This window comes from Streptomyces anulatus (assembly GCF_000721175.1).
In the GTDB taxonomy this organism is placed as follows: Bacteria; Actinomycetota; Actinomycetes; order Streptomycetales; family Streptomycetaceae; genus Streptomyces; species Streptomyces anulatus_C.
In genome coordinates this window covers 1-57,671 of sequence record NZ_JOEZ01000007.1, presented here as the reverse complement: position 1 = coordinate 57,671, position 57,671 = coordinate 1, and the positions used below count along the sequence as shown (strand labels likewise).

50 protein-coding genes and 2 pseudogenes (1 of these 52 running past the window's edge) are annotated in these 57,671 nt (G+C 71.7%); 32 read left to right on the top strand and 20 right to left on the bottom strand.

Translation table 11 applies throughout. From position 1 onward, the window contains the following. Positions 1-2,374 carry the 3' portion of an FtsX-like permease family protein gene (locus IG90_RS0108745; protein ID WP_030580071.1) on the top strand. Its footprint begins 20 nt before the window's first position, so only the last 2,374 of its 2,394 coding nucleotides appear in the window; its start codon lies beyond the left edge, outside the window; it ends in the stop codon at positions 2,372-2,374. Between the two features lie 132 nt (positions 2,375-2,506). Beyond that, positions 2,507-3,118 carry a ribonuclease FAU-1 family protein gene (locus IG90_RS0108740; RefSeq protein WP_030580068.1) on the top strand — a complete coding sequence of 204 codons (612 nt, stop codon included), beginning with the start codon at positions 2,507-2,509 and terminating at the stop codon, positions 3,116-3,118. Positions 3,119-3,145: 27 nt separating this feature from the next. Here IG90_RS0108740 and IG90_RS0108735 read toward each other — a convergent pair whose 3' ends face one another. From IG90_RS0108735 to IG90_RS0108715, 5 genes are read right to left on the bottom strand one after another with little or no spacing between them, the layout of a single operon-like run. Further along, positions 3,146-4,267 (bottom strand): iron-containing alcohol dehydrogenase, encoded by a 1,122-nt coding sequence (locus tag IG90_RS0108735; protein WP_030580065.1) that lies wholly within the window; start codon positions 4,265-4,267, stop codon positions 3,146-3,148. Beyond that, positions 4,264-5,514, bottom strand: coding sequence for a phosphoglycerate kinase (pgk, locus tag IG90_RS0108730; protein ID WP_030580063.1), 1,251 nt, complete (start codon positions 5,512-5,514; stop codon positions 4,264-4,266). The genes IG90_RS0108735 and pgk overlap by 4 nt, the downstream gene beginning before the upstream one ends. Then, on the bottom strand, positions 5,504-6,601 hold the full coding sequence (gene argC, locus IG90_RS0108725) for an N-acetyl-gamma-glutamyl-phosphate reductase (RefSeq protein ID WP_030580060.1): 1,098 nt from the start codon (positions 6,599-6,601) through the stop codon (positions 5,504-5,506). The genes pgk and argC overlap by 11 nt, the downstream gene beginning before the upstream one ends. Continuing rightward, positions 6,598-7,701, bottom strand: a complete 1,104-nt coding sequence (locus IG90_RS0108720) for a zinc-dependent alcohol dehydrogenase (protein WP_051860091.1) — start codon at positions 7,699-7,701, stop codon at positions 6,598-6,600. Before IG90_RS0108720 ends, argC begins: the two co-directional genes overlap by 4 nt. A 2-nt stretch (positions 7,702-7,703) precedes the next feature. Beyond that, complete coding sequence (locus tag IG90_RS0108715; RefSeq protein WP_030580053.1) at positions 7,704-8,654, bottom strand: hydroxyacid dehydrogenase; 951 nt, start codon at positions 8,652-8,654, stop codon at positions 7,704-7,706. Between the two features lie 215 nt (positions 8,655-8,869). On the opposite strand from IG90_RS0108715, the gene IG90_RS0108710 reads away from it, so the two are divergent. The 22 genes from IG90_RS0108710 (at position 8,870) to IG90_RS44725 (ending at position 32,997) form a co-directional block, all read left to right on the top strand. Continuing rightward, complete coding sequence (locus IG90_RS0108710) at positions 8,870-9,730, top strand: isocitrate lyase/phosphoenolpyruvate mutase family protein (RefSeq protein ID WP_030580051.1); 861 nt, start codon at positions 8,870-8,872, stop codon at positions 9,728-9,730. A gap of 53 nt (positions 9,731-9,783) precedes the next feature. Beyond that, positions 9,784-10,752 carry a 2,3-diaminopropionate biosynthesis protein SbnA gene (sbnA, locus tag IG90_RS0108705; protein ID WP_033893909.1) on the top strand — a complete coding sequence of 323 codons (969 nt, stop codon included), beginning with the start codon at positions 9,784-9,786 and terminating at the stop codon, positions 10,750-10,752. Next, positions 10,749-11,807 (top strand): 2,3-diaminopropionate biosynthesis protein SbnB, encoded by a 1,059-nt coding sequence (sbnB, locus tag IG90_RS0108700; RefSeq protein WP_030580045.1) that lies wholly within the window; start codon positions 10,749-10,751, stop codon positions 11,805-11,807. The genes sbnA and sbnB overlap by 4 nt, the downstream gene beginning before the upstream one ends. Then, a complete protein-coding gene (locus IG90_RS0108695; RefSeq protein ID WP_030580042.1) occupies positions 11,807-13,456 on the top strand; it encodes an amino acid adenylation domain-containing protein in 1,650 nt (549 codons plus the stop codon). Before sbnB ends, IG90_RS0108695 begins: the two co-directional genes overlap by 1 nt. Further along, positions 13,453-14,637, top strand: a complete 1,185-nt coding sequence (locus tag IG90_RS0108690; protein WP_051860077.1) for a nucleotidyltransferase family protein — start codon at positions 13,453-13,455, stop codon at positions 14,635-14,637. Before IG90_RS0108695 ends, IG90_RS0108690 begins: the two co-directional genes overlap by 4 nt. Before the next feature lie 58 nt (positions 14,638-14,695). Next, positions 14,696-14,968 carry a phosphopantetheine-binding protein gene (locus IG90_RS0108685; RefSeq protein WP_030580038.1) on the top strand — a complete coding sequence of 91 codons (273 nt, stop codon included), beginning with the start codon at positions 14,696-14,698 and terminating at the stop codon, positions 14,966-14,968. Continuing rightward, a complete protein-coding gene (locus IG90_RS0108680; RefSeq protein ID WP_051860078.1) occupies positions 14,965-15,612 on the top strand; it encodes a nucleoside/nucleotide kinase family protein in 648 nt (215 codons plus the stop codon). The genes IG90_RS0108685 and IG90_RS0108680 overlap by 4 nt, the downstream gene beginning before the upstream one ends. Further along, entirely contained in the window at positions 15,609-16,514 is a 906-nt protein-coding gene (locus IG90_RS0108675; RefSeq protein WP_030580034.1) for an amino acid kinase family protein, read from the top strand. Before IG90_RS0108680 ends, IG90_RS0108675 begins: the two co-directional genes overlap by 4 nt. Positions 16,515-16,526: 12 nt before the next feature. Next, positions 16,527-17,645, top strand: coding sequence for a pyridoxal-phosphate-dependent aminotransferase family protein (locus IG90_RS0108670; RefSeq protein ID WP_030580032.1), 1,119 nt, complete (start codon positions 16,527-16,529; stop codon positions 17,643-17,645). Positions 17,646-17,695: 50 nt separating this feature from the next. After that, on the top strand, positions 17,696-19,924 hold the full coding sequence (locus tag IG90_RS0108665; protein ID WP_051860079.1) for an FAD/NAD(P)-binding protein: 2,229 nt from the start codon (positions 17,696-17,698) through the stop codon (positions 19,922-19,924). Positions 19,925-19,927: 3 nt separating this feature from the next. Next, positions 19,928-20,641 carry a maleylpyruvate isomerase family mycothiol-dependent enzyme gene (locus IG90_RS0108660; protein WP_030580028.1) on the top strand — a complete coding sequence of 238 codons (714 nt, stop codon included), beginning with the start codon at positions 19,928-19,930 and terminating at the stop codon, positions 20,639-20,641. A 66-nt stretch (positions 20,642-20,707) separates the two neighbouring features. Further along, entirely contained in the window at positions 20,708-21,349 is a 642-nt protein-coding gene (gene phzG / locus IG90_RS0108655) for a phenazine biosynthesis FMN-dependent oxidase PhzG (protein ID WP_030580025.1), read from the top strand. Between the two features lie 44 nt (positions 21,350-21,393). Next, positions 21,394-22,749 (top strand): TldD/PmbA family protein, encoded by a 1,356-nt coding sequence (locus IG90_RS0108650; RefSeq protein ID WP_051860080.1) that lies wholly within the window; start codon positions 21,394-21,396, stop codon positions 22,747-22,749. After that, the gene (locus tag IG90_RS40675; protein ID WP_030580019.1) at positions 22,746-24,050 is read left to right on the top strand and encodes a metallopeptidase TldD-related protein; all 1,305 of its coding nucleotides are present in this window, start codon (positions 22,746-22,748) and stop codon (positions 24,048-24,050) included. The genes IG90_RS0108650 and IG90_RS40675 overlap by 4 nt, the downstream gene beginning before the upstream one ends. A 7-nt stretch (positions 24,051-24,057) precedes the next feature. Beyond that, a complete protein-coding gene (locus IG90_RS0108640) occupies positions 24,058-25,314 on the top strand; it encodes an MFS transporter (protein WP_030580016.1) in 1,257 nt (418 codons plus the stop codon). 49 nt (positions 25,315-25,363) lie between these two features. After that, positions 25,364-26,644: an ATP-grasp domain-containing protein gene (locus IG90_RS0108635; protein WP_051860081.1), complete on the top strand. Its 1,281-nt coding sequence runs from the start codon at positions 25,364-25,366 to the stop codon at positions 26,642-26,644. A 5-nt stretch (positions 26,645-26,649) separates the two neighbouring features. Then, positions 26,650-28,092 carry a condensation domain-containing protein gene (locus tag IG90_RS43375; RefSeq protein ID WP_030580010.1) on the top strand — a complete coding sequence of 481 codons (1,443 nt, stop codon included), beginning with the start codon at positions 26,650-26,652 and terminating at the stop codon, positions 28,090-28,092. Positions 28,093-28,109: 17 nt separating this feature from the next. After that, a complete protein-coding gene (locus IG90_RS0108625; RefSeq protein WP_051860082.1) occupies positions 28,110-29,321 on the top strand; it encodes an ATP-grasp domain-containing protein in 1,212 nt (403 codons plus the stop codon). Positions 29,322-29,385: 64 nt separating this feature from the next. Further along, positions 29,386-30,633: an ATP-grasp domain-containing protein gene (locus IG90_RS0108620; RefSeq protein WP_033893908.1), complete on the top strand. Its 1,248-nt coding sequence runs from the start codon at positions 29,386-29,388 to the stop codon at positions 30,631-30,633. After that, entirely contained in the window at positions 30,630-31,268 is a 639-nt protein-coding gene (locus tag IG90_RS0108615) for an MSMEG_1061 family FMN-dependent PPOX-type flavoprotein (protein WP_030580000.1), read from the top strand. Before IG90_RS0108620 ends, IG90_RS0108615 begins: the two co-directional genes overlap by 4 nt. 173 nt (positions 31,269-31,441) lie before the next feature. Next, positions 31,442-31,600 (top strand): hypothetical protein, encoded by a 159-nt coding sequence (locus tag IG90_RS44260; protein WP_157846309.1) that lies wholly within the window; start codon positions 31,442-31,444, stop codon positions 31,598-31,600. A gap of 182 nt (positions 31,601-31,782) precedes the next feature. Further along, the gene (locus IG90_RS44725; protein WP_033893907.1) at positions 31,783-32,997 is read left to right on the top strand and encodes a helix-turn-helix domain-containing protein; all 1,215 of its coding nucleotides are present in this window, start codon (positions 31,783-31,785) and stop codon (positions 32,995-32,997) included. Between the two features lie 70 nt (positions 32,998-33,067). Here the strand turns inward: IG90_RS44725 and IG90_RS0108600 are convergent, their stop codons facing one another. Continuing rightward, the gene (locus IG90_RS0108600) at positions 33,068-34,093 is read right to left on the bottom strand and encodes a hydrogen peroxide-inducible genes activator (protein WP_078585262.1); all 1,026 of its coding nucleotides are present in this window, start codon (positions 34,091-34,093) and stop codon (positions 33,068-33,070) included. Between the two features lie 133 nt (positions 34,094-34,226). On the opposite strand from IG90_RS0108600, the gene IG90_RS0108595 reads away from it, so the two are divergent. Both IG90_RS0108595 and IG90_RS0108590 read left to right on the top strand, forming a co-directional pair. After that, positions 34,227-34,781, top strand: a complete 555-nt coding sequence (locus tag IG90_RS0108595; RefSeq protein WP_007452441.1) for a peroxiredoxin — start codon at positions 34,227-34,229, stop codon at positions 34,779-34,781. 12 nt (positions 34,782-34,793) lie between these two features. Continuing rightward, a complete protein-coding gene (locus tag IG90_RS0108590; RefSeq protein ID WP_030579991.1) occupies positions 34,794-35,327 on the top strand; it encodes an alkyl hydroperoxide reductase in 534 nt (177 codons plus the stop codon). A gap of 84 nt (positions 35,328-35,411) precedes the next feature. Here IG90_RS0108590 and IG90_RS0108585 read toward each other — a convergent pair whose 3' ends face one another. From IG90_RS0108585 to IG90_RS0108570, 4 genes are all read right to left on the bottom strand, one after another. Further along, complete coding sequence (locus IG90_RS0108585) at positions 35,412-36,803, bottom strand: AI-2E family transporter (RefSeq protein WP_030579989.1); 1,392 nt, start codon at positions 36,801-36,803, stop codon at positions 35,412-35,414. A 175-nt stretch (positions 36,804-36,978) separates the two neighbouring features. Further along, the gene (locus tag IG90_RS0108580) at positions 36,979-37,701 is read right to left on the bottom strand and encodes an aggregation-promoting factor C-terminal-like domain-containing protein (RefSeq protein WP_030579986.1); all 723 of its coding nucleotides are present in this window, start codon (positions 37,699-37,701) and stop codon (positions 36,979-36,981) included. 389 nt (positions 37,702-38,090) lie between these two features. After that, entirely contained in the window at positions 38,091-39,413 is a 1,323-nt protein-coding gene (gene phoH2, locus IG90_RS0108575) for an RNA 5'-3' helicase PhoH2 (protein ID WP_030579983.1), read from the bottom strand. Between the two features lie 385 nt (positions 39,414-39,798). Next, positions 39,799-40,560: an isoprenyl transferase gene (locus tag IG90_RS0108570; protein ID WP_030579979.1), complete on the bottom strand. Its 762-nt coding sequence runs from the start codon at positions 40,558-40,560 to the stop codon at positions 39,799-39,801. Positions 40,561-40,779: 219 nt separating this feature from the next. On the opposite strand from IG90_RS0108570, the gene mgrA reads away from it, so the two are divergent. Together mgrA and IG90_RS0108560 are read left to right on the top strand one after the other, a co-directional pair. Further along, the gene (gene mgrA, locus IG90_RS0108565) at positions 40,780-41,829 is read left to right on the top strand and encodes an L-glyceraldehyde 3-phosphate reductase (RefSeq protein WP_030579976.1); all 1,050 of its coding nucleotides are present in this window, start codon (positions 40,780-40,782) and stop codon (positions 41,827-41,829) included. A 365-nt stretch (positions 41,830-42,194) separates the two neighbouring features. Then, positions 42,195-43,388 (top strand): winged helix DNA-binding domain-containing protein, encoded by a 1,194-nt coding sequence (locus IG90_RS0108560; RefSeq protein WP_030579973.1) that lies wholly within the window; start codon positions 42,195-42,197, stop codon positions 43,386-43,388. A 187-nt stretch (positions 43,389-43,575) separates the two neighbouring features. Here the strand turns inward: IG90_RS0108560 and IG90_RS0108555 are convergent, their stop codons facing one another. The 3 genes from IG90_RS0108555 to IG90_RS0108545 form a co-directional block, all read right to left on the bottom strand. Further along, on the bottom strand, positions 43,576-44,022 hold the full coding sequence (locus IG90_RS0108555) for a hypothetical protein (protein ID WP_030579970.1): 447 nt from the start codon (positions 44,020-44,022) through the stop codon (positions 43,576-43,578). 137 nt (positions 44,023-44,159) lie between these two features. Next, entirely contained in the window at positions 44,160-44,984 is an 825-nt protein-coding gene (locus IG90_RS0108550; protein WP_030579967.1) for a class I SAM-dependent methyltransferase, read from the bottom strand. Between the two features lie 101 nt (positions 44,985-45,085). Then, entirely contained in the window at positions 45,086-45,985 is a 900-nt protein-coding gene (locus tag IG90_RS0108545) for a prepilin peptidase (protein WP_030579963.1), read from the bottom strand. Between the two features lie 125 nt (positions 45,986-46,110). Here IG90_RS0108545 and IG90_RS0108540 point away from each other — a divergent pair, with 125 nt between their 5' ends. Next, entirely contained in the window at positions 46,111-46,611 is a 501-nt protein-coding gene (locus tag IG90_RS0108540; RefSeq protein WP_233435974.1) for a DUF192 domain-containing protein, read from the top strand. A gap of 30 nt (positions 46,612-46,641) precedes the next feature. Here the strand turns inward: IG90_RS0108540 and IG90_RS0108535 are convergent, their stop codons facing one another. Both IG90_RS0108535 and IG90_RS0108530 read right to left on the bottom strand, forming a co-directional pair. Beyond that, entirely contained in the window at positions 46,642-47,841 is a 1,200-nt protein-coding gene (locus IG90_RS0108535) for a glycosyltransferase family protein (protein WP_030579958.1), read from the bottom strand. A gap of 76 nt (positions 47,842-47,917) precedes the next feature. Beyond that, a complete protein-coding gene (locus IG90_RS0108530) occupies positions 47,918-48,511 on the bottom strand; it encodes a hypothetical protein (RefSeq protein WP_030579957.1) in 594 nt (197 codons plus the stop codon). A 301-nt stretch (positions 48,512-48,812) separates the two neighbouring features. Here IG90_RS0108530 and IG90_RS0108525 point away from each other — a divergent pair, with 301 nt between their 5' ends. The 3 genes from IG90_RS0108525 (at position 48,813) to IG90_RS0108515 (ending at position 52,279) form a co-directional block, all read left to right on the top strand. Beyond that, positions 48,813-50,834 (top strand): hypothetical protein, encoded by a 2,022-nt coding sequence (locus tag IG90_RS0108525; protein WP_030579955.1) that lies wholly within the window; start codon positions 48,813-48,815, stop codon positions 50,832-50,834. Between the two features lie 93 nt (positions 50,835-50,927). Beyond that, positions 50,928-51,515, top strand: a complete 588-nt coding sequence (locus IG90_RS0108520) for a hypothetical protein (protein ID WP_030579953.1) — start codon at positions 50,928-50,930, stop codon at positions 51,513-51,515. A 74-nt stretch (positions 51,516-51,589) separates the two neighbouring features. Then, positions 51,590-52,279 (top strand): haloacid dehalogenase type II, encoded by a 690-nt coding sequence (locus IG90_RS0108515; protein WP_030579950.1) that lies wholly within the window; start codon positions 51,590-51,592, stop codon positions 52,277-52,279. 178 nt (positions 52,280-52,457) lie between these two features. Here IG90_RS0108515 and IG90_RS0108510 read toward each other — a convergent pair whose 3' ends face one another. From IG90_RS0108510 to IG90_RS0108495, 5 genes and pseudogenes are all read right to left on the bottom strand, one after another. Next, entirely contained in the window at positions 52,458-54,008 is a 1,551-nt protein-coding gene (locus tag IG90_RS0108510; RefSeq protein WP_030579949.1) for a hypothetical protein, read from the bottom strand. A 529-nt stretch (positions 54,009-54,537) separates the two neighbouring features. After that, a pseudogene (locus IG90_RS0108505) lies at positions 54,538-54,840 on the bottom strand (SMI1/KNR4 family protein); the annotation flags it as partial. 397 nt (positions 54,841-55,237) lie between these two features. Then, entirely contained in the window at positions 55,238-56,218 is a 981-nt protein-coding gene (locus IG90_RS44245; protein ID WP_157846310.1) for a hypothetical protein, read from the bottom strand. Next, positions 56,215-56,877, bottom strand: coding sequence for a hypothetical protein (locus IG90_RS44720; protein ID WP_167344988.1), 663 nt, complete (start codon positions 56,875-56,877; stop codon positions 56,215-56,217). Before IG90_RS44720 ends, IG90_RS44245 begins: the two co-directional genes overlap by 4 nt. A 226-nt stretch (positions 56,878-57,103) precedes the next feature. Next, positions 57,104-57,671, bottom strand: a pseudogene (locus IG90_RS0108495) (hypothetical protein); the annotation flags it as partial.

The window sequence follows — 57,671 nt, the reverse complement described above, 5'->3', positions numbered from 1 at the left end:
CCGGGCCCCGGTGGCGGAAGCACCCCGCCCGGTGCCGCCCTCGCGCGGCGCGGTGACCCTCCGCGACCTCGGCCTCGGCATCCGGTTCGCCGCCGCCGGGGGCCGCGAGGGCTGGATCCGTACGCTGCTGACCGCCGTCGGCGTCGGCCTCGGCGTCGCCGTGCTGCTGCTCGCCTCCTCGGTACCGCACCTGCTCGACGAACGGAACGCGCGCGAGCAGGCCCGCGGCGAGACCCCGATCTCCGACTCGCCCGACGCGAACTCCACGAAGTCGGACAGCTCGGTGCTGCGGATCAACACGACCACCGAGTACCGCGACCGGACCGTCGCGGGATATCTGATGCGCCCGGACGGCTCGACTCCCGTCCTCCCGCCGGGAGTCGCCCGCTTCCCCGGGGCGGACGAGATGGTGGTCTCCCCCGCCCTGCGGGAGCTGCTCGCCGAGCCGGGCAACGAACTGCTGCGCGAGCGGCTGCCGTACGCGATCACCGGCACGATCGGGGACGCCGGACTGCGCTCCCCCGGCGAGCTCCTCTACTACGCGGGCAGCGACACCCTGACGACGGCCGCCGGAGGCCACCGGATCGCCGGGTACGGCGGCGACCGCCAGGGCGATCCCCTTCCGCCGCTGCTGATCGTGCTCGTCATCATGGTCTGCGTCGTGCTGCTGGCACCGGTCGCGATCTTCATCGCCACGGCCGTGCGCTTCGGCGGCGACCGGCGCGACCGGCGGCTCGCCGCGCTGCGGCTGGTCGGCGCGGACATCCGGACGACCCGGCGGATCGCCGCCGGGGAGGCGCTGTTCGGCGCGCTGCTCGGGCTGCTGATCGGCCTGGCGCTCTTCCTGGTGGGCCGGCAGTTCGTCGGCGCGGTGGAGATCTGGGACGTCAGCGCGTTCCCGGCCGACCTGGTGCCCGACCTCCGGCTGGCGGTGCTGATCGGGGTGGCCGTGCCGCTGACCGCCGTCCTCGTCACCCTGGTGGCGATGCGGTCGGTGGTGATCGAGCCGCTCGGTGTCGTACGCCGGGGCCGCGAGCGGGGACGCCGCCTGTGGTGGCGGCTGCCGGTACCGCTGGCGGGTCTCGCGGTGCTCGGACTCTGGGGCCGGGTCGAGGAGTACGCACCGGTGAACCCGTTTCCGATCACCGCCGGTGCCGTGCTGGTCCTGTTCGGGCTCGCCCTGCTGCTGCCCTGGCTGGTCGAGGCCTGCGTGAACCGGCTGCGCGGCGGCCCGGTGCCCTGGCAGCTCGCCACCCGCAGGCTCCAGTTGAGCAGTGGGGCCGCGTCCCGCGCGGTCAGCGGGGTCACGGTGGCGGTGGCGGGAGCGATCGCCCTGCAGATGCTGTTCGCCTCGATGAACGCCGACTTCAACCGGATGACGGGCCACGACCCCACGCGGGCCCAGTTCGCCGGCTACTCCGAGAGCGTCACGCGCGAGGGCGCCACCGCGGCCATCGAGCAGTTCCGCGCCACCAAGGGCGTGGAGGTGGTCATCGGATCGGTGGAGGCCTACGCCTCCAAGCCGGGCGACTACGCCGAGGAAGACGTGCAGCCCACCACCTCACTGACCGTCGGCACCTGCGAGACCCTGCGCGAGCTGGCCCGGATCGGCGCCTGCGAGGACGGCGACACCTTCGTCGTCCACCCGCAGGGCGACAAGGACATGACCGCCTGGGTCGACGAGACCGCCCGCAAGGGCGAGGTGCTCGAGGTCGGCACCGGGGAGAAGCCGATGCGGTGGACGCTGCCCGCCGGTTCCCGGACCGTGACGGGCCGCGTCGACCCGATGGGCGACCCCCACTACGGGATCATGGCCACCACCGGCGCGGTCGACGCGGGCAAGCTGCCCGGGGCGACGATCACCACCCGCATCCGGGTCGACCGAAGCGTGCCGGACGTCGCCGAGTACGTACGCAACACGGCGGCCAGGATCGACCCCGGCATGCGCTTCGTCACGCTCGACTCGGTGGAACGCGACCGCCAGTACGCCAGCATCCAGACCGGCCTCCGGGTGGGGGCAACCGCGGTACTGCTGCTGATCGCCGCGTCGATGCTGGTCTCCCAGCTGGAGCAGTTGCGTGAGCGCAGGCGGCTGCTGTCCGTGCTGGTCGCCTTCGGCACCCGGCGCTCCACCCTCAGCTGGTCGGTGCTGTGGCAGACCGCCGTGCCGGTGGTGCTCGGTCTGGCGGTGGCGGTCGCGGGCGGCCTGGGGCTGGGCGCGACGCTCACCTGGCTGATCGGGAAACAGGTGGCCGACTGGTGGCTGTTCTGGCCGATGGCGGGGGTCGGGGGCGCGCTGATCGTGCTGGTGACCCTGCTGTCGCTGCCCCCGCTGTGGCGCATGATGCGCCCGGACGGACTGCGCACCGAGTGACGCCGCACGCCCCGTGTACGGCCGGGGCCCCGGGCAGCAGGGGCCCCGGCCGTACGTGGATCAGGAGCGGTCGCGGAGGCCCCGGACGACCGGCCTGCCGGGCTGTCGCGCGACCCATTAGGGTGAGCCGTCATGAGGTCACGGTTCTGTAGGGGTGAGGTCATCGTCCGGCGCGAGATCCTGGACGGCCGCCCCTGGCTGGTGTATCCGACGCGGGTCGCGGGCGACGACGAGCAGGTGCTCGCCGTCCACCTGGCGCAGGGCACTCCGCTCACCTTCGGGCGCGGCGACTTCCGTTGGGGTCTGCACCCCTGGATCGAGTTCGAGCACGTGTGGCAGTCCAGTGGCGTCCTGCAACTGCAACGCCCGGGGGACGGTTACTCGGTGTGGGGCCGCTGGGCGGACGACGGGACCCTGTCGGAGTGGTACGTCAACTTCCAGGCGCCCCTGGTCCGCACGAAGCTCGGATTCGACACCCTGGACCACGAGTTGGACCTGGTCATCCCCGGCGACGGCTCCGCGTACCGGTGGAAGGACGTCGAGCACTTCGAAGAGCGAGTGCGCACGGGTGGCTTCGACGCCGAGGAGGCGGACGCCGTGCGGGCGGCGGCCGCCTCCGTGGTGGACCTCGTCGAGCGTGGCGCGTGCTGGTGGGAGCAGTGGCGTGACTGGCGGGCGCCTGCCGACTGGGGCCCGCCGGACGCGGTGGCCCTCCAGGACGGCACCTCGCCGAGCGCCCGCTGAGGGCGTGTCCGCGGGCGGGTGTGCCCGTCAGAACGACTCGGCGTACAGGGTGAACAGATAGTCGCGGTCCACCTGGCCCGCCGGGTCGTTGCCGAGATTGCCCGTCACGCCGTCGACCAGCCGGTCGAGGTCGCCCCGGGCCACCCCGCAGTCGCGCAGGCGGGCCGCCAGGCCCGCCGAGGCCAGAAGCCCGCCCACCGCGTCGTGGACGGTGTCGCCGCCCATCAGTTCGGCGACCGCGGCGAACTCCTCCGGCACCAGGGGTGCGGTGTACCGCAGCCAGCTCGGGTACAGCACCGCCAGGCCCCGGCCGTGGGAGAGGTCGATCCCGGGCAGCGAGCCCATGGCCTGCTGGAGCCGGTGGGGCAGGCAGGTGCTGACGTTGGCGACGTTCACGCCCCCGAGCAGGGACGCCCGGCACAGCGCCTCACGGGCCTCGGGAGAGTCCTCTCCTCTCAGCATCTTCGGTAGATGCGCGGCGATCAGCTCGATGGCCTGGTGCGCGCGGGCCCGGCTCGCCTCGTCCGCGCGGGCCGCGACGCAGCCCTCGACGGCGTGGGCGAACGAGTCGAAGACCGTCTCCGCCATGATCGGGCGCGGCAGCGACGCGATGAGGTCGGGGTCGACGATCGCCGTGCGCGGGAAGACGGCGTCACCGCGGATGCCGGAGCGGAAGTGGCGCACCGTGTCGGTGATGATCGCCCCCTTGGTGACCTCGGATCCGCTGCCCGCCGTCGTGGGCACGGCGAGCAGTGGCAGCCTGGGCGCCTGCGGGCCGAGTGTCTCGCCGATGAGCTCCCGCACGCTGCCGCCGGCGGGCGCGGTGACGCTCACCCCCTTGGCCGCGTCCAGGGCGCTGCCGCCGCCGAGGCCGACGACGTGGTCGCAGCCCTTCGCGCGGGCCAGTGCGGTCGCCTCGTCCACCTCGTCGGACCGCGGGTTGGCCGACAGCTGGTCGAAGACCGTGGCGCGCACCCCGGCGGATTCCAGGGACGTCACGACGCGGTCCAGATAACCGTGGGAGCGTGCCGCGTTCCGCCCGGTGACCAGGAGCGCGTGCGTGCCCAGCTCCCTCGCGTGGGTCCCGGCCCGGTCCAGCTCACCGCGGCCGAACTCCACGTGGGTGGGAACTCCGAGTTCCAGCTTCATGTGCTCACTCCATCCTTGACACCGCGGGGCGGCTCAGTACGGGCCCCGGTGCGGCGGGGGTTGTCGCGCAGCGCGTCGAGCACCGCGCAGGTGCCGGTGGCGAGCAGTTGCAGCGCCGAGCCTCCGCCCGTCGACACCGGTCCCGCCCAGGGCAGTTCGGCCACCGTGTCGCCACCGAGCAGCAGCGCTGCCCCGGAGGTCCGCGACAGGGCGGACAGGATGGCTTCCGCGGACCGGGTCTGCCCGTCGAGGTACCGGGAGGGGGTCCCGGCCAGCACGGCGGAGCCGGCGCCGGCCAGTGCCTCGGCCGCCCACGGCTCCAGGTCGAAGTCCACGACGGCGTGTCCGGTCGGCACTCCGCGGACGACGGCGACGGGCCGGGCCTCACCCACGATCCGCCTCCCGTCCACCGGTGCCACCCACACCGTCCTGGGCAGGTGCAGGCGGGCCCTGGCCGGTGCGTCCAGGACACCGCGTACGGCCTCCAGGCAGGCATCGGGCCGACTGCCCTGATCGGAGGCGCCGAGGTCGTGGCCCCGGGCGCGCAGCACGGTGTTGAGCACCACTCCACCCGGCACCACCAGGTCGCAGGTGCGCATCGCGTGGACCAGGCCCACCAGGGTCTTCTCGGGTTTGCGCCCGCCGAGCGAGGCCGCGCGGAACGTCCCCCGCGGGGGACTCGCCCAGGAAGCGAGGAACCGGATCTCCTGTTCCAGGCTCTGTGCAGCGTGGCCCGGCAGCAGGCGCAGCACACCGGTGTTGGAGGCGTGGGCGCGGTGGGCCTTGGAGAAGCCGCCCACGGCGACAGCGTCGCCCAGCAGTGCGAACCGCCGGGCCAGTTCGGGGTCACCCCGTTCCTCCCCCGCGTGGTGGCGGGTGTTGCCGAACACTGCGATCTCACCGGGCGCCAGCGCCTCGGCGGCCCGTACCGCCGCGTCCGTGGCGTTCTCGGGGACGTAGCGCACCTGGCGGCCCAACCGCCGCGAGAGGTGACCGGCGACGTGGTCCAGGGGGGTCGCGCTCCCGTCGTGGTGGCTGCCCTGGTGGGACAACACCGCCACACGCACGCCGGCGTCGGAGAGCCGTCGCAGGTCGGCCAGTTCGCTGTCGATCCGGCCGGTGCTGGTGAGGGCCGCGTCCACGTTGAACCCGGCCGAGAATATCCAGCGTTCGCCCGGGGTGAAGTCCTGTGTGCTCAGGAGCGGTACGCCGTCGAGCGGGTCGGCCCACCCGCTGTCAGAGGCCATAGGTGCGCAGCCCGGTCGTCTCGTCGTGCCCGAACATCACGTTCATGTTCTGTATGGCTGAACCCGCCGCGCCCTTGACCAGGTTGTCGCTGACGGAAACGACCTTGGCGATTCCGCGGCGGGCGTCGTAGTCCACGCCGATGTGGCAGAAGTTGGACCCGACCACCCCGGCGACGCCCGGGTACCTGCGGTAGTCCTTGCCGGTGAGGCCGCCGAGCTGAGGTTCGGCGTTGACGCGGACGAAGAACTCGCCCTCAGCTCCGGCACCGTAGCGCTCGGTGTAGCGGGCGAGGAGCAGATCGCGCGAGAGCTCCTCGCGCAGGTCCTCGCGGACGCGGACGCTCGCCTGGATGTGGATGCCGCGGGCGAAGGGGCCGTGCGCGGTGCTGAGGTCGACGGTGACCGGCCCGCCGGCCGGACCGGACAGCCGGTCCTCCAGCTCGGGCGCGTGCCGGTGGCCCTGGAGGCTGTACGGCAGCATCGATCCGAACACCTCGGCGTGCAGGATCTCGGTGCGGGGCTTGACCCCGGCGCCGGTCGTCCCGTTGACCGCCGCGATGTGCAGCAGGGCGCCGGGATCGGCGAGGCCCGCGGACAGCAGCGGTTCGAGACCGAGCAGCGCCGTGATGACGTAGCAGCCCGGGTTCGCCACCAGGCGGGCGTCGGGCAGCAGGTCCCGGTGGAACTCGGTGACGCCGTACACCGCTTCCGGCAGCAGCTCGGGGGCGGTGTGCTCGGTGCCGTACGCCGCCCGGTACGCCTGCGGGTCGGCGAACCGGAAGTCGGCGCTGAGGTCGATGACGCGGACCCCGGCCCCGATCAGTCCGGGCGCCCGCCGCATGGCCTCGCCGGACGGTGTGCACAGGAAGACGACGTCCAGTTCGCCGGCGGCCGCGGTGACCTCGTCGGCGTCGTGGAACCGCAGCCCGGAGCCGAGGAGGTTCGGGTGGGTCCGCTCGAAGGAGTCCTCGTGGCGGGAGGTCGGCAGGATCTCGGCGACCCCCGGGTGCCCCAGCAACAGGCGGCACACTTCACCGCCCGTGTAGCCGGTTCCTCCGATGACCGCTGCCCGTATGCCGTCGTTCATTGGCTCCATCCGTTCGTGAACTCGTGCTGGTCGGTGGTCACATGCAGCATGATCTTGCCGGTGGGGACGTCGGCCCGGTCCATCAGGCCCAGTGCCGAACCGGCTTCGGCGAGCGCAAAGTTGTGGGTGACCATGGGCAGAACGTCGAGGGTCCCGGCAGCGAGCCGGTCGATCACCTCGGTGAAGTCGCGGGGGGTGGACAGCGCCGATCCGTGCACGGTCACTTCACGTCCGACGAGCGCGTTGAGGTCGACCGGGTGCCGGTCCTCGAAGTAGCTGACGATCACGATGTCGCCGCCGGGCCGCACCGCGCGCAGCGCCTGGTCGGTGACCCCGGGGTAGCCGGCGGCGATCACCACCACGTCCGCCGGACCGCCCAGGACCTCCAGCGCCGCGGGCACCGGGTCGCCCTCGTGGGCGTCGACGTAGGCGTCGGCGCCGAGCCCGCGTGCCAGTCCGCCCTTCTCGGGCCCGATGTCCACGCAGACCACCGCGGCGTGGCCGAGCTGCCGGGCGGCGATCAGGCAGCTGAGGCCGATCGTGCCGGAGCCGAGGACGAGGACGCCGCGGCCGGCGCCCTCGCCGACGAGCCGGACCGCGTGCAGGCCGATGGAGAGCGGTTCGACGAGGGCGCCGGCCACGGGGTGCAGGCCGGGGGGCAGGCGATGGGCCATGTTGGGCCGCAGGGCGACGAGTTCGGCGAAGGAGCCGGTCCAGTCGAGGTGGCTGAGATTCAGTTTCCGGGTGCACAGGTGGGGTGCGCCGCTCAGGCACTCGGCGCAGGCGTCACAGTGCGAGAAGGCCGCCGAGCACACCCTGTCCCCTGCGGCGAAGCCGGTTACCTCCTCGCCGACGGCCACCACGGTCCCGGAGAACTCGTGGCCGAGGACTGCGGGTGCCGTCTTGTAGGGGTGGGTGCCTCGGTAGGCGGCGAGGTCGGACCCGCAGATCCCGGTGGCGTCGACCCGGACGAGCAGCTCTCCGGGGCCGTGGCCGGGGGTGGCGGTGTCCTGGTGGGCGATGGTGCGACGGCCGGTGAGCACCGCCGCCTTCATCGTCTTCGGTCCGGCGGTCCCGGTACCGGCGGAGTTCGGCCCCATGTTCAGCACACCCTGCTCGTCGCCCGGCCGTCGGCCAGGACGGCGCGCAGGTCCGCGGCGAGCAGCCGCCCGACCCGTTCCTGGGCGTCGGAGGTGGTGGCGCCGAGGTGCGGGGTGAGCACCACGTTGTCCAGCGCGGCCAGCGCCGGGGTGCCGGACTCCTGCCCGTGCACGTCGAGGGCGGCGCCGGCGATCACTCCGTCCTCCAGCGCGCGCAGCAAGGCGTCCTCGTCGACGACGCCTCCGCGGGAGACGTTGATGAGGTAGGAGCCGGTGTGCATGCGGGCCAGTTCCCCGGCGCCGATGAGGTTCCTGGTCCGGTCGGTGAGGGGTACGGCGAGGCAGACCATGTCGGCCGCGTCGAGAAGGTCGGGCAGGGGGACGCGTTTGATCCCGCGGCCGCGCAGTTCCTCGTCGCGGGCCGGAGTGACGCGGTCCACGGCGGCGAGGACACGCATGTCGAACGCCGCGCCGAGCCTGGCGATCCGGGAGCCGATCGGGCCGAGGCCCACCACGCCGAGCACCCGGTCCGCGAGGCCCGGCCCGGCAAGCCGGGGTTTGTTCCACTGGCCGCCGCGAACCTGCCGGTCGGCGAGGGCGATGTTGCGGGTCACGGCGAGCATGAGGCCGACTGCCAGATCGGCGACGGCGGGTGCGGAGACGCCTGGGAAGTTGAACACCTGCACTCCCGCCTCGCGGCAGGCGTCCAGGTCGATGTTGTCGGTCCCCGAGCCGGCCCTCGCCACCGCTCGCAGGCGGCGCCCGGAACGGATGACGTCGCCGGTGATGGTCACACCGCTGCGTACGACGAGGGCGTCGGCGTCGGCGGCCAGTCCGAGGAGTTCGTCATGGCCTGGGTGCAGGCGCACCACGACCTCATGGTCCTGTTCCAGGTCCGCAAGGGCGCTGGGGGAAACGGGGTCCAGTACGACGACGCGGGCTCGATAGGTCATGTCAAAGATCCTGCACTGCCATGACGGCCTTGGCAAGAAATTGCCAAGGCCGTTGACTTCGATGCTCAGGTCCGTGCTAGCTTCACCTCCAGAGCCACGGCATTGCAGCAGGAACACTCAGTCAATTCGATGACAAAGATTGCCGGGTCACCCGGCGCTCCCGGTTTCCGTCGAGGCCGAGACATCCGGGAATCTCCGCCTGAGGAAGGCAGTAGATGCTCAAGCGCAGCTATCCCTCGTTCCGCTCCGTACTCGCCGCACACGACGTGGTGCGGCTCGCGGGCGCCCACCACGCGCTCAGCGGAGTCCTGGCCCAGGAGGCCGGATTCCAGGCGGTGTGGTCGTCGAGCCTGGAGGTGTCGGCCTCCCGATGCCTGCCCGACGCCAGCATCCTGAGCATGACCGAGTACCTGGAGGCGGCCGCCAACATCCAGAAGGCCCTCGACATCCCCGTCGTCGCCGACGTCGACACCGGGTACGGCGGCAACTACAACGTGGCCCACATGGTCCACGAGTTCGAGAGCGCCGGCATCACGGCCGTGTGCATGGAGGACAAGCTCTTCCCGAAGATGAACAGCTTCGCCAACGGCGACCAGACGCTGCTCGACATCCCCGCCTTCGCCGGCAAGATACAGACCGCCAAGGCCGTGCAGTCCACCGAGGACTTCTTCTTCATCGCCCGCACCGAGGCCCTGATCTCCGGCGCGGGCGTCGAGGAGGCGGTGAACCGCTGCAACGCCTACGCCGACGCCGGCGCCGACGCCGTACTCATCCACTCCAAGGCGCGCACCAAGGACGAGGTGGTCTCCTTCCTGGACCGGTGGGACAACCGCGTCCCGGTGGTCATCGTCCCCACCACCTACCCGGACTGGCACATCGACGAGGTACGCGCGGCCGGCGTCTCCGTCGTCATCTACGCCAACCAGGGCATGCGCGCCGCGCTCTCCGCCATGCGCGACGCCTACCGCGCCATCTACGAGGCGGGCGACACCACCGCGCTGGAATCGGAGATCGCCTCGGTGCGGGACATCTTCGACCTCCAGCGGATGGCCGACTGGCAAAAGCTCGACGCGTGAGCACCGCTCGTTCGGACAGCACACGGCGGACGGGTGAAGGCGAGCGGGGGGGCATGACAGTCATCACGGGGGCCGACGAGCTCCTCGACAGCGAGATCTACCTCGATCTGCGGCGGCTCCTGGACTGCCGCCTCTACCTGAAGTGCGAGGGCTTCAACTTCGCGGGATCGGTGAAGGTCCGGCCCGCGGCCTGGATGGTGAACACCGCTCAGCGCGAGGGCACCATCGGCCCCGAATCCATCCTGATCGAGTCCTCCTCCGGCAACCTCGGGGTCGCGCTCGCCGTCATCGCGGCGGCGAAGGGGCTCAGGTTCGTCTGCGTGACCGACCCCAAGTGCAACCCGGCCGCCACCGACCTGATGAAGGCCTACGGCGCCGAGGTCGTCGTGGTCGACGAACCGGACGCCACCGGCAGCTACCTCGCCGCGCGCAAGTCCCATGTGCGCCAGCGCTGCGCGCAGGACCGCCGGTACGTCTGGCTCAACCAGTACGAGAACCCGGCGAACTGGACCGCGCACTACGAGAACACGGCGTCGTTGATCGCCAAGGAGTTCCCGGACCTCGACACACTGTTCATCGGCACGGGTACCGGCGGAACCCTCATGGGCTGCGCCCGCTACTTCCGCGAACACCGGCCGGGCGTACGTATCGTGGCCGTCGACAGCGTCGGCTCGGTGAACTTCTCGGGGGCGCCCGGTCCCCGGCACATCCCGGGGCTGGGCGCGAGCACACCCATGCCGCTGATCGACCCGTCCCTCGTGGACGAGGTCGTCTGGGGCGACGAGCGGGACGCCATCCGCATGTGCCGGCGCCTGGCCGCTCGCGGCGTCCTCCTCGGCGGCTCCTCCGGCACCGTGATCAGCGCGGCCACCGAGTGGCTGGCGCGGCACGGCTCCGCGGACCGGACCTCGGTGGCCATCGCCCCCGACCTCGGCGAGCGGTACATCGACACGATCTACAACGACGCCTGGGTGACGCGCCACTACCACCGGGGCGCGCAGGACCTCTTGGAGAACCAGTGAACAACCCGTCCGAGACACCGGACTTCTCTGTGGTCACGGGTGCCACCGTGCACCATGTGCTGGACGGCAGGCGGCGGGAGGTCTGCGAGCTGGTCGAGCGGACCTACCTCCTGCACGGCGAGGCGGGCACCGTGAATCCGCCCTCCTACTTCCTGCGGTTCCCCGACCGGCCCACCGCCCGCATCATCGCCCTGCCCGCCTCCGTGCGCGGCGAGCGGCCGGTCGACGGCCTCAAGTGGATCTCCAGCTTCCCCGCCAACCTGGACCGCGGCATCCCGCGCGCGTCCGCCGTGCTGATCCTCAACGACCCGGTGACGGGGTATCCGTACGCGTGCCTGGAGAGCTCCATCATCAGCGCCGTACGCACCGCCGCCTCGGCCGCCGTCGCCGCCCGCGCGCTCACCCGCGGTAGGCCCGCGCCCCGCCGCGTCGGCTTCGTCGGCACCGGCCTGATCGCCCGCTACCTGCACGACTACCTGTCCGTACTGGGCTGGGAGCCAGAGGAGTTCGGGGTGTACGACCTGTCGCGGGAGTACGCCGAGGGATTCGCCGGGCATCTGCGCGAGACCGCGGACGGCGCCGCCGTCCGCGTCCACGACAGCGCGGAGAGCCTGGTCCGCTCGTCGGACGTCGTGGTCTTCGCCACCACGGCCGCAACGCCCCACGCCGAGGACCCGTCCTGGTTCGACCACCACCCGCTCGTCCTGCACGTCTCGCTGCGCGACCTGGGCACCGACGTCATCCTCGACAGCGTCAACGTGGTCGACGACGTCGAGCACGTCCTCAAGGCCGACACCTCCGTCCACCTCGCCGAACAGCGCACCGGGGACCGGGACTTCATTCTCGGCACGCTGTACGACGTACTCACCGGCAAGGTCGATCCGCCGACCGGCCGCACCGTCGTCTTCTCCCCGTTCGGCCTCGGCGTACTGGACCTGGCCGTCGGCGACTTCGTACACGGCCGGGCACGGGAGACGAACGCCCTCACCGTGGTCGACGGCTTCTTCCACGACCTCGAACGCCACCGCGGCCCCGGCTCCCGGGACGGTGCGTGATGACCGCCCGCCACGACTGGGCCGAGCTCCCCCTCGTCCCCGGCACGGTGGAGCGGGCCACCTCCTTGGCCCTGACCAGCGCCAAGGAGGTGGACACGGCCACCGGCGTCCTGGAGTACGTCGCCTGGTACGCCGAGCGCGCCCCGGACAGTCCGGCGCTGACCGAAGGCGGACGGACCCTCGGCTACCGTGCTCTGCTGCTCCGGGTCGCCGCCATCCGCGCCGTCCTGCTCGACGAGGGCGTGGGCGCCGGGGAGGTCGTCGCCTGCGTGGGTCCTCGCAGCGCCGAGACGCCGGCCGTGTTCCTGGCCCTGGAGAGCGTCGGCGCCTCCTACCTGCCGATCGACCTCGACTGGCCGCAGGAGCGGGTTCGCGACGTGCTGGAGCGCAGCCGCGCCGCGCTCCTCCTCGACTACGCCGCCCTCACCGGAACGCCGGCCGGACCCGCCCGCGCCGCCGCCGAGGCCGCCCGGGTGAAGGCCGTGCCACTGCCGGCCGGCCCGGCGGCAGCCGACGTGCCGCCCCGGAACACCTCGGACCGCTCCGACGAGACGCGCTACACGATCTTCACCTCGGGCACCACCGGGCGACCGAAGGGCGCCACCGTCGAGCACCGGGGCATGCTCAACCACCTGTGGGCCAAGGTCGTGGACCTGTCCCTGGGCCCCGATGACGTGGTGGCCTTCACCGCACCGCTCGTCTTCGACATCTCGATCTGGCAGATGCTCTGCCCGCTGCTCGTCGGCGCACACGTCGTGGTCCTGGACGACACCGTCATGCGCTTTCCCCGGCGCCTCGTCAAGGCCATCGACGGCCATCGCGTCACGGTCGTCGAGCTGGTCCCGACGGTCGTGGGCTGGCTGGTCGACGAGACCCTCCGGCGCGACCCGGCGCCCCTGCGGGACCTGCGGTGGCTGATGTCCACCGGCGAGGAGCTGCACCCCGCGGTGGCGGAGCGCGCGATGACGGCCCTGCCCCGGGCCACCCTGGTCAACGCCTACGGGCCGACCGAGTGCTCCGACGACGTCACCCACCACGTGGTGACCCGCGCGGACCTGGAGCGCATCCGGCTCCCCGTGGGCTCGCCCGTCATCAACACGGCGCTCTACCTGCTGGTCGAGGGGAACGGGAGCTGGCGGTCCGCGGAACCGGGCGAGCCCGGCGAGCTGTTCGTCGGCGGCACGGGGGTGGGCCTGGGCTACCTCAACGATTCCGAGAACACCGCACGCGCCTTCTTCCGCGACCCGTTCGACCCCGGCTCGCCCACCGGACGGCTGTACCGCACCGGCGATCTGGCGCGGTTCGACGAGGGCGTCGTCCACTACCTCGGCCGCGGCGACCGCCAGGTCAAGGTGGCAGGCGTACGGATGGAACTCGACGAGATCGAGGCGGTGCTCGGCCGCCACCCCGCCGTCACCCAGTGCGCCGTCACGGTCAGCGGTGACGGCGAACGCAGCCAACTGGTCGCGCACTACAGCCTGCGCGTGCCCGTGGCTTCCGAAGAACTACAGCTAGCCGTACGCGCCGCCGTCCCGCCGGCCATGGCGCCCCGGCGCTGGCGGGAGTGGGAGGCGTTGCCGCTCACTCCCAACGGAAAGGTCGACCACCGGTCCCTGCGGGCGGCCGTCAGCGAGGAGGAGACGCGATGACCACCGCACCGGAGAAGACCGCACACCCGGACGTACCGGCGCCCGACGGGCCCGACACCTCCGCCCTGCCCGCCCACGCCCGGCTGCTGCTCGCCCTCGCCCGGCCCCGGCTCGACGCCGCCCACGAGCGCCTGGCGCGCTCGCTCGCCGACCGGAACGACCTCGACTGGGGTGCGTTCCTCGACGCCGCGGCCCGCCACAAACTGCTGCCGCTGGTCGGGCGCCATGTCTTCACCAACCGCCTCGACCGTGATCGCGAAGGGCTCAAGGGCTTCCCGTACGGCTGGGTGTTCACCACCTCCTACCTGGGCAACCGCGTACGCAACCAGGCGCTGGCCGACGACTTCGGCCGGGTGTTCCGGGAACTCGGCGAAGCCGGGGTACGGCACGCCGTGCGCAAGGGTTTCTCGCTGGCCGAGGGCGAATACGGCGACCCCGCCCTGCGCCGGATCAACGACGTGGACCTGCTCGTCGACCGGGACGACGTGCCGCGGGCGCACGAGGTCCTGGAGCGGCTCGGCTACGTGCAGGGCAAGCTCGCCGAGGACGGCGAGCAGGTCGTGCCGTTCAGCCGCAAGACCCAGATCTTCTGGCGCGTCAACCTCAGCAACCAACTGCCGTACCGTAAGGCCGGGAACCGTCCGGACGTCCCCGAGTTCAACGTGGACCTGTGCCACGACATCTTCCAGAAGAAGTCCGGCGTCAGCGCGCCCGCGCGCGAACTGCTCGACCGCTCCGTGCCCATGGTCCTGTGCGGTGCCCCGACCTGGGTGCCCGAACCCGCCGACCGGCTGCTGGACCTCTGCTCCCATCTGCACAAGGAAGCGACGAGCCTGCAGTTCATCGAGGACAGCGTCGATCTGCAGATCAGCAAGTTCCTGGACGTGGCACTCGTCGCCGCCGGTTACGACGAGGAGGTGTGGCGGGCGTTCCTGGTCCGGGTCGAGGAGTACGAGGCCGGCCCCATCGCGTACTACGCCCTGCACTTCACGGCCGAGCTGTACCCGGACGCGGTGCCGCCGGAGGTGCTCGCGGCGCTGCGGCCCGAGGACACCACCTACCTGGACCAGTACGGGACCTTCGACGGCCAGACCGCCCGGTGGGCGCTGCCCTTCCTGGGGCGGCTCTTCGACATCGGCCGCGGGGACGACAGCGAACGCTCCAACGTCCCCCATGACTGAACCGGGCGGCACCACAGCTCCCCCACCGACCACCCCGCCACCGACATCGGGACCATTCATGAACACACCCTGGGACAGCCGTTTCGAGGCGCTGGTGATGCGCCACGTCGAGCTGGGCCGCGACGGCGGACTGAGGCCGGACGACGACCTGCTGAGCCACGGACTCGACTCCATCGCCATCGTCGAACTCGTCGTCTCCCTGGAGGAGACCTACGGCATCGAGATCCCCGACGAGCGGCTCAGCCAGCAGTCGTTCACCACCCCGGGCGTCCTGTGGTCGGTCGTCTCCGGCCTGCTGCGGCCGGAGACGAGCCGGGAGGGTGTCGCGTGATCGTCTCCCTCGTGGGCTCGGACGGAGCCGGCAAGTCGACCGTCTCGCGGCTGGCCACCGAGCGGCTGGCGGCGGCCGGGACGCCGATCGAGCGGGTGGACCGCTGGGACATCGTCGACAACCCGGCGTACCCGGCGACCCGCTTCATGAAGCCCGACGTGCCCGACACCCGGCTCTGCGTCGCGGAGATGCCGAACCCGACCCGCTTCCTGTTCCTCATGTGGTCCATCTCCCACGCCCTGCTGGCCCGAACCCCCGACGCGATCCGGCCCGGCACCGTCACCCTGCTCGACGGCTACTGGATGAAGCACGCAGCCGCCGAGATCGTCTACGGCCTGGACCGCACCTGGGCGGAGGGCGTCGTCTCCGCGCTGCCCGTCTCCGGGCGGGTGCTGTACCTGCGGCTCGACCCGAAGCACGCCTGGGAACGCAAGGTCGGACGGGACGTCGTGCCCTACGAGTGCGGCATGGACCCCGCGTGCTCCCAGGAGAACTTCCTGACGCACCAGAACCGGATCCTGGCCGTGCTCGACGACTGGGCCGCCCGGTTCGGCTGGCTCACCCTCGACGCGGAGGAACCCCTCGACGATGTCGTCGGCCAGGTCGTCACCACCGTGACCGGGGCGCTCGCGGAGGAGCGGTGAGCGCGGCCGCGGCGGCCCCGCCGCCGGCGCGGGCCGGGGGGCCGCGGACTCTCGTCGTCAAGGTCGGCGGGAGCCTCGTCTCCGACAAGCGCACCGACGACCACCTGGACACGGCAGCGATACACGCCTACGCGGCGCTCGTCGCCGACCTCGTACGGACCTTCCCGGGCCGTACGGTGTTCGTGGCCGGCGGCGGCGCCCTGGGCCACGGCGCGGTCCGTGACCTCGACGCCGCCGACGGCTTCGCCGCCCTCGACCTGACCCGGGCCACGTTCGCCGTCAAATGGGCTTGGACCGCGGCCTTCCGGGAGGCGGGCATCCGTGCTCTGCCGCTCCAGGTAGCGGCCATGTGCACGGACCAGCGGTCCGGGGCGGTGGCCGACCTGACCGTGGTGCGCAGGCTGCTGGCCGAGGGCGTGCTGCCGGTGCTCTCCGGCGACTGCATCCTGACCGCCGACGGCAGTCTGCGGATCTACGGCAGCGACCATGTGCCCGGCATGCTCGTCGACGGGTCGCTCGGCCCCGTACGGATCGTCACCCTCACCGATGTGCCGGGCATCCTGACCGGAACCGGTCCCGACGGGCCCGTTCTGCCCTGGGTAAGCCCCGACGACACGGCGTCCGCGCACGCCCTGGTGTGGGAGACCGCTCCCTGGGACACCAGCGACGCGATGCGCGGCAAGGTCGACGCCCTGGCCGCGCACGCCCGGCGCGGAGCCGAGTGCGTGATCACCCGCGGCGACCGCGCCTCGGCCTCGTTGCACCACCTGCTCGCACCGATGGACCGATGGCCGGCGGACGTGCCGCACACACTGATCTCCCGCACCCGCCCCGCGTCCCTCCCGCACCCCCGCACCGCCCCGCCCCCGTCCGACCCCGGCATCACGTCAGCCCGCTCCTGAGGAGGTTCCCGCATGTCCGCCACGCCCACCACCAGCCGTCTGGTACTGCTCAACCCCGGCCCCGTCAACGTCCACGAGGACGTGCGCGCCGCCATGACCTCGCCCGACCAGTGCCACCGCGAGCCGGAGGCCGCCGCACTGATGACCCGGGTCCGTGAGAAGGCCACCCGCCTCAGCGGCGGCGACAGCACCGACACCTCGGTGCTCCTCGCCGGCTCGGGCACCGCCGCGCTGGAGGCCGCGTTCTCCTCCATCGTCCCGGCGGACGGCCGCATCCTGATCCTCGACAACGGCAACTACGGCGAGCGGCTCTGGCGCATCGTCGACGTGCACGGCATCCCGCACCGCCGCATGGAGTTCGGCTGGTGCAACCCGATCGACGTGGACGCCGTCGACCGCGCCCTCGCCGAGGACCCCGGCATCACCCACGTGGGCCTCGTCCACCACGAGACCAGCACCGGCATGCTCAACCCGCTCCGGGAGATCGGCGCCGTCGTAGCCAAGCACGGCCGGCAGCTCGCCGTGGACGCCATCAGCAGCCTCGGCTCCGAGCGCCTGGACCTGCGGGCCGACCACATCGACTGGTGTGTGGGCACCGCCAACAAGTGCGTCGAAGGACTTCCCGGCGTCAGCTTCGTCACCGCACCGCGCCACCGCTTCGAGGGACTCGACGGCGTGCCCGCCCGCACCTTCTACCTGGACCTGTACGGGCACTTCATCTCCCAGGACCGCAAGAACGCGCCCCTGTTCACCCCCGCTCTCCAGGTCATGACCGCGCTGGAGGAGGCCCTGGACCGGTCCCTCACCGAGGGCGTCCGGGGACGCGCCGCCCGCTACACCGCGCTCGCCGAGCAGATCCGGACGGGCCTGGCCGAGCGCGGCGTCCGCTTCCTGCTGCCGGCCGAGCAGCGCGCCAACTCCGTGACGAACGTGTACGTGCCCGAGGGCATGACGTACGACGAACTGCACACCGGACTCAAGGCGGAGGGGTACGTCGTCTACTCCACGCAGGAGCAGCTGGAGGGCGTCTTCCGCGTGGCCAACATGGGCCAGCTGGACGGCGACGACATCACTGGCTTCCTCGCCGCGTTCGACCGCGTGCTCGCCAAGTACGCCGACCAGGGCTTGTGACCGGGCCGCGACGGCACGCTCCCACCCCTCTGACCAAGGAGACCCACCGCATGCGTTCCAACCGACTCGCCATCGTCGGCGCGGGCCCCAGCTGCACCTACGTGCTGGACCGGCTCGCCGCGACGGCGCAGGCGGCTACGACGGCCCTGTCGCTCGACATCCACATCTTCGACCGCGCGGGGCAGTTCGGCGCCGGGCAGGTCCACAGCTCGGAGCAGCCGGTCACCAGCTTCCTCAACCGCATCGTCGGCCAGGTGGCGTTCGCGGCGGACGAGAGCGTCGTCGGCGCGGGACCGCTGCTGCCACGGGAGGACCGGCCCACCCTGCTCGACTGGTGCCGCGCCAGGTTCGAGGAGACCGGGGACCCGGTCTTCGACCTGGCCGCCGAGGACTGGCCGAAGCGTTACGTCCACGGCCTGGCGCTCGCCGACCAGTTCCAGCGGTATGTCAGGATACTGCGGCAAGTGCCGGGCGTGGAGGTTCATTTGCATCACAGCGAGGTGACCGACCTCCAGGATCTGCCGGACGGCTCGCTGGCCGTCATCGGCGGTTCCGGCGAGCACGTGCTCGACGCCGACCATGTTCTGATGCTGACCGGACACTCGTCCAACAACCCGGCCCGCTACCCGCGTCAGGCCGAGTGGGCGCGGTTCGCCGAGGAGCGCCGGGCGGCCTTCGTACCGTCCGCCTACCCGCTGGAGAAGGCTTTCGGGCCCGGACAGGCCGGCCCCGGCAGCACCGTCGGGTGCGTCGGAATGGGCCTCACCGGCATCGACGTCATCCTCCACCTGACCGAGGGCCGGGGCGGAGTCTTCGAGGAGCGGCCCGACGGCACCCTGTCGTACCGGGCCTCCGGCCGGGAGCCCGACTCCATCGTCCTGTTCAGCCGCGCCGGGTTGTTCACCTTCGCCCGGCCCTACAACGCCAAGGAACGCGACCCCGAGCGCCTGGAGCACCGGGGCGTCTTCCTGGTCGAGGACGCGGTGCACCGGCTGCGCCGGTCGGCGGGCCGGCCCGTGACCATCGGCGGCGCCGAACAGCGGCAGCTCGACTTCCGCGACCACGTCTTCCCCGTCATCGTGCTGGAGATGGCCCACCTCTACTACACCACCCTGCTCGGCGCCGGCTTCGGTCGCCGTCTGGAGGCGGCCGCCCGGCCCGAGTACGCGGCGTTCCTCGCCGACGGCGGGCGCGGCGCACCGTCCGAGGACTCCGTACGACGGCTCCTGGCTCCGCTGGAGGCTCTGGTCGACGAGGCGGCGCAGACCCTCGACGCGGTCCTTGCGGGCACGTCGGGACTGGCCGCGGCGAAGGATCGGGAGTGGGACGCCGAGGCGGCGCTGCACCGTTTCCTGGACGTGGTGTTCGGGCCCGAGCAGGCGGCCGGCCTCGCCGCGCGGATCGACGACCCGGCCCTGTTCGCGGCCGGTGTCGCGGCCACGGAGTCCCCCTGGCGCCACCCGAGGAGCGTCGGGGCCCAGCGGTTCTCCTGGGAGCGCTCGATCCGGCCGATCGACCGCGAATCGTTCAGCACGCCCGCGGAGTACCGTGCGGCGATGCTGGACTTCCTCGACCTCGACCACCGCTGGGCCGCCCAGGACAACCTGTCCAATCCGGCCAAGGCGGCGGCGGACGGTGTCTGGCGCGACCTGCGTGACGTCCTGGCGGCGGCGGTCGACTTCGGCGGGCTGCACGCGGCGTCGCACCGCGACTTCCTGGACGTCTTCATGCGCCACCACAACCGGCTCTGCAACGGTGCCGCGCTGGAGGTCATGGAGAAGATCCGGGCCCTGATCCAGCACGGCCTGGTCGATGTCTCAGCCGGACCCGGGGCCGAGGTCGAACCGGACGCGAGCAGCGGACGCTTCGTGGTGCGCGGTGGTGTCACCGGCGCCGAACTGCCGGTCGACATCCTCGTCGACTCGCGCGTGCACCCGTTCGACGCCGAGAACGACATCCTGCCGATCTATCCGAACCTGCTGCGGCACGGGCTCGTGCGCAAGTGGTGCAACCCGGGCGCGGGCGAGCCGGACTTCGCCCCCGGCGGCCTGGACCTCACGGAGGACTTCCACCCGGTACGGGCGGACGGCGAGGTGGACCGACGGCTCACCCTGCTCGGCCCGCCCAGCGAGGGCGTGATGTTCTTCCAGCTGGGCGCGTTGCGCCCGAACCAGAACCACCACGTCATGCAGGACATCCTGTGCTGGATAAGGGAGTTCTGGGGGCAGGACGGCAGCGCCGCCGACACGGTCGGCGAGCGCATCACCACTGGGGTCTGAGGGATGACGAACACACACGGCGACAACGCCGAACGGCTCGACGGGATCGCGGCGATCCACGCCCGCCTGCGCGAGGACGCGGCGGCGCTGGACGACGCGGCGGCGCGCGGGGCGACCGAACTGCCGGGCTGGAGCAGGGGACACCTCCTCACCCACCTCGGCGACCTGTCCCGCGCCTTCGCCCGGCAGGCGCGCTACGCCGTCGAGGGCCGCACCGTCGAGGTGTACGACGGCGGCCGCCCCGGCCGTGACGCGGGCATCGAACGGGGCGCCGGGCGTCCGGCGGCTCAACTGCGGGAATCGCTGGAGGACGGGCTCACGCAGTTGGAGGAGGCGTGGGCCGAGCTGGGGCCCGACGACTGGAGCCTGCCCTGCTCCTACCGCGGCGCGGACCTGCTGGCCACCCAGCTGTGCTGGTGGCGGGAGGCGCACGTCCACTACTCCGATCTGGGCACCGGCTACCGGCCCGAGGAGTGGGGCGACGCACTCGGCGCTCACCTCGTCGGCTATCTGCTGCCCCGGCTGCCGCAGACGCGCACCACGGTGCTGCTCTCCGCCGACACGACGCGGCGCTGGGAGCACGGCTCGGGCGCCCCGACCACGGTCCACGGCACCCAGAACACCCTGGCGGCCTGGCTCGCCGGGCGGTCCGCCGCCCAGCGGCCCAAGGCCTACGGGTCCTCCGATTCGCTGCCGGACCTGGGCCCCTGGCCCTGACCGGCGCACCGGAAACGCCGCGCCCGCGGCCCGGAACACCCCGCACGACCGAAGGAGACGACAGGTATGGCGGCACGGACACAGAGTCTGAGCGGTGACACCACCCTGGTGCTGCCCGAGTTCGACACCCCGCCGCAGGACCCCTACCCGCTGATGCGCGCCTGGCTGGACTCCGCAGTGGCCCGTGAGGTCCGCGAGCCGTACGCGGCGGTGCTGGCCACCGCCGACCGGTCGGGCAGGGCGTCGAGCCGGGTGCTGCTGGTCAAGGAGATCGACGACCGGGGGCTCCAGTTCACCAGCTTCAAGGGCAGCCGCAAGGGCCAGGAGCTGGCCGGGACGCCGTGGGGGTCGCTCACCTTCTACTGGCGGGAGACGCTCCAGCAGCTCACGGTGCAGGGGCCGGTGGAGGTCCTCACCGGCCCGGAGTCCGACGAGCTGTTCGCCCGGCGGCCGCTCGCCGCGCAGGCCACCACGGCGATCTCGCGGCAGAGCCGGCCTCTTGATGACGAGGCCGCGCTCAAGGCCGGTGCGAAGGCGCTCGCCGCCGGTGGGGGCCCGGTGCCCCGCCCCGACGAGTGGACCGGTTACCGGCTCGTTCCGCAGCACATCGAGTTCTGGTACGGCAGCCCCGACCGGCTGCACCGGCGGCTGCGCTACGACCGCGGTGCGGAGACCTCCGGCTGGGCGCACCAGCGGCTCCAGCCCTGAGGTCCCAGCCCTCATCCGATCAGCGACAACCTTGGAGAGACCTCATGTACGCTACCGAGCCGCTCCGGGCAGTGGCAGGCGATCTGGTCAGTGAGATACGCCGGCACCGCCCGCCGGACTGCACGGGCACCTCGGGCGCCGTCCAGTCCTGGCACCGCACCAGCGGGCGCTTCGCGGAGGGCCGGGTCAGCGACATCAGCGTCCAGCGGGGCGAGGGCACCTCCGCCAGGTACGTACTCCGCGACGGCTTCCGGCACCGCTCGGTGTCGGGGCTCGATCCGTACGCCGCCGTCCTCGACGGGGAGGGCGGCCGTGCCCCGGCGGGCGCCCGCCGGGGCACGGCCGCCGGGGGCGGCTCCGGGCCGGAGTGGATGGAGATTTCCTCCGTCCTGTCCGTGCTCGGCGAACTGGAGAAGTCGGCCCGGGACTTCGACCCGGCGGTGGCGCAGGTCGTCATCGACTTCGAGCTGAGCGAACAGGACATGGTCCTCGCCCAGGACGACCGGATACGCGAGGAGCACCGGCTGCTCAGCTATCTCACCGTCCGGGTCATCGCCCGCAGGGGCGGCCGGATGTCCACAGGCTTCTACACCCCGGGCATCAGCGGCTCCCTGGACGGCATCGACGCCGCGGGCGCCGGCGCCGAGGTCGCACGGCGCGCGGTGATCGGACTCGACGCCCGGCCGGCTCCGATGGGCCACCTCCCGGTCGTGGTGGCCGGCGGGCGCGGCATGGTGCTGCTCCACGAGGCGTGCTGCCATCCGCTGGAGGGCGACGAGGTGCTGCGCGGTTCCGTCTACGCCGGGCGGCTCGGCGAGACGATCGCCTCCCCGCTGGTCACCATCACGGACGATCCCACCGTCCCCGGGGCGGTCGGCTCGTTCGGCCACGACGACGAGGGCACGGCCGGGACCCCGACGACGCTCATCGAGAACGGCGTCCTCAAGGGCTATCTGACGGACCAGGAGTCGGCGGCGCGGCTCGGCCTGCCGCCCAGCGGCAACGGCCGGTGCACCACCGTGCTGCACCCTCCGCAGCCCCGGATGACGAACACCTGCCTCGCGGCCGGCACATCCGGCGTCGAGGACATCGTCGCCGGCACCGAGTTCGGGATCTTCGCCCAGCACGTCGGCGGTGGCGAAGTCATCGAGTCCACGGGCGAGTTCACCTTCCGTGTGACCAACGGCTTCCTGATCGAGAACGGCAGGATCACCGATCCCATCGAGGAGACCACCATCACAGGAACGGGGACCCAGGTGCTCAGGGACATCGACGCGATAGCCGACGACCCCGTCGTCGGGGCCGCCAAGTGCGGCAAGTTCGGCCAGTGGGTCCCGGTGGGCGTGGTGGGTCCGACCCTGCGTGTGCGGTCGCTCCTGGTCGGCGGTACCGGGCGATGAGCGAGGCCTCCGACTTCCTGAACGTGACCGCCGCCGACCGGGGCGCCGACTCCGAGGTCTGGGAGAACGCCCACGAGACCGACGAGCTGGTCTGCCGGGGCGGCGCGGTGGAACGCCGGGTCTCCACCGCCGCCACGGCCACCGCCCTGACCGTCTGGCAGGACGGGTGCGAGGGATACGCCGTGCACGTCCCTGGCGGAGCCGACGCCTCGCTCGTCGACACCGCCCTCGCGGTCGGCCGGGCCCTGGGTCCCGGGACGCCCGTGCCCGCCCGCCGCACCGGGCAGGCCGAGCAGCCGCGGACGCTCGCGGACCCGCGGCTCGACGAGGCGGTGGCCCAGCGCCTCGCCGGACTCACCGCGGGCGCCTCCGACGTGGACGTCGAACTGCGCGCCAGAGCCGACCGGTCCGGGGTGCTCCTGCACCGGGCCGGCTGCGAGCCGTTGCGGCACACGACGGGCACCTTCCAGTTGCAGGCCCGGATCACCGCCAAGGGCCGGCGCGTCGGGTTCATCGCGCACCAGATGTTCGGGCGGTCGGTGGACGCCGTCCTCAAGGACGTCGAGGCCACCGAGCTGGACGACCTGACGGCCCTCGCCCGGGTGCTGGCCGCCGAGCCCGTGCCGCGCCTGACCCACGACGACGTCCTCCTCGACGGGCGGGTGATGGCGAAGCTGTTCATGCTCGCCGTTCCCGCCTTCCAGCTGGACTCCGTCCTGGAGGGCCGTTCGCCGCTGGCCGGCCGCACCGGCGAGCGGATCGGAAGCGCGGGCCTGTCCCTCGTGGACGATCCGATGGCCGCGGACAGCCCCCTGCCCGTGCCGTGGGACGACGAGGGCACCGTGTGCGCGCCCACCACCCTGCTGAAGGACGGCGTGCTGCGCGGCTTCCTCAGCTCCCGCCGCACCGCCGCCGAAGCGGGGACGGTGAGCACCGGCTCGGGCCGCCGCGGGTCCTCCGGCGAGATGCCCACCGTGCAGCCGGGCTTCCTGGCCCTGCGCCCCGCCGCCGCGCTGGGGGACGCCCCGCTCGACGGCAGGACTCTGTTGAAGGTGGTCCAGGCCAACGGCGCCCATACCTCGAACGTCATCACCGGCGACTTCTCCATCGGCGCCAACGCGGTCCTCGTCACCCCGGACGGCGTCCAGCACAACGCCGGCAACATCACCCTCGCCGGCAATGTGTTCGACCTGCTCACCCGGATCGACGGTCACGACGGACGGCAGCGGCTCAACCGAGGTCACACCTCCTTCGTCGCGAGCCCCGGTGTCTGGGCGACCGGGCTCACGGTCGGGCGGTAGCCGCACCATGTCCTTGATCAAGCAGCGGGACTTCCGATTCTTCTGGGCGGCCCAGACGGCCAGTACGTTCGGCGCCAACATGAGCCGGGTCTCACTGCCCCTCCTGGCCGCGACGATGCTGGCCGCCACCCCGCTCCAGATGGGGCTGCTCCAGGCCGCGCAGACGATCGCCTTCCTCCTCATCGGCCTGCCGGCGGGCACGCTGGTCGACCGGATGCGCCGACGGCCGATCCTCATCGCCTGCGACGCGCTGCGCGCGCTCTTCCTGTTGTTCCTGGTCATCGGGTTCGCCCTGGACCGCGTGGACTTCACCGTGCTGATGGCGGCGACCCTGGCGATCGGCTTCGCCACCGCCTTCTACGAGATCGCCTACCAGTCGTACATCCCGGCCGTGGTGGGCCGCGCCCGCCTCGTCGAGGGCAACGCCAAGCTGGAGAGCACCAACGCGGTGGCCCGGCTCGCCGGCCCGACCCTCGGCGGCTCGCTCGTGCAGCTCCTGGGCGCCACGCTCGCCGTGGCCTCCCAGACGGTCGGCCACGTGCTGTCGGCGCTGCTGGTGACCCGGATACGCACCGTCGAGGAGCGGCCGCCCCGCGGGGAACGGCCCCGGATGGCGGCCGAGATCAGCAGCGGTCTGCGCTTCGTGCTGCGGCAGCCGGTGTTCCGGGCCATCACCGGCTCGGCCGCGACGTACAACTTCTTCTACGCGGTCATGCTGCCGCTGATGATGCTCCTGCTGGTCGAGGAGCTGAAGCTCTCCGGCACCGTCGTCGGCGTCCTGATGGCGGTCAGCGGACTCGGCGGCATCCTCGGCGCGGCGGCGGCCGGCCGCCTCGCCCGCCGGTTCGGGCAGGTCCGCGTCATGTGGCTGGCGTACCTGGTGACCGTACCGACCACCCTGCTCATTCCGCTCACCCACGGCGGGTGGGGGATCGCGCTGTTCGCCGTGCCCTGGTTCACCGTCAGCTTCGGCATCGTCGTCTACAACGTCGGTCAGGTCAGCATCCGGCAGGCCCTGTGCCCGCCGGACATGCTGGGCCGGATGAACGCCAGCGTCCGCTTCATCGTCTGGGGCATCCTCGCGCTGGGCTCGCTCACCGGCGGCGCCCTCGGCGAGTGGATCGGCCTGCGCGGCGGGCTGCTCGTCGCGGGCGTCGGCATGACCGCCGGCGTCCTGTGGCTGCTCCTGTCCCGCCTGGTGCGGATGCGCGACCTGCCCGCCGAGGAGCCACGGGCGGTTCCGGACCCGGCCCCCTCCTCCTGACGAGCCCCCGAATCCGACCGGCCCCGAAGAACCTGATCAAGGAGCACCCATGTCCGACCGGAAGACTCCCCGTTACGTGGTCTTCGTCGAGTCCCCCCTGACCGGCGCGGGCCAGGACTGCGCCCGTTTCCTGCTGGAGCAGGGCGTGACACCCGTCGTGGTGGCGGCCCGGCCCGCAGCCATGGCGCCCTCACTGATCCGCGACTACGCCGAGCTGGGCGTGGAGGTCCGCGCCTGCGACACCCACGACGTCGCCGCCGTCACCGACGCCTGCCGGGAGATCGCCGCGGACGGCGAACTCGTCGGAGTCGCCTCGGTGTACGAGTACTACTGCGACATGGGCGCCCAGGTGGCCGCACGGCTGGGGCTGCCCGGCCCCGATCCGGCGGCCGTCGCCGCCTGCCGCTCCAAGGCCTCCATGCGTGCCGCGATGGCCGCGACGCCGGGCCTCAACCCGGGCTTCGAGGTCTGCTCGTCGGCGGAGGAGGCCGCGTCCGCCGCGTCCTCCATCGGGTTCCCCGTGGTGGTCAAGCCGCTGGACCTCACCGGCAGTCTGTGGGTCCGCCGGTGCGAGACGGCCAAGGAGGTCGGCGTGATCACCCGGGAGATCATGGGGATCGGCGACTACCTCGGCCAGCGGGTCACCCCCCGGGTGGTCGTCGAGGAGTACGTCCCCGGCGCCGAGTACTCCGCGGAGGTCATGCACGGCAAGGTCCTCGGCCTCACCGAGAAGATCTGCAGCCCGCCCCCGCTGTTTCTGGAGATGGGCCACATCTTCCCGGCGGCGGTCACGGGTGACCGGGAACGGCTGCTCGTCGAGAAGGCCGAGCAGGCCGTCAAGGCGATCGGGCTGACCTGGGGCCCCGCCCACGTCGAGCTCAAGCTGACTGCCGACGGCAAGGACGCCCGGATCATCGAGGTCAACGGGCGGATCGCCGGTGACCGGATCCCCGAAGCGGTACGGATCGCGAGCGGCGTCGACATGTGCCGCCTCCACATGACCGCCCTGCTGGGCGCCACCCCCGACCTGAACGTCGTCTGCGACCGCACCGCGATCGTCCACTTCCTGATGTCCGCGCCGCTCGGCCGCCTGGACGCCATCGACGGCGTCGCCGACGCGCAGGCCGTGGAGGGCGTGCACGAGGTGCACATGCGTCCCGGCGTGCAACCGGGCATGGTCTACCGGGCCAACGGGTCGAACCGGGACCGCGCCGCCTGGATCATCGCCGAGGGAGCCGACCGCGACGAGGCGCTCGGCCGCGCCGTGGCGGCGGGCGGGAGGCTGACCTTCACCTGGTCGCCGGTGGACGAGTCCGCGGTCGGGGGCTAGCCGTCGTGCCGACCACCCCCGATTACCGCCCGGTGTGCTTCGCGGCGGGCGAGGCACACCGGGCGCCACTCACCTGGAGCCAGCGGTACTACCTGGCCGAGACGGACGCCGCCCGGCCATCGGGGCGCGGGCTCGCCATCAGGAGGCTCTACGAACTGCGGCCCGGCGTGGGCGAACAGGACGTCGTGGCGGCCCTGCGGGACCTGCTGAACCGTTTCGAGGGCCTGCGCAGCACGGTCGACCGCGGCCCGGCCGACGCGACGGCCGGGCCCGCCCAGCGCGTCCACGCCGAGGGCACCCTGCGCCTCGCCGTCCACGACGCGGCCGACGACGGGGAGACCTCGGTGGTGGCCGCCGCCGTGCTGGACGGGCTGGCCGGGACGCCGTTCGAGGTCTGCGAGGAGTGGCCGGTGCGCGCGGCACTGATCGGCCGTACGGGCTCGCCGCGTTTCCTGGCACTGGTGTTCAGCCATGTCGCCGTGGACGCGTTCGCTCTGCTGCCGGTCACCGACCACCTCGTCTCCGCCGTCGCCGTACGCCATCCCGAGTGGCCGCCCGCCCGGAGCCGGGACGCGGGCCTCAGTCCTCGCGAACAGGCCGCCGCCGAAGCTGCCGAGCCGGCCCGTCGCACGACGGAGCGTGCCCTGCGCCGAGCGGCCGACGTCCTCCGTGCCATGCCGGCGGCGCTCCCCGCCCAGGACGTCCCGGACCGTTCCCTCCTCGCCGACCGGTACCGGTTCCTGTCCCGTACCTCGCCCGCGCTGGACCTGGCGGCCGGCGCCGTGTCGCTGCGCACGGGGGAGAGCGTCGCCACCGTGCTCGCGGCTGCCATGGTCGCGGTCGACGCCCACCTCGCGGACAGCCCCACGGGGTACCTCCGGCTGCTCGCCGCCAACCGGTCGCGCCCCGAGACCGTCAACGCCGTGGTGCCCTGTTCCCAGCCCGTGCCGTTCTGCGTGCCGGTGGCGGGCTCGGCCTTTTCCGAGCTGGTCGGTGCCACCGCCGCGGCCACTCTGGGAGCACTGCGCTCCGGCTCGTACCCACCGGACCGGCTGGCCGCGCTGCACCGTGCCGCCGAACAGGAGCGGGGAGTCCGCCTGGACATCACGCCCACGTTCAACTACCGGCCCCGGGCGAGCGCCCTGCTGCGCCGCGACGTCGTCGCGGCGGAGCTGGAGCAGTCCGCCGCGGCCGGTGTCACCCGCTGGGTTCCCAGCGATCTGGTCTGGCGGTCCACCCGCTATCTGAGCGCCGACGTGAGCGAGTCCGGTATCCGGCTGGTGCTCCAGGTGGACACCCGGGTGCACACCCCCCGCTGGGCCGAGCACTGGATGGCCGCGCTGGAGCGGCTGCTGTGCGCGGCAGCGACCCGGGAGGTGACCGCGGAGGAGCTGCGGCACATGGTGAGAGAGTCACAACCGACACATCAGGAGTCGAGATGTCGCTGAGTGGTACGCAACGGTCCATGGTGCTGGTAGGCGGCGGCGTCATGGCAGAGGGCTATCTCCGCGCGGCCCAGCGGATGGACCTGCGGGTGGGCCTGGTGGAGACCGTCGCCCGGCACGCCGAACTGGCCCCCCGGTTCCCGTGCGTCGTCGACTTCGAGCCGGTGGAGGGTGTCGCGGCCCGGGACGAGTCGTGGCTGCCCCCGGCGATGACACTGGCCCACCGGCTGGCTCCGGACGCGGTGCTGGGGTTCGCCGAGCCGCACGTGCTCGCCGCGGCGATCCTCCAGCACCGGCTCGGTGTGCCGGGGCCGGGCCTCGACGCCGCCACGGTCTCCCGCAACAAGGCGATGCAGCGCGGCGAGTTTGACCGCGCGGGCCTGCCGCAACCCGCGCACCGGCACACGGTACGGCTGTCGGACGCGGCCGAGTGGGCCCTGGAGAGACTGCCCGTGGTCGTCAAGCCCGTGTCCATGCAGGGCAGTATGGGGGTCGAGCGGGTCGACACCCCCGAGCAGTGGCGGGACGCCGTGCGCCGCCGCGACGACGAGGGCCCCCTGCTGGTCGAGGGCTACGTCGAGGGGCCGGAGTACAGCGTCGAGGCGCTGGTCCGGGACGGGCAGGTGCTGTTCACCAACCTGACCCGCAAGGAGACCACCGGAACCCCGTTCTTCGTGGAGCTGTTCCACGAGGCCGGCCACGGCGCCCGTCACCCGGTACTGCGGAAGGCCGCGGACGAGCTGTGCCGCGGTGTGGTGGCCGCCCTGCGCCTCGGTACCGGGATCGCGCATCTGGAGTTCAGGGCCCGCGCCGACGACGACCTCGTGATCATGGAGGTCGCGGTGCGCACCCCGGGCGACCACATCCTGGAGATCATCTCCCTGGCGCACGACTTCGACGTGTACGAGGCCTGCCTGCGGATGGCCCTGGGCGAGCCGCCGCGGCTGCCGCCGGCCGGCCGGGAACCCGCGCGCTCCGCGGGCAGCCTGTTCCTGGGCACCGATCGGGCCGGTGTCCTCGCCGCGCTGGACCTGTCGGACTGGGCCGCCCAGAAGGACGTGGTCCACCATGCGGCCCGGCTGGCACCCGGCACGGCCGTGCGTCCCGCCGAGAACTCCGGGGACCGGCTGGCCTACGCGGTGCTCGCCTGCCCGGGGGCGACGGAACTCGTCTCCCTGGCCGAGCGGTTGCGGACGACCGCCCGTGTGGAGATCACCCGCGCCCCGGCCTGACCCGCACCCGGGCCCGGCCCTCGTACCCCCTCTGACCCCAGCACGCACAGAACAAGGAAGACCTATGTCAGCAGAACGAGTCTTGATCATCGGCGGCCGGATCGAAAACGTACGCAAGGCCGTGGAGCAGGGCCTCGGTGTCGTGTACCTCCAGCAGCCGGGGCAGTTCACCCCCGAGCACGCGAAGCTGGTCGACGCGGCCTTCCTCGTCGACTTCGCGGACTGGTCCGTGGTCGAGCCGGTCGTGGCGGCCGCCCACAAGGTCTACGGCTTCACCCGGGTGGCCACCACGGGTGAGGCGGGCGTGGAGGTCGCCGGGCGGATCAACGACCTGCTGGGTCTCGGCGGCGTCTCCCACAAGGTCGCACGTCGGCTCCGGGACAAGCTGAGCATGCGCGAGCACCTCGCCCGCGTCGGGGCTCCCACCGTGCCGGCGGCCGAGGTGACCGACCGGGCGGCACTGGAGGCGTTCGGCGCCGCGCACGGCTACCCGTTCATCGTGAAACCTGTCGACGGCATCGCGAGCCTCGGCGTCCAGTTGGTGCGCGGGCCCGGGGAAGTCGGCGCGGCCTGGGACCTTATCCGCGAACTGCGTTCCTCCGAGCACCAGTTCGTCCAGTACTTCCCGCTGGACCGCTTCATCGCCGAGGCCTATGTCGATGGGCCCGAGTTCAGCGTCGAGGCGTTCACCTTCGAGGGCCGGCACGTGGTCGTCGCCGTCACGGAGAAGCTGACCGACGCCAACTTCGTGGAGGCGGGCCATGTGATCCCGGCCCGGATCGACGCGGACGCCGAACGCGCCCTCGAGGCGGCCGCCGTGGAGTTCCTGGACGCCGTGGGGGTGACGCACGGCCCCACCCACACCGAGCTGCGGCTCTCCCCGGACGGGCCCCGGGTGATCGAGTCCCACAACCGGCCTGGCGGCGACCGGATCAGAGACCTGGTGGAGGAGGCGTACGGCTTCGACATGGAGGCGTACACGGTCGCCTGGCCGTGCCCCGGACTGCCGGCCCCGGCCGGGCGGCCCCCACTGGCGCGGGCCGCCGCGACCCGTTTCCTGACCGCCGAGCCCGGGGTGGTGTCACGGATCGAGGGCGTCGACGAGGCCCGCGCCCTGGAGGGGGTCGTGGAGCTGGCTCTCCAGGTGTCCGCCGGGGACGAGGTGGCCGCGCTCAGATCCAGCTGGGACCGGATCGGCCAGGTGATAGCGGTCGGCACCGACGCCGACGCGGCCCTGGCCACCTGTGACGAGGTATGCGCCTCGACGGTCGTCGTCACCGGGGAGGGCGCGGCGGCCGGGACGGGTCGGTGAGTTACTCCGAGATCACCTCCCCGGAGGAACTGCACGAGGTGGTCGGACCGGCCTCGCGCCGGGTGTTCGACAAGGCGTCGGCGACGCTCCGGGACGTGGACCGCCAGTGGCTGGCCCGCTCTCCCTTCTGCCTGCTCGCGACGGCGGCGGCCGACGGCACGTGCGACGTCTCGCCCAGGGGCGATCCGCCGGGGTTCGCCCATGTCATGGACGAGACGACCCTGGCGATCCCGGACCGGCCGGGCAACCGCCGGGTCGACAGCTGGCGCAACGTACTCGACAACCCACGGGTGGACCTCGCGTTCGTCGTGCCCGGCAGACCGGACACACTGCGGATCAACGGCCGGGCGAGGCTGCTCCGGGACGCGCCGTTCTTCGACCTCATGACGGTCCGGAACAGCAGGCCCCGGCTCGCCCTGCTCGTGGAGGTGGAGGAGGTCTACTTCCACTGCGGGAAGTCCTTCCTGCGCGCCCGGCTCTGGGACCCCTCCAGCTGGGCGCCGGACGCCGTGCCCTCGCGGGCCCTGATCGCCCACGCCACGGAGCGGACCGACACCCCGCAGGACGAGCTGGAACACCGCTACGGTCCCGAGTACGAGCGGCGCCTCTACCCGCAACCGCCCGAATCCGCATGACGGAGCGGACACTTGCTATCTCGTGTCAATTTATTGCCAAACCCTTTGCCCATATACCCACCGGCCATCTAGTGTTCGAATCGACCCGCGCGACCGGGGCTCCGCCACTCCTTTCGGCCGGACGCAGCGGTCGATGGCGCGGGACTGATTCATGGACAGCAAGGAGCCGGATCGTGAAGATCGACAAGCTTGTCAAGATCGCCGCCGGGGGGCTGGCCACCCTCGCCCTGTCCGCCAGTTTCTCGCTGGGAGCCGCGCCCGAGCGCCTCGTCGCCACGAGCGTGAGCACGCAGGCCGAGGGGCAGCCGATCGGCAACATCGACTGGCCGTAGGTACCAGCAGTCGGGTGGCCGGACGACCGGCCACCTGACTGGTTGCCAACATTGGGTCAAAATTTGCCAAGCTGTCCACAGCATGGAACTATCGGAAGTCAGTATCCAAGCCCGCCTCACGGTCGGCTTGAAGTTGTCCTGTCGGGGGGCAAGGCATCACGTTTTCCACGCAGAGGTGGAAGTTGCTCGAACAGCCAGCATTCGGTAAACGCCTGCGCCAGTTGAGGCAGGAGCGCGGCAAGTCCCAGGTCCAACTGACGGGACCCGGCATGTCCGCCACCTATCTGTCGCGCCTGGAGTCCGGCAGCCGCCGGCCGACAGAGCGCTCGGTCGCCTATCTGGCCGCCCGCCTCGACGTTCCGGCCGAAAGCTTCGAGAGACAGCCCTGGGAGAACCTGACCGACGCGGTCGCCTCTGTCGCCGCGCTCTCGGAACGGGAGGTCGACGAGGAAGCGGCGGGCATTCTCGTCGAGGCCCTCAGCTCCGCCGAGGACGCCGACCCCGCCATGCGCTGGCAGGCGCTCGCCCAGCTCGCCAGGTGCTACGAGGCGCTCGGCGACTTCCCCCGCCAGCGCGCCACGCTGATCCACCTGCGCGAGCTGAGCGACGACATGGACCGGCCCACCCTCCAGGTCCGGGCCCAACTCCGGCTGGCGCGCTGCGCCCGCAATCTCGGCGACGCGGAGGCGGCCCGTACGGCCGTGCGCCAGGTGCTGGCCATCAGCCAGGCGCACGGCGTCCGGATCTCCACCTCCGACCTGGTTCGTAGCAAGCTCGTCCTGGTTTCGGCGGAGGCGGAGCTGGGCGACCTCGCGGAGGCCGCTCAGCTCGTTGACGAGCTGAGCGAGTCACTGGGCGACACCGACGGGGCGCTTGCGGCCGAGGTGTTCTGGACCGCGGCCACGGTCAGCACCCGACAGGGCAACCACACCCGCGCCTTCGCCTTCATCCTGAGGGCCCTGGGGGCCCTCGGCGGCCGGGACGACCTGGTGCTCTGGATCAGGCTGCGGCTGGCCGCGGCATCCCTGTCCATGCAGGCCATGCCGCCCCGGCTCGCCGAGGCGGAGTCCTTCCTCGACAGCGTCGAACCGCTGCTGAAGGTCACCGGCCCGCTGCGGCACTGGCACGAACTCCTCTTCCTCAAGGCCAAGCTCGCCTACCACCAGGGGAACGCTGCGAGCGCCACGGAACTCGTGGCCAGGGTCGAGGAGAGCGCCCAGTCGCTCACCTACCGTGACCAGGTGCGGCTGAAGGTCCTGCGCGGTGCGCTCGACCTGAAGGCGGGCGACCAGGAAGCGAGCGGCCGGCTCAGGAAGCTGGTCACCCAGGTGGAGACGACCAATATGCCCGACCTGGCGGCCGAGATCTGGCGGACGGTGGCCGAGATCTCGCTCTGAAGCCCCGGGGAGCACAGGCACCCCCGGGCGCCGTCAGCCCCGGGAAGGGCAGCCGGCCCCGGGGCGCCGGTCAGCCCCGGGGAGCGTCGTCGGACTTCTCCACCAGCCGCACCGGCAGGGGCTTCATCGCCTCGCGCAGGGCGGCGGCGAGCTCCTCGAACTCGCCGCCCCGCGCCGACCCGGCCCGCATCGCCAGCGCCACGCGCCGGGCGGGCGCCGGGTCCGCGAAGTACCCGGTGGCCAGCGCCTCGTTGCGGCCGGTCTCCACCGTCACCGCGGTCCGCGGCAGCAGGGTCACCCCGAGCCCGCCGGCGACCAGCTGGACCAGGGTGGAGAGCCCGGCGGCGGTCGTGGTCACCGGGGCGCCCTCGGTGCGGCCCGCCTCGCGGCAGATGTCCAGGGCCTGGTCGCGCAGGCAGTGCCCCTCGTCCAGAAGCAGCAGCGGCAGTTCGCGCAGCGCGTCGCGGGGGATGTCCGAGCGGCCGCCGAGCCAGTGCTCCTGCTCCATGACCAGCACGAAGTCCTCGTCGAAGAGCGGGATCTCGGTGACGCCCGGCACCCCGAGCGGCACCGCGAGCAGCAGCAGGTCGAGCCGGCCCGCGGCGAGGCCCTCCAGCAGCGAGGAGGTCTGCTCCTCGTGGACCTGGAGGTCGAGGTCGACGTACCGCTCATGGACCAGCCGGAGCACGGTGGGCAGCAGATAGGGGGCGACGGTCGGAATGACGCCGAGCCGGAGGACTCCGGTGAACGGGGCCCGGACCGCCTCCGCCTCCTCCATCAGCGCGGCGACGGCCTCCAGCACCGCCCCGGCCCGCACCGCGAGCCGCTCCCCCGCGGGGGAGAGCAGCACCTTGCGCGTCGTACGCTCGATGAGCTGGACACCCAGTGTCTCCTCCAGGGTGGACACCGCTCCGGAGAGTGCCGGCTGACTCATCCCGATTGCCGCAGCCGCGTCCCGGAAGTGCAGATGTTCCGCCACGGCCGTGAAGGCGCGCAGCTGTGACAGGCTCGGCTGCTTGGTGTGCTGCCTGGTGTGCTGCCTGGTGTGCTGCCTGGTGTGCTGCTTGGGGCGTATGCCCTGATTACCCTGGCCCACTGATAGGCACCTCCGATCATCTCGACCGAGTGTAGCTATTTCCGTGATCAATGCACTCTGTGCCAAGGTGGAGCTCGTCCAACCCTCAGGAACGCCCCCAAAAAGGGAGTTCCAGACGTTGCAAGGAGAGCGCGTGCTCACTGTCGGTGACAAGTTCCCCGAGTTCGACCTGACCGCTTGTGTTTCGCTGGAGAGCGGCAAGGAGTTCGAGCAGATCAACCACAAGACCTACGAGGGCAAGTGGAAGATCGTCTTCGCGTGGCCGAAGGACTTCACCTTCGTGTGCCCCACCGAGATCGCCGCCTTCGGCAAGCTGAACGAGGAGTTCGCCGACCGCGACGCCCAGGTCCTCGGCTTCTCCGGTGACTCCGAGTTCGTGCACCACGCCTGGCGCAAGGACCACCCGGACCTGACCGACCTGCCCTTCCCGATGCTGGCCGACTCGAAGCACGAGCTCATGCGTGACCTCGGCATCGAGGGCGAGGACGGCTTCGCCCAGCGCGCCGTCTTCATCGTCGACCAGAACAACGAGATCCAGTTCACGATGGTGACCGCCGGTTCCGTGGGCCGTAACCCCAAGGAGGTCCTGCGGGTCCTCGACGCCCTGCAGACCGACGAGCTGTGCCCGTGCAACTGGACCAAGGGCGAGAACACCCTCGACCCGGTCGCGCTCCTCTCGGGCGAGTGAGCTGACACCGATATGGCTCTCGACGAACTGAAGTCCGCCATACCCGACTTCGCCAAGGACCTGAAGCTGAACCTCGGCTCGGTCATCGGCAACAGCGACCTCCCGCAGCAGCAGCTGTGGGGCACCGTGCTGGCCTGTGCGATCGCCTCGCGTTCGCCGAAGGTGCTGCGGGAGCTGGAGCCCGAGGCGAAGGCCAACCTCTCCGCCGAGGCGTACACCGCGGCGAAGTCGGCGGCCGCCATCATGGCGATGAACAACGTCTTCTACCGGACCCGGCACCTGCTGTCGGACCCGGAGTACGGCACGCTCCGCGCGGGCCTGCGGATGAACGTCATCGGCAACCCGGGTGTGGAGAAGGTCGACTTCGAGCTGTGGTCGCTCGCCGTCTCCGCGATCAACGGCTGCGGCCAGTGCCTGGACTCCCACGAGCAGGTGCTGCGCAAGGCCGGCATGGACCGTGAGACCATTCAGGAAGCCGTCAAGGTCGCTTCGGTGATCCAGGCGGTCGGTGTGACCCTCGACGCCGAGGCCGTACTCGCCGAGTAGTGACACCGCACCACCCCTGATACGAGAAGAGCCCCGAGGACGACCGACCGTCCCCGGGGCTCTTCTTTTCCGCGTCCCGCGCCGTTACTCCTGCGGCGGAGGTGCGTTCTCCTGCGCGCGTTCGTCCGGGGCGTCCCGCGGGCCCGGTGGCGCCGGTGCCTCGGTGGCGGCGTGCGCCGGGGTCGTCGACAGGGCGGTGGCCCCGTGGTGCCCGCCGCGCCCGCCCGGTGCGCCGGGCGCCCCGTACGAACGCAGATAGCCGACCACCGTGTTGATCACGGCGACCAGCGGTACGGCGACCACCGCGCCGCCGATGCCCGCGACCAGACCGCCGGTCGCGACCGAGAGGACCACCGCGAGCGGATGGACCCGGACGGCGCGGCCGAGGATGAACGGCTGCAGGATGTGGCCCTCGATCTGCTGCACCGCCAGGACCACCACCAGCGCCCACAGCGCGGTCCACACCCCCTCGGTGACCAGTGCGACGACCACCGCGAGCGCCCCGGAGACCACGGCGCCGACGAGCGGGATGAAGGCGAACAGGAAGATGAACACGGCCAGCGGCACCGCGAGCGGCACATTGAGGACGTAGAGGCCGAATCCGATGAAGATGGCGTCGATCAATGCGACGAGCACCGTGCCGCGCACATACGCGGTCAGGGTGCGCCAGGCGCGCGGTCCGGCGCCGGCGACCCCGGGGCGGGCCGCGGCGGGCACCAGCTTGAGCGACCACTCCCAGATGCGCCGGCCGTCGTAGAGCAGGAACAGCGTGGAGAACATCGCCAGCAGCAGCCCCGTGAGGAACTCCACCATCACGGTGACGCCCTGGAGCCCGGCGGAGGTGATCTCCTCGGTATTGGTGCCGATGGTGTCGTTGAGGTTCTCGGCGATGTCGTTGATCTGCGACTCGGTGACGTGGAAGGGGCTGTCGAGCAGCCAGCGCTTCAGCTCGTCGATGCCGTCGCGGACCCGGTCGGAGAGCGTGTCGAGGTTCTCCATCACCTGCCACACCACGAACCAGCCGACCAGGCCGATGACGACGAACCCGAGTACGGCGGTCACGGCGGTGGCGAACCCGTGGGGCAGCCCGAGCCGCTTGAGCCGGACGACGGTCGGCTGGAGCATCGCGGTGACGAGCAGCGCGGCGGCGAAGGCCAGCACCACGAGCTGGACCGCGCTGATCACCCGCATCAGCACCCAGAGCGTCCCCGCGAGGACGAGGAGCCGCCAGCCGGCCTCGGCGGCGACCCGCATCCCCCACGGGAGCGCCGCCACCGGATCCGGCTTCGCGGCGACGGAGGGGGCGTACGAGGGCGGCGCGGGCACCTGACCGGGGTCGTACTCGGGGACGGCGGAGGCATCTCGCGCCGCGAGGGGGTCGTCGGCGGCGGCGCGCGCCCGCCGCTCGTCCAGTCGCGCTCCCAGCTCCGTCAGTTCGGACCCGAAGCGGCCCAGCCAGCCCGGCAGTTTCGACATGCTTGCTTTCCTTCCCCCATATTCGCCACCCAGCGCTCCTCGGCCCGTCCGGACGCCTCGCGACGCCCCCGGGTGCGCCGGAATGCGACCGTACACGCGCGAGGCCCCTCACCGTCCGGACGGTGAGGGGCCTCGCGAGGTCGAGAGGGCGGTCCGTGGACTTCGCCCGCTCTCTCTAATACCAGTTGTTGGCCTGCCAGAAGGACCAGGCGCCGCACGGGCTGCCGTAACGGCCGTCCATGTAGCTGAGGCCCCACTTGATCTGGGTGGCCGGGTTGGTCTGCCAGTCGGCGCCGGCGGACGACATCTTGTGACCCGGGAGCGCCTGCATCAGACCGTACGCCCCGGAGGACGGGTTGGTCGCGCGGTAGTTCCAGGTCGACTCGTGGTTCACGATGTTGCTGAAGCACTGGAACTGGTCCGCGGGGACCATCTGACGGGCCATCGCCTTGACGTCGGCCACGCTGTAGGAGCCCTGCGCGGAGAACGAGGCGGCGTCGCGGACGGAAGAACGGCTGGCGCGCTCGGCGGCTTCCTTCTTCGCCTTCTCGGCCTGCTCCGCCTTGCGCTCGGCCTCGACCCGGTCCTCGGCCGCCTGCTTCTTGGACTTGGCGTCCTTGGCGGCCTGGATGCGGGCAGATTCCTCGGCCGACTTCTTCGCGGCGGCGTCTGCGGCGGATGCCTGGGCATCGGCCTGCTGCGTCAGCGAAGCGGTCTGGACCACGGCCTGCTGGCCCGCGGGGATGTCTGCGAGCAGCGTGGTGTCGGCTGCGGCCGCCTCGAAGTTGTTGTCGTCGGCGGCAGGTGCGCCGCCCGCAGCAACGCCTACGACGGCGCCTACGGTGGTGACCGCGGTGGCAGATGCCACGGCGAACCCCCGGACCGAGATCCGGCTCACATGGTGTCCTTCCAGCATCGCCCGCTTAGGTGACCTCGCGGGCGCAATCGTGCCCCTGGCACTGGCCTCCCTACTGCGTGGGTCACGGGAGGCACGGGCCCGTTGGGCAACCCCGGCGAGGAGGCTGCCGCGTGGTGCTCGCGGGCGGCATACGGGCGTCTCGTGTTGAGTTGTGTGGTGCGTGGCGCCTCTGGAGGTGCCCAAGTGCCGTATGCGGGGCCTGACGGAAGCAAGACTCTGCCGGATGGGGACGCCGGGAGGCAATTCTCTGTTGCGTGGGAAAGGTCACACCCCGTTTGGGCCACCGGTTTTCCGGAAATGACGGCGCAGCACAATGCCGCCCGGCTAAGCTCCTTGGCTCGCCGGACGGCATCAAAGGGACATGCGCGTCAGATGTGGCCTTCCTCTAGCATTTCGGTCACCAGCGCGGCGATCTGTGAACGCTCGGAACGTGTGAGGGTGACGTGGGCGAACAGCGGATGACCCTTCAGCTTCTCGACGACGGCGACGACTCCGTCGTACCGGCCGACCCGGAGGTTGTCCCGCTGGGCCACGTCGTGGGTGAGCACGACACGAGAATTCGCCCCGATTCGGGACAACACGGTCAGCAGGACGTTCCGTTCGAGCGACTGCGCCTCGTCGACGATCACGAACGCGTCGTGCAGCGAGCGGCCGCGGATGTGGGTGAGCGGCAGGACCTCCAGCATCCCGCGCCCGAGCACCTCCTCGATGACCTCGCGCCCGGCGACCGCCGAGAGCGTGTCGAAGACCGCCTGCGCCCAGGGGCTCATCTTCTCGGCCTCGCTGCCGGGGAGATAGCCGAGCTCCTGTCCGCCCACCGCGTACAGCGGACGGAAGACCATCACCTTCTTGTGCTGCCGGCGCTCCAGCACCGCCTCCAGGCCCGCGCAGAGGGCCAGCGCCGACTTGCCGGTGCCCGCGCGTCCGCCCAGCGACACGATGCCGACGTCGGCGTCGAGGAGGAGGTCGAGGGCGATCCGCTGCTCGGCGCTGCGCCCGTGGATGCCAAAGGCCTCCCGGTCGCCCCGCACGAGCCGTACGTTGCCCTCGGCCGTCACCCGGCCGAGCGCCTTGCCGCGCTCGGACTGGAGGACCAGTCCGGTGTGCACGGGCAGTTCGGCGGCCTCGGGGACGTACAGCGTCTCCTCGCTGAACAGCAGGTCGATCTGTTCCCCGGCGAGGGACAGTTCGCTCATGCCGGTCCAGCCGGAGTCGGTGATGGCGAGCTCCGCGCGGTACTCCTCGGCGAGGAGGCCCACGGAGGACGCCTTGATGCGGAGTGGCAGGTCCTTGGAGACGACCGTGACGTCGTACCCCTCGGCCTGGAGGTTGCGTGCGACCGCGAGAATCCGTGAGTCGTTGTCCCCCAACCGGTAGCCGGCGGGCAGGACGCCGGGATCGGAGTGGTTGAGTTCGACACGGAGCGTCCCGCCCAGGTCCCCGAGCGGGATCGGGGCGTCCAGCCGGCCGTACCGGACCCGGAAGTCGTCCAGCAGGCGCAGGGCCTGCCGGGCGAAGTACCCGAGCTCGGGATGGTGCCGTTTGGCCTCCAGTTCCGTGACCACCACGATCGGCAGCACGACTTCGTGCTCGTCGAAGCGGGCCATGGCGCCTGGGTCGGCCAGCAGGACGCTGGTGTCGAGAACGTAGGTGCGCCTGTCGGACATGCGGCGCTTGGTACTGGTCACCACGGAAGGACGTACCCCCTCGGACGAGGTCGGGGAGTGCGACGAACGGTCGCGGAGCTTCCCGAAGGGAGAGGACGGACCGGGATCGGGCCCTTGTGCTCGGGCCGGACCACGGCCTCCGCGTCGGCCGCACGCTGCGTACGGTCCTTCGTGTGCAAAGGGCCTCCCGGGCGAACGGGCTGGGTGCCGCTCACTTGGATGCGACATCCGCCTGGTTGATGACCGGACGTCGACCTGACAGGGGTATTCCCTTTTCCGCGGGCAGCCATGCCGCCGCATATGACACGGTGTGGAGAAGTCCCGGTGGACGCGCGGTTACCCCCTCACATACGCGATGGCCCCCCTTGTACAGGAGAGCCATCGGGCGGGAGGAGTGAACGGGAAGGGTTCAGGCGCCGTAGCGGCGGTGGCGGGCGGCGTAGTCGCGCAGCGCCCGCAGGAAGTCGACCTTACGGAAGGCCGGCCAGAAGACCTCGCAGAAGTAGTACTCCGAGTGGGCGCTCTGCCAGAGCATGAAGCCCGAGAGCCGCTGCTCGCCGCTCGTGCGGATCACCAGGTCGGGGTCGGGCTGGCCCCGGGTGTAGAGGTGCTCGGAGATCAGGTCGGTGGAGACGACCTCGGCGAGCTCCTCGAAGCTCGTGCCCTTCTCCGAGTGCTCCAGGAGCAGCGAGCGCACCGCGTCCGCGATCTCCTGGCGGCCGCCGTAGCCCACGGCGACGTTGACGATTATCCCGTCGACATGGGACGTCGCCTGCTCGGCCTCCTTGAGCACGGTCTGGGTCCCGGCGGGCAGCAGGTCGAGGGTGCCGACGTGGTGAACGCGCCACCGCCCGTCGGCGGCGAGGTTGCGTACGGTGTTCTCGATGATGCCCAGGAGCGGCTTCAGCTCGTGCTCGGGCCGGTCGAAGTTGTCCGTGGAGAGCATCCAGAGGGTGACGACCTCGACATCGGTCTCGCTGCACCAGCCGAGCAGCTCGGAGATCTTGTCCGCGCCCGCCTGGTGGCCCTGCACCGCCGAGCCGCCGGACGCCTTCGCCCACCGGCGGTTGCCGTCGAGGATGACCCCGATGTGCTTCGGCACCTGGTCGTGGTCCAGGCGGCCTTCCACCCGGCGCGCGTAGAGCCTGTACACCAGGTCGCGGAAGTTCACTGAGTTCACCCTCTCGGTTCCGTACGGGCCCGGGGCCCGCCCTCCCCGTCGCCGGGGGTCCGGGGTCCGCCCCCGCGGGGGAGCGCTGCGCGGTCCGCATGGACCCGCGCGGGCCTTCGCCGCGCCGCACATCGGCATTCCCCGAAGCCGCCACATTACTGCGACCGGGTCTCAGGGGCCCAACCCGGTCTGTCACAACTCCGTGATAAGGAATGAAACGTGACTGATCACCTCTCCCCCGACCTGTACTACCGCGCCGCCGGTTCGCGCTACGACTCCATGGAGTACCGCAGGACCGGGCACAGCGGCCTCAAGCTGCCCGCCCTCTCGCTGGGCCTGTGGCACAACTTCGGCGACGACCGGGCCCTGGACTCCCAGCGGGCGATCCTGCGCCGCGCCTTCGACCTCGGGGTCACCCACTTCGACCTGGCCAACAACTACGGTCCGCCGCCCGGTTCGGCCGAGCTGAACTTCGGCAGGCTCTTCGCCCAGGACTTCGCCCCATACCGTGACGAACTGATCATTTCCACCAAGGCCGGGTATCTGATGCACCCCGGCCCGTACGGCGAGTGGGGCTCGCGGAAGTACCTGCTGTCCTCGCTCGACGCCTCCCTGAAGCGGATGGGCCTCGATTACGTCGACGTCTTCTACTCCCACCGCTTCGACCCGCACACTCCGCTGGAGGAGACGATGGGCGCCCTGGCGTCCGCCGTCCAGCAGGGCAAGGCGCTGTACGTGGGTGTCTCCTCGTACAACGCGGAGCAGACCGCCGAGGCGGCCGGGCTGCTCAAGGAGATGGGTGTGCCGGCGCTGATCCACCAGCCGTCCTACTCCATGATCAACCGCTGGATCGAGGACGACGGGCTGCTCGACACCCTGGAGGCGGCCGGGATGGGCTGCATCTCCTTCGTGCCGCTCGCGCAGGGCCTGCTCACGGACAAGTACCTGAAGGGCATCCCGGAGGGCTCGCGCGCCACCCAGGGCAAGTCCCTCGACCCCGGTCTGCTCTCCGACGAGGTGGTCCGCCGGCTCAACGGGCTCAACGACATCGCGCGGGGCCGCGGCCAGTCGCTCGCCCAGCTCGCCATCGCGTGGGTGCTGCGCGACAGCCGGATGACCTCGGCGCTGATCGGCGCGTCGAGCGTGAAGCAGCTGGAGGAGAACGTGGCGGCCCTCGCGGGTCCGGCGCTGACCGCCGAGGAGCGAGAGGCGATCGACGCCTTCGCGGTGGACACGGCGGGCACGAACATCTGGGCCGGTCGCAGCTGACGTCGCTCGACAGGGCTTCCACTGGAGGAAGAACGGAGGCCGCGGGGGCACGGAGGCCGGCGCCCGCCCCGGCCCACAAAAAACGGGCCGGTCCGTGGGGGGGGATACGGACCGGCCCGAGGGGGGGTTTCCACCATAACCCTTCGTAAGTGCTGTCGCGTGCCGCGCCACTCCACCATTACTCTCCGGATGCGCCGGACTGCGTTCCGGGCAGGGCGGACGCCCGAGGGACGCCCGGTATCGACCCTTGTATCGGCCCCGATATCGGCCCCCGTATCGAGGGGTCGTCGGGCGCCGTCGCCTTGACGCCGCCGCGGTGCGGTAGAGGACGGAACCTGACCGTTGAGGGCTCTAGGTTTCGAGGCATGACGACACGTTCCCGTGCGACCTCGGCCTCGACCGCGACAGTGACCTGGGCCGGGGCGAACGCCCGACGGCTGGCCCGCCAGCGTCTCCACCCGGACGCCGCCGGCACCGCGTCGCCCTTCACCTCGCCCGGCGGAGCGGTGGCCGCGATGCTCGGCGCGCACGCCCAGGTGCTGTCGGCGGCCGAGCTGTCCGTGGGGCTGCGCGGGGACGGGCTGACCCGCACGGACGTCGTGACGGCCCTGTGGACCGACCGGACCCTGGTCAAGACGTTCGGGCCGCGCGGCACGGTCCACCTGCTGCCCGCGGCGGACCTGCCCCTGTGGACCGGGGCCCTGTCCGCCGTACCGGCCGGCACGTACCCGTTCTCCAAGGACGCCCGGATGACCCCGGAGCAGGTGGAGGAGGTCGTCGCGGCCATCGCGGCGGCGCTGACCGGGGCGGAGCTCACGATCGACGAGCTCTCCGAGGAGGTCGTCGCACGGACCGGGCCGTGGGCCGGGGACCTGGTGATGCCGGGGTTCCAGGGGATGTGGCCGCGCTGGCGGCAGGTCCTGCACCTGGCGGGCCACCGGGGCGCCCTCGCCTACGCCCCGAACCGGGGCCGGAAGGCGACGTACACCAACCCCGCGTGTACCCCGCTGCCCGGCCCCGGGGCACTGCCGGCCCTGATCGAGCGGTACCTGTACGCGTACGGGCCGGCCACCCCCGCGCACTTCGCCCGGTGGCTCGCCGCGCCGAGGCCCTGGGTGGCCGAGCGGTTCGCCGCGCTGGCCGCGTCGGGGGCGATCGAGAAGGTGACGTTCGCGGATGAGGGGACGGCGTGGGTGGTGGCGGGCGACACGGTCTTCCCGGACGAGCCGGTGCGGGGCGTGCGCCTGCTCCCGTACTTCGACGCGTTCACCATCGCCTCCCAGCCCCGCGAGAAGCTGTTCCCGGGGGCGGCGTACGAGCGGGCCCTCGCGGGCGGTCAGGCGGGGAACTTCCCGGTGCTGCTGGTGGACGGCACGGTGGCCGGTGTCTGGCACCAGCGCCGCTCGGGCCGCCGGATCGCGGTGACGGTGGAACCGCTGGAGCCCCTGCCCGCGGCCGGGCTGCGGGCCCTGGAGGAGCAGGTGGAGCGGGTCGCCGCGGTCATGGAGGGGACGGCGGAACTGACGGTCGGCCCGGTGACGGTGGGACCGCACGCGTAGGGCGGGGTGTGCGGGTGGAGCGGGCTTGCGCGTACGGGCCGGGGGGCGGGCGTACGGGCCGGAGGGCGGGCGTACGGGCCGGGGCTTGCGCGTACGGCCGGGGGCTGGGCGTACGGCTGGGAGGGTCGGGCGTACGGCTGGGGGTCGGGCGTACGGGCCGGGCGTAGGTCGTGGTGGGGCGTGCGGGTCAGGAGCGGGGGTCGAATCGGACCGTCACCGTGTCCCCGGCGACCACCACGAAGTCCCCTTCCTCGCACCGGATGACGGCCTGGAGCACCTCCCCGCCGGCGTCCCTGAGCTCCTGGGTGCCCACGACCGTCCACGCTCCCCCGTACGGCACCGGCGGCAGGAGGGCGGGCGGGGCGTGCTGCCACCGGGTCGCCGGTACGCACCAGTCGGGCAGCCGGGGCCAGGTGCCCGGGGTGACGCGCAGCGTCCGGTCGGAGGCACAGGTCAGCAGGACGGACTGGTCCCCCGCGAGGACGAACTCGACGGCCTCCGGCTCGCCCGCCCGGCCCTCGGGCCGGTAGTAGACCCCGAGTACGGCGGTGATCCTGGCACCCGTGAGCCAGTCGGCGTTGCCGTGCCGCGCGCGCCTGGCCGGCCCCGCACAGTCTTCCCTCTCCACGGTCATGACGGCTCCCACTCCTTCACTGTGCGTGCCTCACGACGAGTAGGACGGCCGCCCGCCCGATCCCGTTGCCTCCGGGACGATGCTGAACTGGCGTACGGGATAGGCGGGTTGACCGGTGCGACGGGATCCGGCCACCGTCATCGGGGCTTTCGGGCCTCGACGAGGAAGCGGGCGGTGCGGGCGGGGAACGGCCCTTCCGTCTCGATCCGCCGGTGCAGCGCGGCCAGTTGGGGAAGGTACTGCTCGACGGTGAATCCGGGCACCATCCAGATCACCTTGCGCAGGAAGTAGACCACCGCGCCGATGTCGTGGAACTCCGTGCGCAGGGTCTCGGAGCGCAGATCCACCACGTCGAGACCGGCCGCCGTCGCGGCGGCCCGCGCGTCCTCGGGGTGCCGGCCGCGGCGGACCTCGGGCGGCTGGGGGCCGAGGAAGTACTCGACGATTTCGAAGACGCTGGCGGGGCCGACCTGCTGGGAGAAGTACGTGCCGCCGGGGGTCAGGACGCGCGCGATCTCCTCCCACCACGTGGTGACCGGATGGCGGCTGACCACGAGGTCGAATGCGGCGTCCCCGAAGGGCAGTGGCGGTTCGTCCTCGTCGGCGACGACGACCGCCCCGAGCGGGTGCAGCAGGGCGGTGGCGCGGGCGATGTTCGGCGGCCAGGCCTCCGTGGCCACGGTGACCGGCGGAAGCTTCGGCGCGGATGCCAGCACCTCGCCGCCGCCGGTCTGGAGGTCGAGCGCGGCACGGGCCCGGCCGAGCCGGTCGGCCATCGCGCTGGCGTACCCCCAGGAGGGGCGCTCCTCGGTGGCCCGGCCGTCGAGCCAGGAGAAGTCCCATCCGTCCACGGAGACGGCGTCGGCCTCGGCGACGAGAGCCTCGAACCGGTCGCGGGAGGCCGAGGAGGCGAAGGCGTCGGAGGGGAGGGCGAAGGGGGCGGGAGAGGAAGGTCCGGACATGCGGGAATCGTGTCAGGCGGGCCCGGGGGACGCGAACGGATTCCGGTGGGACTCCGGGCGGGTACGGGGCGCGCGGGAGGCCGCGCGCGGGTCCCGCGTCCTCACACGGCCAGGGCCCCCAGCAGCAGGCCGGCCAGCGCTCCGGCGATCATGAACGGGCCGAACGGAATGCCGGTCCTGCGCCCCGCCCGGCGCAGCAGCACCAGGGAGAGTCCGTACGCCGCCCCGAACAGGAACCCGGCGAACCCGCCCAGGAACAGCACCGCCCAGCCGTACCAGCCGAGGGCGACGCCCAGGGCGAGGGCGAGTTTCACATCGCCGAAGCCCATGCCGTTCGGGTTGATCAGGAAGAGCAGGAAGTAGAAGCCGCCGAGGGCCAGACCGCCCAGCAGGCCGGAGGTCCAGGATCCGGCGTGCCCGGGAAGCAGAGCGGCACCGCCGAGCAGCAGGACGGCCGCGCCCGCAAGGGGCAGGGTCAGCGGGTCGGGCAGCCGGTGGACCCGCCGGTCGACGACGGCGAGGAGCACAGCGACGGGGGCCAGCGCCAGCCACCCGATGAGCTCGGGCCTGGCCCCGGTGGCGGCGGCGAGCACGACACAGGCGACCACGGTGACCAGGGGGGCGAGGACACCCGGGGCGTAGGCGGACGGGCCGGAGGCGGAAGTTCCGGGGTCGGGAGTTCCGATGGCGGGCGGGCGGTGGTCGGGTGTCCCGGAGGCGGACGGGCTGGAGGCGGAGGTTCCGGGGGCGGCGTCAACCCCGGAGGCGGAGGTTCCGGGGGCGGTGTCGACCCCGGAGGCGGAGGTTCCGGGGGCGGCGCAGGGCGCGCACCGGGCCGGGCCGAGCCAGCCGCGGCCCGGGCCGGTGAGCGGGTGGCCCGCGGGGCACGCCGTACGCCAGGGCTCCTCCGGCTCGACGGCGAACCGGTAGGCGGCGCGTGGGATCAGCAGTCCGGTGACGGCACCCCAGACCGCGGCGAGGGCGAGCAGCGCGGCGTCCACGGGACGACCCTAATGGGCCGCGGGAGCAGGGGGCTTGGGTCCGGGGGCCCAGGAATGGCCGTTCGGGGCCCAGGCGTCGGCGTTCGGGAACCACGGACGCCCGGCCGGGGCTACGGTCGGTGCCCATGAGGACATGGCGCGATGGCGACGGGACGCTCACGGTCGGCACGGACTCCGGGGCCGCGGAAGGGGCCGGGATCGGGGCCGGGGTCCGGGAGGTGCCGCTGCGGATCGCGGCCTCGTACCGGGCGCGTACCCGGGGGCTGCTCGGGCGGGACGGGATCGAGGGGGCGCTGATGCTCACCCCGTGCGGGAGTGTGCACACCTTCCGGATGCGGTTCGCCATCGATGTGGCGTACCTGGACCGGAAGTTCAGGGTCCTGGCGGTTCGCACGATGAAGCCCGGCCGCCTCGGGCTGCCCCGATTGCGGGCCCGGCACGTGGTCGAGGCGGAGGCCGGAGCGATGGGGCGGTGGGGGGTGCGGCCGGGCGTACGGGTGGAGCTGCGGGCGACGGCCTCCACGGCTGAGGCGTCGGGGGCTCCGGGGGCTCCCGGGGCCCCCGGCGGTCCCGGGGCCCCCGAGGCTTCCGGCACTTCCGGGGCTTCCGGCGCCCCCGGGGCTTAGCGCGCGCCCGCGACCAAACGTGGCGCGGCCCTACGGCGGGCCCGCGCCGAGGAGGGTCCAGGCCCCGTAACCGGCGGACGCGCAGGCGAGGACGGCGAGCACGGCGGCCGTGCGCCCCGTGGTGCGCAGCCGCAGCAGGGCCACGGCGGGCGGGAGCAGCAGCGGGAACGCGGGCATCATCAGGCGCGGCCGGGAGCCGAAGTATCCGGCGCCGATCAGCGAGATGACGACGATCGTGATGGCGTAGACGAGGACGGGGAGCGGCTGCCGCTGCCGTACGCAGAGGACCACCAGCCACCCGAGCAGCCCGAGCGCCGCGCACAGGCCGAGGGCGGCGGGCCACGGGAGGCCGGCGATGAAGGCGCCGAGCGCGCGACCGCCGTCGATGTCGTTGCCCCACTGCGCCTGGACGTCGAAGTAGGCGAACGGGCTGCCTTCGCGTACCGCCACGAACACCACGTACGCCAGCCAGCCCAGCGGTGCGAGTGCCACGCCCGCGATCATCCGGACGTTGCGGCGGAGGACCGGACCGATGCGGTCGCCGGCGCGGTACTCCCGTACGAGGGTGACGGCGGCGGTGACCGCCAGGGCCGCGATGAGCGCCGCCGCCGTGGGCCGGGTGAGCCCCGCCAGGACGGACAACGCGCCCGCGACGATCCAGCGGCCCTTGAGGACGGCGTACAGCGCCCAGGCGGCGAGCGCGGTGAACAGGGTCTCGGTGTAGGCCATCGACTGGACGAACGCCGTCGGGTGGACACCCCAGAGCGCGGCCAGCACCACGCCCGTACGCCGAGCGTGCAGATGGGCGCCGACCGCGTAGATGCCCCAGGCGGCGAGCAGCCCGGCCGTCCAGGCGACCAGGAGGCCGGCGCCGCCGAGGGTGAGCGGGGTCACGGCGGAGATGGCGCGTTCCAGAGCCGGGAGGAGAGGGAAGAACGCCAGGTCGGAGTGGACGGAGCCGTCCGGGAGGGTGACGGTGTAGCGGTAGCCGTTCTCGGCGATGCGCTGGTACCAGACGGAGTCCCAGCGTCCGCTGAGCGGCCCCAGGGGGTCTTTCCCGGCGGCCGCCGCGGCTGCCCAGAAGCCCAGGAGCCCCAGGGCCCGCACGGCGGCGTAGACCGCGAGCGCGGGCACGGCGGCCCGGAACGCGGCGGCGGCACGGGACCCTGGATCGCGGGGGCCCGGGGCCGGACCGGCGGCCGTCCGGGTGCGGAGCTGGTGATCGGACATACGGCCGATTATGACGTCGGCGGTGGGCTCTCCCCGCCACGGGCAGCCGGGGCCCGTCCCGGCCGGGTGGCTCGGCTCAGACGCCGAGCACCTCGTTCCCGAAGACCTTCCACGGCGACATCTCCACCGCGTCCATGACCGCCAACTGCGGGTGCCGGGCCGCCGTCTCGTCCCGTACGGCGACGGTGTCCGGCCAGGCGTCGAGGTGCGCCGCGCCCTCGATGACGACGCCGTCCCAGTCGGTGGCGGCCGTCGCACCGCCCCGGTCGACGACGAAGCCGATGCACAGCACGGAGGCCCGTCCCACGGTCCGCCGGATGGCGCTCACCGCGCGCTCCCGCTCCGGCTCGGGCAGCTCCCCGACGGAGAACTCGACGGCGACGACACCGGTCCGGGCCCGCCGGATGCGCACCAGGAGGTCGAGGCCATCGTCGGTCCACAACCGGAATCCGACCTCGTGCAGCCGCTGGAGGCCGGCGATGGACAGCAACTGCTCGCGGGTGACCGGAGAACGGGCCCCCAGGGAGGGGGAGTCGAGGCTGACGAGCACCACGCGGCCGGTCACCGGGTGCGCCGGGCGGAGCCCTTCGGCCTCCAGGTCGCCCAGCAGCGTCCGGGCGTCCAGCCGGGTCCAGCCCAGGTGGTACGAGTAGAAGAATCCGGCACCCATCGACGCCCACCCCCATCGCTCCGCATCGCACCGGCGTCGTGGTCGGCGACCCCCGGCACCTCCGAGCGTACTGAGCGGCGGCCCCGGCCGCGTGGGCCCACGGGCCCACGGGCGGCCCCAAGCGGAACGGCGCCGCACCCCCGGCGACATAACCCCGCGTCCGCACTCCGGCGCCGTAACACAACTCCCCCATCCGGCACTTGGGCCCGGCTTTGGGGCCGGGGGCCCGGGTGGGGGCAGCTTTTCGGCCGTACGCTCTCAGCCGTCGGGCAGCATGCGCGGGGTCGAGGAGAGGTGCGCCGTGAGCGGTGGCGGGGGCTGGGGAGACCGGAGCGCGGGGCACACACCGCCGGGGCGCCACGGCATCGCGGGGTCGGGCGCCCCACGCCACGGCCGACAGGGCGGCCGGTTCTTCGCGTTGACCCGCAGTTGGGTGACGGGCGCGCTCGTCTACCTCGCCGCCGGATTCGTCACGAGCCGCGTCCTGGTCGAACTGCTGGGCACCGAGGCACGGCTGGAGTCCTTCGGCTGGCGACTGGCGCTGTTCCACCTGCCTGCTCTCCTGGTGACGCTCCTGACCGTCCTGGCCGCCGCCCGGATCCTCCCCGACGAGCACCGCGAGTCCTCCCGCACCCTGTACCTGCTCGCCGCCCTGGCCGTACCGCTGGCCGGCCTGCTGTACGGCTTCGCCGTCGCCGGGGACGTCGTCGGCATCGAGGGCGTCCTCATGCCGGCCGTCTCGCTGGCGGCCGGCGCGGCGTCGGGGGTGGCGGTCGACCGGCTGCTGGAGGAGCGCGCCACCCGGTCCCCGGCCCCGCCGCAGTACTCGTACAACTGGCGCGACGGCGGCGCGACGGCGACGGAGTACCTGGGCCTCGTCGTGCTGGTCACCATGCTGATCGGCGCGATGGCGATGGCCGGGGTCGGCGGGAAGATCGGGGAGCGGCTGCGGTGCGCGATCAGCTCCCTGGCCGGTGGCGGCGGCTCGTGCTCGACCGGCGGCCCGGATCCCGAGGCGCAGCCGAAGACGGACGCCGACTACGAGCCCAAGATGTGCCAGGTCTCCAGCATCTCGGACACGGCGGGCGGCAAGGTCAAGATCGGCTGGTTCGAGTGGGGCGAGGAGTACGGCTTCCAGCAGAAGGTCTCCCAGGCGAGCACCGATGTGAACGGCGACGGCAAGGTCGACGGCAACGACAAGGTCGTCTCCATGACGTTCACCGACGCCGCGTCCGCCGGGGCCACCGCCAGCACCCCGGGCGCCAAGCTCGGGAGCCTCGGCAAGGCGGACGTCGACATCGGCGGCGGGATCAAGATCACCAACGGTGACACCTGGATCTTCTCCAGCGAGGAGGAGGCGGAGAAGATGCGGGACGACATCGAGGAAATGAAGATGTGGGAGACCTCCACCAAGCACAGCGGCGGCTACGGCGGTGGCTGGTACTCCGCGATGAAGTGGGCGGAGAAGAAGGAGGACATCGAGAGGAAGATCGGCGACAAGAAGATCTCCTACTCGACCGTCGGCCTCAACGCCTACGCGGACGGTGGCCTTTCCGTCAAAGGCGGCGACGAGGACGAACTCGGCGCCAGACTGGGCGGCAAGGCGAAGTTCTCGCCCGAGGTGACGATCACCAAGGACGACGTAAACGGCAACGAGTCGTACACGTACACCGCCAAGCTCGAACTGGAGGGCAAGGCCGGCGGGAACGTGGGCCCGGTCAAGGGGACCGTGGGCGGCAAGCAGAACCGTACGGGCGCCATCACCGTCACCCGCGACCAGAAGACCGGCAAAATCGTCCGCATCGACATGACGCAGACGGTGGAGAGCGGCTCGACGTCCGGCAAGGTCGAGGTCGGCGGCGACAACGGCGAGAGCGGCCAGGACAAGCGCGGCGGCAAGGGCAGCGTCTCCGACTCCTCGGGCGACACCGGCATCGACGTGGTCACGAACTCGATCGTCTTCGGCAAGGACACGGACGCGGCCACCGAGGCGAACCGTGCCGTCGCCGAGCAGTGGCTGGGCGGCTCGGGCAACAACACCGCCCCGTTCGAGTACCTCTTCGGCGACCACGGCATGGAGACCCGCCCGGAGGGCAACGACCCGTTCCAGCAGCTGATGTTCGAGGACGGGTTGTCCAGCAGCATGCGGTACACCGGCGAGAGCGACGCCCAGGAGTTCGGCTTCGAGATCTCCCTCGGCATGAGCCTCGGATTCTCGCTCGGCACGGAGGAGAAGAAGGAGACGCTGGCGGACGCGCGGTTCCTCGGGGCCCCACAGGGCGACCTGCGCACGTATCTTCCGTACAGCTACTGCGCGAACTGACGAGGCGGAGACACGGGGAGCGGGGAGACGGTGACACGGGCGATGAGTGCCGGGACAGACAGGACTCCGGGGCCGGGGCGGATCCGGGGGCGCATGAGGGCCACCACGGCGGCCGTCATGGGCATGGCCGTCATGGGAGCGGCCCTCCTGCTGACCGGGTGCGGCGGCGACCAGGGCACGGCGTCCGTGCCCGAGGGCTGGGGCACGCTGGACACGAAGAGCCTGGGCGTCGGCTACCCGAAGAACCAGGGGTACGCGGAACAGCCGGCGGGCGAGCGGGCCGAGGCCAACGCGGCCGTCGCGCTCAAGGTGGAGGACGGCATCCGCACCGGTATGGTCTCGGTCCAGCTGGACTTCGCGACGGGGGTGGACGACGCGGCCGGCGCGGCGGCAGCGGCGGGCGCGGGCATCGGCCTGGGTTCCACCCGCAAGGCCACGGAGGACGTACGCCTCGCGGGCCCGGACAGCGCGGGTGAGGCCCGCGAAGCCCGCCGGATCGACTACGACTTCACGGCGGACGGCCAGGAGGACACCCCGAACGCGGGGACGCCGATGACCGGGGTCCTGGTCGCGGGCGTGGACTCGAAGGGCGTTCCGTTCGTGGTGCGTCTGAACGCGGTGAAGGACGCCGTCGACGCGAAGGACTTGGACGCGTTCGTGGGGTCGATCACGGTGAAATAGGGCATCGGAAGCTGACGTCGCGGCGTTGTTCCCTCTGTTTCCCTTCCCCCGCCGTCCTCCAGGAGACCGCCGCCATGGCAGAGCCGAAATACGACGCCCTCGTGTTCGACGTGCTCGGCACACTCGTCGACGAACCCGCCGGGCTCCGCGCCGGCATCCGCGCCCTCGACCCGTCCCTGGACGGTCCCGGGACCGAACGGCTTCTGCTGCTGTGGCAGCGGCACATCGAGCGGGAACAGCGTCGCGTCCTCGACGGCGACCGGCCGTACCTCCCCAGCGACGTCCTCGACCGGGAGGCCGCGGGGGTCGTCGCGGAGGCCGCCGGGGTCGGGGATCCGGCCGTGGTGGAGGAGCTGGCCCGGTCGGCCCGCCGCCTCCCGCCGTGGCCCGACACCGTGGCCGGGCTCGCCCGGCTCGCCGGACACTTCCCGCTGATCGGCCTCTCCAACGCGAGCCGGACGGCGCTGCTGGAACTGAACGCCCACGCCGGACTGCGCTGGCACCAGGCCCTGTCCGCCGAGGACGCCCGCACCTACAAGCCGGACCCGGCGGTCTACCGACTGGCCGTCACCGTCGCCGGGCGTCCGCCGGAGCGCCTGCTGATGATCGCCGCCCATGCCTGGGACCTGCGCGGTGCGCAGGCACTGGGCCTGCGCACCGCCTATGTGGCCCGCCCGGTCGGCGACCCGCCCACGGCCTCGGACCGGTTCGACCTGTACGCGGAGGACCTGGCGGACCTGGCGGGGCGACTGGGGGTGTCGTAGGACCTTTCCCGGGGGCTCCAGACACCCGACGCGGCGGGATGACCGTCTCTGATGTCATGCCCGGATGATTTCCGGGCCTCCGGGCCTCCGGGCCTCCGGGCCTCCGTGGGTCCTGGCGACGCCGGCAGGCCCCGGCTCGAGATCCGGCGCGGCGCGGGCCTCGGCCGCGCACTGCTTCTCAGGTCAGCGGGCAGCTGAGAGGGAGGACGCGTTCGGTCAGCCGGCCGGTGAGGAGGTCGTCGGTGACGGCCGCCTCGGTCAGCCAGTCCGCCGCGGTCAGCCGGTCCACGAGCTCCGGGAGGTCGCCGGGCCCGATGGCGCACCAGGAGGCGAGGGCTTCCAGGCCGATGCCCCGGCCCTGGGGGCCCAGTTGTCCGTGGGCGTCGGCCCCGGTGACCAGGGCCAGGGCGAGCAGCCGCACGTCGGCCGCGGTCTTGGCCTTGCGGAGCTTCTTCTCCCCGACGACTCTCTGCGCCCATCCGCTGAGCTTGGGGCGCATCTTCCTGCCGAACGTGAACGGGCCCGGGTCGCTCTCGTCGGGTGTCAGGGACGGCACGCTGATCCGGGTGGGGTTCTCCGGGCGGGAGGCGATCAGTTCGTCGACGGTCCCGGCGATACCCAGCCAACCGCACTCCACCAGCTGCCCCACCAGCTGCTCGGGCTCCCGCAGGGGCAGCCCTTTGAGGTCCTGCCCGACGAGGTTGCCGACGCCGGACTGCGCGACGCGCAGCGTCAGCATCACCACCAGCAGGCGGGCGTCCGGGCCCGGCAGGGGAGCATGGTCGGCCACGTGGGTGAGGACGGCCCGCGCGTGATCCCACTGCGCGGGCGCGGTCAACAGCCTTGCCACAGCGGGCCCGTGACCGTCCGGAGCCTCGCCGATGCGATGCAGATGCTGGCGCCGGACGGTGGCGGCGGCCTGTTCGGCTCGCTGGGCGTCGAGGCGCAGTCCTGTGTCAGCGGTGACTTCGGCCCAGGCGGAGAAGGCCTTCGCCTTGCGGGCGTGGAGGTCGGCGAGCACCTCGAGGTCGGGTTCGGCGCGTTGCTGGTAGGCGCGGAAGAGCTCACCGAGTTCGGTGAGTTCGTCCCGCAGCGCGATGGGCCGCAGGTCGTGCGGGACGAAGCGCTGCGCGATCCTCCCTCGCCGGGCGCGCTGCCGCGTCGGCCTCGCGGGCCGGCGAACCGGCACCTGCTGCGGGACGGCGGCCCCGGGGGCGCTGTGCGAGAAGTGCGGGCCGACGGCCGACACGGTCGACGCGGGGGCGGCGGCGGCCCTGAAGCCCCCGGCCGGATCCGGCCGGGCGGGGACCGGGGCGGTGGCGACGACCTTCGCGGTGGGGTGGGCGGCCGCACAGCGCGAGCAGCACTCCATGACCCGCCACCAGCGCCCTTCCCGGTCCGTGACGACGGCCAGGACGACCGCGCCCCCGCACCGCCAGGGCGCGGGACGCTCACGCGGACCGGCGGGGCGGATGTGGGTGTGGCACTCCTCGGCCCGGCAGGCGCAGTACACCGAGGGACGGGGGGCCGGACCCGCGCGCAGGTGGGCCTTGAGATGCTCGACCGCCGCCGTGCGGCCGACGGCCGCGGAGGGCAGCGCCTGCGCGGCGCAGGCCGGGCGGCTGCACGACACGCGTACGTCCGCACGGCCGCGCCCGACGGGATCGAGCCGCACCGTCCACGTGCGCCCCGTCACCCGCTCGTTCGTCGCGTGGGCCTCCACACCCATCACACCCTCCTCGACGCCTGTCCGTATGTGCACCCCGGCACCCCACCTGACGCATGTGTCCGCGGCGCGCGTCGCGTCACAGTCTGCTACGCCACCCAGTCCGTATTCCGGCCCACAACACAAACGACGGTCCGCCGTTCGGGTGACGGGCCCGGAGAGCATGTGGCCGGTTTCTTGCCATGGCTGGGCCGCCAGGTGGGCCACTACAGGTGGAAGGCTCCCTGGCGAACCGGCCGAGGACGTCGACCCCGCGGAGAGAAGCTTCGACGAAGTTCGCACCGTACGATCCGGTCGACCCTCCGACGCGACCGCACGCGACGGGGCCTGATCGTCCGATACTCCGGCTGCAGATCGTGATCTTCATGTCCGGGACGCGGCTTGTCGTCGGTCATGGCTGGTGCAGGACCGGGTGCGAGCCCTTTCTGATCAACGGTCGCCGCACCCGTTGCCGCACCGGCCCTCAGTGTGGCTGAGGGCCTACTCAGCCCGTTTGGCCAACCGCAACGCTCAACAGCACAGGCCGACGGGCCTACAGGGCCGACAGGGCTGTGCGTTCGGCCTTCTCCAGCCAGTCGGTGTACCAGCGGGCGAACGTCACCGGCGCAGAGTCGTCGTCGAGCAGCGGGGCGAGGTCTACGTCGTCCACCCGGCAGTCGGACCAAATCGTGCCGCGGTTGCTGCCGCTGATGATCAGCCATTCTCTCTGGGCGCAGCCCAGGTGGGAGATCACGATGGCGCCGACGGTGCGCTCCGGGGCGAACATGACGGCCTCCCACCGCTCGTCCCAGGCCTCGGTGGCGTCGTCGAAGTCCTCGATGTCGTCGAAGTCCTCCCGCACCACCGGGCGACGATTTGGGTGCATCGTCAGGGCTGCCCGCATCGGAGCCACCCGGGGCACCGTGGCCCCCGCTGTCACCCTGGTGGGTGGTTCCCGGGTGGTTCCTCCGTCCGACGCATTGGTGCCGGTGCCCCCGTGCATGTCCCGGCCGCCTGTGCCGGTCGGGCCGTCCCCGTCCAGGCTGTTCGCCGGGGCGTGGCCGCCGTGGCCGCCTCGTGGGCCACCACCCGGCGTGCCGTTGTCCGCGCTGTTGGTCGGCAGGTGGTTCGCGGTTCCGCCCCGTGACCTGTTGAGGTTCGAGGCGTCGTCGCCCGTCCGGCCGAGAGGCCCTGTCTCGTCCCCACGTACCCTGACCAGTGAGTTTCACCTGCCAGCCCAGGATGAAAGAGACTCACGCACTGGCCATTCCGCGCAGAACCCAGAAATCAGCGACGGTGGTCGGCGACCCATTTGGGATATGTCCTGCTGTCCTGTCATCCGGAGAATTTCTGAAGCTCTCCAGGGCTGCAGAAGGTGTCAAGCCTCGCTCGAAAGTTTCCTGCAGTCTTTTCAGCCACACCAGACCGGCATGGTACCCGGCGAGATCAGCCTCGTCACGGGGCTCGAAGCTCGCTGCCGTATCGGCATCCGATGCCCACAAATAGCCCAGAATCTGACCCTCGCCGTGTACGGGAAGGTAGGAGACCTGGCCAGAAGTCTCGCGTCGATATGTTGACTGGAACGGTGGTGTTTGGCTGAACACGCTGTTTCGCTGGGGGATCTCGAATCGGATCCAGACGTCGGAGGCGGAGCCATCTTCGTCGAAGTGGTTCTCAACCCCTTCCTCGGTGGAGATGCCGAGCCGGGTTGGATCCTCGGGTTCCACTTCTGTTTCCAGCGCAGTGGAAATATCTTTCAGAAGTTTCTCAAGTCGCGGTCGGTTCAATCGACACAAGGAAGCATTGTCCTGGCCCTTGAGGTTGTAGCGCATCCATGCATCCGAAAAAGTTGCCAACGCTACGGTGAAATAGCTTTCGGACACGTCTACGAACAGAGTGAATAGCCCCTCTGTCGCGACCGTTCCATTCTTGGTTTCCAAAAGCCCGTCGCACGATGTGGAAATTTCCACCACACCGATGGCTCCCCTTTTTGTGTTCCTCTTGATGCTGTCCGCGAGCGTGCCGGTGAAATGGTGTTGCTGTCGGGTCGGGAAGCTCTTGTTTCCTGGTTCGGTAACCTGCACAGATACTTGACCGCCGTGTGGTGTGCCGAGACGGTGGCGATTGAGAACCTCAAGTGCGACCGAAAACCTGCGGATCGCCTCGCAAACCAGATCGGTGTCGTGTCCGCGTTCGCCCCAGGCCCATTGTGCGATCGGTGTGCTAGAAATCAAGGTCGTCCTCCTGGCATGAAGTTCGCGCCCGGTGGGTACATAAGTGTCCCATCCTCCACGCGCAGCACTACGATCACACCGCGCTCGGAATGAATCCGGCTGAGGTCTCTCTCTATGCCGGATGCCATCATGTCCGCGAGAGTACCCTTTGTGTCAACGACATAGACTTTCACATCCGCTTGGGAATCAGCAAGCTGGCCGATGTTCTGCCACATCTTACTGCCGACCTTCTTCGGATTCGATACCTCTTTGAACTGGTATCCGTAGACTTTGCCATCACGGTCGCGGGCCATGACGTCCATGTCTGTTCTTGGTCCCGTTACAACCCCGGGCCTGATTTCGACGTCCTTCTTGATCTCGAAACTGATATCTGTGATGCCGCTCTCCTGCAGCGTCCTCCCAAGGCGAAGCTGCTCGACACCTCCTGACATTGCGTTCTTCTGGGTGAAGCTGGATACGACCTGTTCGTAATTCGGGAGCCCATTGAACCGGCCTGAGGCGAGCCAGTTGGCTACTTCTCCCCCGGCCGGGTGATCTGCCAGGTTGGTCAGCGCCTTATCCAGATCGCCCGGTTTCACCTTGGAGCCTCGCAGGTTTTCCCGGATCCTCTTTTCGGTCTCTCCTCCGCGTTCGAAAGGCTGTGGTTCGCCGGGGGCCACGGGGCCGTCGCCGTGCCGAGGCCCTGGCAGCTCAGGTCCTTCACTGCTAGGCCTGCCAGGATTGTTGCCCGAGAAGTGATCGATTACTCTATGGCCGCCCCCGTGAGTCCCTTCAGAGGTGCTGTGTCCGTCGAGGTGAGGCGGTCCGGTACCCGCAGCTCGATCGCCGCTGCTGACAGGATGTTCGTGGCCGCCCCCTGGCGATTGGCCGGCACCTTCGCCCGAGTTATTGCCCGTGGCAGGAGTGTGGTCCGCGCTGTTGGTCGGCAGGTTGTTCGCGGTTCCGCCCGGTGACCTGTTGGGGTTCGAGGCGTCGTCGCCCGTACGGCCGAGGTTGTCGCCTGTCCGAGCCGTCCGTCGGGTTCTCGCGTTGGGCGGCCGTGTGGTGCTGTCTGAGGGTGCCGTCTTCGCCGAGGATGTTGCCCTGGCGGTCGAGGTGGATGACGTTGCCGTCCTTGTCGGTGCCCTTGAAGGTGCCTTCGGGCAGGGCGGTGGTGCCCCCGGGCAGTTTGAGGGCGCCTTCCTGGATCGGCAGGGAGCCCGCGGGCGGGATCACGCCTTCGGGGAGGTGGTACACGCCGTCGCCCAGGTCGATGGCTCCGGTGGGGATCTCCGCGCCGTCGGGAAGTTTGACCGAGCCCTTCGGGATTTCGAACGCGCCTTCCGGGACGGCTGCGCCCTCGGGTAGGTGCAGGGTGCCGTCGCCGAGTTTGAACGCACCGTCCGGCAGGGTGACCGCACCCGGTGGCAGTGGCGGGATCTCGACGCGGCCCATGCCCTTCAGACCGGCCATC

Excerpts from the sequence above, each read along its gene's own strand:
- IG90_RS0108740 (WP_030580068.1), top strand. The coding sequence starts at position 2,507 with ATGAGGTCACGGTTCTGTAGGGGTGAGGTCATCGTCCGGCGCGAGATC.
- IG90_RS0108735 (WP_030580065.1), bottom strand. The coding sequence starts at position 4,267 with ATGAAGCTGGAACTCGGAGTTCCCACCCACGTGGAGTTCGGCCGCGGT.
- pgk (WP_030580063.1), bottom strand. The coding sequence starts at position 5,514 with ATGGCCTCTGACAGCGGGTGGGCCGACCCGCTCGACGGCGTACCGCTC.
- argC (WP_030580060.1), bottom strand. The coding sequence starts at position 6,601 with ATGAACGACGGCATACGGGCAGCGGTCATCGGAGGAACCGGCTACACG.
- IG90_RS0108720 (WP_051860091.1), bottom strand. The coding sequence starts at position 7,701 with ATGGGGCCGAACTCCGCCGGTACCGGGACCGCCGGACCGAAGACGATG.
- IG90_RS0108715 (WP_030580053.1), bottom strand. The coding sequence starts at position 8,654 with ATGACCTATCGAGCCCGCGTCGTCGTACTGGACCCCGTTTCCCCCAGC.
- IG90_RS0108710 (WP_030580051.1), top strand. The coding sequence starts at position 8,870 with ATGCTCAAGCGCAGCTATCCCTCGTTCCGCTCCGTACTCGCCGCACAC.
- sbnA (WP_033893909.1), top strand. The coding sequence starts at position 9,784 with ATGACAGTCATCACGGGGGCCGACGAGCTCCTCGACAGCGAGATCTAC.
- IG90_RS0108695 (WP_030580042.1), top strand. The coding sequence starts at position 11,807 with ATGACCGCCCGCCACGACTGGGCCGAGCTCCCCCTCGTCCCCGGCACG.
- IG90_RS0108690 (WP_051860077.1), top strand. The coding sequence starts at position 13,453 with ATGACCACCGCACCGGAGAAGACCGCACACCCGGACGTACCGGCGCCC.
- IG90_RS0108685 (WP_030580038.1), top strand. The coding sequence starts at position 14,696 with ATGAACACACCCTGGGACAGCCGTTTCGAGGCGCTGGTGATGCGCCAC.
- IG90_RS0108670 (WP_030580032.1), top strand. The coding sequence starts at position 16,527 with ATGTCCGCCACGCCCACCACCAGCCGTCTGGTACTGCTCAACCCCGGC.
- IG90_RS0108665 (WP_051860079.1), top strand. The coding sequence starts at position 17,696 with ATGCGTTCCAACCGACTCGCCATCGTCGGCGCGGGCCCCAGCTGCACC.
- IG90_RS0108660 (WP_030580028.1), top strand. The coding sequence starts at position 19,928 with ATGACGAACACACACGGCGACAACGCCGAACGGCTCGACGGGATCGCG.
- phzG (WP_030580025.1), top strand. The coding sequence starts at position 20,708 with ATGGCGGCACGGACACAGAGTCTGAGCGGTGACACCACCCTGGTGCTG.
- IG90_RS0108650 (WP_051860080.1), top strand. The coding sequence starts at position 21,394 with ATGTACGCTACCGAGCCGCTCCGGGCAGTGGCAGGCGATCTGGTCAGT.
- IG90_RS40675 (WP_030580019.1), top strand. The coding sequence starts at position 22,746 with ATGAGCGAGGCCTCCGACTTCCTGAACGTGACCGCCGCCGACCGGGGC.
- IG90_RS0108640 (WP_030580016.1), top strand. The coding sequence starts at position 24,058 with ATGTCCTTGATCAAGCAGCGGGACTTCCGATTCTTCTGGGCGGCCCAG.
- IG90_RS0108635 (WP_051860081.1), top strand. The coding sequence starts at position 25,364 with ATGTCCGACCGGAAGACTCCCCGTTACGTGGTCTTCGTCGAGTCCCCC.
- IG90_RS0108625 (WP_051860082.1), top strand. The coding sequence starts at position 28,110 with ATGGTGCTGGTAGGCGGCGGCGTCATGGCAGAGGGCTATCTCCGCGCG.
- IG90_RS0108620 (WP_033893908.1), top strand. The coding sequence starts at position 29,386 with ATGTCAGCAGAACGAGTCTTGATCATCGGCGGCCGGATCGAAAACGTA.
- IG90_RS0108590 (WP_030579991.1), top strand. The coding sequence starts at position 34,794 with ATGGCTCTCGACGAACTGAAGTCCGCCATACCCGACTTCGCCAAGGAC.
- IG90_RS0108585 (WP_030579989.1), bottom strand. The coding sequence starts at position 36,803 with ATGTCGAAACTGCCGGGCTGGCTGGGCCGCTTCGGGTCCGAACTGACG.
- IG90_RS0108560 (WP_030579973.1), top strand. The coding sequence starts at position 42,195 with ATGACGACACGTTCCCGTGCGACCTCGGCCTCGACCGCGACAGTGACC.
- IG90_RS0108555 (WP_030579970.1), bottom strand. The coding sequence starts at position 44,022 with ATGACCGTGGAGAGGGAAGACTGTGCGGGGCCGGCCAGGCGCGCGCGG.
- IG90_RS0108550 (WP_030579967.1), bottom strand. The coding sequence starts at position 44,984 with ATGTCCGGACCTTCCTCTCCCGCCCCCTTCGCCCTCCCCTCCGACGCC.
- IG90_RS0108540 (WP_233435974.1), top strand. The coding sequence starts at position 46,111 with ATGAGGACATGGCGCGATGGCGACGGGACGCTCACGGTCGGCACGGAC.
- IG90_RS0108535 (WP_030579958.1), bottom strand. The coding sequence starts at position 47,841 with ATGTCCGATCACCAGCTCCGCACCCGGACGGCCGCCGGTCCGGCCCCG.
- IG90_RS0108530 (WP_030579957.1), bottom strand. The coding sequence starts at position 48,511 with ATGGGTGCCGGATTCTTCTACTCGTACCACCTGGGCTGGACCCGGCTG.
- IG90_RS0108520 (WP_030579953.1), top strand. The coding sequence starts at position 50,928 with ATGAGGGCCACCACGGCGGCCGTCATGGGCATGGCCGTCATGGGAGCG.
- IG90_RS0108515 (WP_030579950.1), top strand. The coding sequence starts at position 51,590 with ATGGCAGAGCCGAAATACGACGCCCTCGTGTTCGACGTGCTCGGCACA.
- IG90_RS0108510 (WP_030579949.1), bottom strand. The coding sequence starts at position 54,008 with ATGGGTGTGGAGGCCCACGCGACGAACGAGCGGGTGACGGGGCGCACG.